We start from the raw sequence: 47,083 nt of genomic DNA, 5'->3' as shown, positions 1-47,083 counted from the left end.
CTTTTAATCGCACCAATGTGGAATTGAAATTGTGATTGCAAGAAGAAAAAAACAGTAGTTGCTGCTTTTAATCGCACCAATGTGGAATTGAAATATTGGCGGGTATATCCACAATGCTTACTTCTATTAGCTTTTAATCGCACCAATGTGGAATTGAAATTAGAGTTGCCCCCGGTCGATTTTTCAAAAATAGAGCCTTTTAATCGCACCAATGTGGAATTGAAATCTTGCTTGTCATGCTTATGGTCGATTTGGTTTTATACTTTTAATCGCACCAATGTGGAATTGAAATGCTTGATACTAAAAGCAAGGCAAGAACAAGAAAAAGCTTTTAATCGCACCAATGTGGAATTGAAATATTGATGGAATATGGGGTGATCAAACAGACAAAGCACTTTTAATCGCACCAATGTGGAATTGAAATATAAATTGTAAAATATTTAAAAATCTTTTTAAATGTCTTTTAATCGCACCAATGTGGAATTGAAATTGCAGCGTAGGACTTAAACACATCTATTTCGTTGTCTTTTAATCGCACCAATGTGGAATTGAAATCGCAAGTGGATAGATGGTAGAGACATTCATGAAGTTCTTTTAATCGCACCAATGTGGAATTGAAATTGCTTAATTCGCATGTATGAATATAAGCAATCTTCTTTTAATCGCACCAATGTGGAATTGAAATGACGCGTCGCAACCCTGCGAGCCAGCAGCGCCGGTTACTTTTAATCGCACCAATGTGGAATTGAAATGGCTGTGTACTCTGTGCCCTCTGTGGTAAATCCTCTTAACCACCCCCAAAATTCTCTTAACCATCCCCATGCATGAATGCTCTCTGCGGTGAGTTCACTTGACCGTAGCAAGTTTCAGAAGGTGCCACGGATATTAAAGAAGAAGCCGGTTTCGCCCAGGTTGTTACGTGCTATTTCGGCTTGCAGCACCACATTGTAGAAGGTAACGAAGTCGAAGCCTGCCCCATAGGCATAAAGCCAGCGGTTGGCCAGGCGGTTGTCTATGTAGAACAAGAGTTTGTCCGACACATAACTCTGGTCAAAAAACAGGCGCCCGTAAAGTGCCAGCGGGAAAGTGCGAAACTCTTCGAGCGGCATGAAACGCAAATAGGTCTTCCAATCGAAGAAACGGTACTTCAGTGTGCTTTTCAGCAAAAAGAAATGTTGTCCGTCCATCACGTAGCGCTGGAAGCCCCGTGGCAGCTCTTCGCCATAGCCCAAGCCGCGCGCCAGAGAATAAGGCTGGTCTTTGGTCCAAAAGAAACGCACGCTTCCCGACAGGTCCGCAAACCAGTTGTCTTTCAACTGCCAGTAGCGCTCATAAATGCCCTTTACGCTGAAGGCATCCACATCGCTGAAATTGCCGATGCCGTGTTTGGTGAGGCGAACGCCCCAACGCTCGCCCTGCAAAGGATACACGGCAATGTCACGGCGGTCTTTCACCAAATCATATTGCAGCTCCCAGTATTGCTGCAGGTTTTTGGTCGAGTCGGTAAAGTAGTCGGGATTGAGCAGCAGCACCGAATCGGCTACCCATTCCCTTTTGTAGCGCACGGTCAGGTAATGAAACAAATAAAAACCTTCGCGGCGGCGCAAGCGCACTTCCGAGTTCCAGCGCTCACGGTTGGTGCTCGTCGAGCGCCAATATACCAACTTGTTTTCCTGCGAAGTATAAGGTATGTCGCGGTTTTGCATAAACTGTGTGCGCAGCTCCATGCCATAACGCTTATGGCGGTCTATATAGGGAAACACATAGTAGAATTCATACTTACGCGTAAAGCCCTGTTGAAAGAGCAGCTCCAAACGCTCGTTGCGCCCCCGCAAGTTCTTTTGCACATACCGCATGCCGTAGTTGGTGCGGCTGAAATCGGCCTTGCGGTCATATAACCACTCATTGAAATTGCGGTCGGCCAGTTCAAAAATAAAGACCGGAAAGATATACCAGCGTTCTTTGAAGCGATAGTGTATATCCACGCCCTGAGCAGATGCCGCCGAATCGGGCTCTATCCATGCTTCTACGGTCACAAACAAATCTGTATTGAACAGTTTATTCCGCTCACGCGTAAGCAGCTCCTGCCAGTGTGCCACGGGCAAAGTGTCGCCGGGCAAGAGAGCCAGTTCACGGCGCAAAATCTCGTCTTTGGTCTTCTTGTTGCCTTCAAACACCACCCGGCGCACTATCCAAAAAGCCGAGTCGCGGGCGGCGGCCGGCTCTGCCATCTGGCGGGAAAAGGCAGGACACAACACCATCAAACACAGCAGTCCCCAAATCCCTGTGATTATTTTTCGCTTCATTGTCATATCCGGTAAAGATAAAGATGGCTTTTGTTCCCGGTAGCCTGTTCAATCTTTTCACTTTCAACAAAATTCATACACATTGTTTGAAAAATACGCATTTATGGTATATATTTTGAATCTGTAAGAAGAGTAAACTCAAAAAACGGTTTCATGCCGGTATCATCACCATGCGGTGGCATTTTCATAGTATTTTACTAAAAATTATCGTATTGCTTTGCCTTCTGGGCGGCATTGCTTGGGCTGTCTATGACAACGAAACCTATATTGCCCTGCTGATAGCCTTGGCGCTCTTTGCCTTTGGGGGGGCTGCCATGCTCGACCACGCCCTTTTGCGTCGCACCTACCGGAAAATATTACTGAGTCCTACCCCGCTGGTGCCGGCACTCCTGCGGCTTTTCGACACCCCCGCCCTGCTGCTCGACCGGGACCAAAAGGTAGTGGCCGCCAACGAAGGATTCCGGGCATGGGCAGCCCTGAGCAAACAAACCGAGCTCGAGGGGCAGCCGGTATGGTGTTTCCTGCCTGACCATGCACTTGCACTATGGAAGAAAGGCTTACAGCAAGCCGGTGCCGGGCATGTGTTCGAAACAGGTGAAAACGAAGACAAGGAAGAGCTCAATCAGCTGATATGGTATTTTAAGCCCTTGACAATTGCAGCGGGGAAGCAATACATAGCCGTGTACAGCCGGCGGCCGGCCGTAAGTGCCCTGCTGCGGGAAATGAAAGAGCAGAACAAAGCCCTTCAGGCCAAAATAAAGGACCTGGAGTCGGCGCAGAATGAACTGCTCTTGGCCAAAGAAGACATTCAGGAACAACAAGCCAACATACAGGCTTTGATTGACAACGCGCGGGATTTCATCTTTTCAGTCGATTTTCGTTACAAACTCATCAGTTACAACAAAGCTTTTTACGAATACATACGCAAAGAGTATGGCGTGGAACTCTCTACGCATAGCACCTTGCTGAAACAGCTGCCGCGCGAATTTGTTGACTTTTGGCGTCCCTATATCGACAAAGTACTAAACGCCAGTTGTCATTTGAACATAGAACACGAGTTGCCGGGCATCAAAAAAGAAAAGCGCTTTTACGAAGTGGCCTTCAACCCCATCATCAACAAGGAACAGGTAACCATTGGCGTGGCCGTCTTTGCCCGCGACATCAGCGAACGCAAGAAGCAGGAAATACAGCAAGCCCAGATGCTGCAAGAGCTGGAGGAGCAGGCGCAAAAGTTACGGGAAAAAGAAGAAGAGCTGCAAGCCCATATCAAAGAGTTGCAGCAAACCCATCACGAGCTCATCGAAGCCAACCGGCAACTGAGCGAAGAAGAAGCATATGTGCGTGCGGTCATAGACAACGTGCAAGAAGGCATCGTAGTCATTGACCATGAGTTCAATATCACCTTATTCAACCGCATAGCCCGGCAGTTTTTCCTGAGTGCCGGCCTGGCTATACACGAAGGCGTCTATTTCCTTTCTTTGGTGCCCCAAGAACAGCTTGGTCACTGGCGCAGGCTATGCCAAAAGGTATTGGCCGGGCAAAGCACCAAAACGCTGGAGCAATTCCAAGAGGGCATGCATGAGGTACTCTTTTCGCCTATTCACTATCAAAACCAAATCATAGGGGCTTGTTTGCTTATCAAAGGCATCAGCACACAGTTGAGCGCACTGCTGCCCGATGAAGCAGAAATGTTGGCACGCATCCAAAAACAGAGCAGCGAGCTTGAGCTGCCCGATTCGCCCTTGAACAAAGAGCTGAAAAACTACAAGAAAAAAATAGAAGCCCTGAAGAAGCAAGTAAAGAGCGACGAATGAACGGTGTTAGTCCACTTCAATGGCTTCCAGTATGTCTGCCAGCTCATCAAAATCTTTCAAGCCGGGACGCAACTCATCGCTGCCGTGCAGGGCTATGCCTTTGAGCGGCACTTCCGATAACAACAATTGAATGTTGTCCGGCGTAATGCCATACCCCAACAAAATAGGATATTTCTCTGCCAGCTTCTTCAACTGCTGCATCTCTGCCACCGTCAGGCGGTCAACCTCCGACTCCAGCACAAACATCTTTACCAGCTTGTGGTACTTTTCCAACAAAGGCTCTATGGTAAACAAATTCATGTGGGCGTGCAGGTACAGGCGAAACAAGACAGGCAAGCCATGCACGTCGGTATTGATGGATATTTGACGCAGTTCTTCCAGCACGTCCTCCCGGTCTATTTGCAGACCATGCACCGGATAATCAGCCAACACTTTATTGATTTGCTTCAAGTCGTAATTGTGAAATTCACCGACAAACTCCACCCCTGCCAACCATCCGATAATTTCAAAATACTTCTCAGGCGATACGAAGTTGGGATTTTCGGCTTCCATACAAAAGCCCAACATATCTACCCCCATACCGGCACAATAGCGGGCGTCACTCAGGTTGTTTACACTGACCTTCACAAAGGTTTTTAGTCCCATAAGAACAATTCTTTTTTGATATTTGTTAACTGCTCTGAACGTGCAAAAGCAAAGTTACATATTTTTATGGTATGATTGGCAAAAAGTAGTCACTTTATCAACCGTTTATTACACCTTAAAAAAATACCGTTTTTCCCTTAAATAGCTTTTAAACAAAAAACAACCATACAAAAACAGATAAACCAATGGCAGTTATTACAAGCAATGATCAAAACTTTCAAGAGTTATTGTCGCAGCACCCCAAAGCGATTGCCAAGTTTTATGCCGGCTGGTGCGGCACCTGCCGCTTAATTGCCCCCAAATATCGCCGGCTTTCCGATGACGAACGTTTTGCAGGCATCGCATTTTTGGACATCAATGCCGAAGAGAGTCCCGAAGCACGCAAAGCGGCTCAAGTAAACAACCTTCCTACTTTTGCCATCTTCCATAATGGCGAGCTGGTAGAAAGCGTGGCTACCGGCAAAGAAGAAGGCATTGTGGCATTGTTGGAAAAACTAAAAAGTCTTTAAACATGAAAATACCTGCGATTAAAAAACTGGTACAGCAATACGACGAAGCCACTTTGGCAGCTGCCGAACAGGCTCTTGAGAATGGCGAAGCACTCAATATTGAAGTAGAAGGCGAAGACGAAGGCGAGCAGCTCACACACATCATCGCTGCCCGCTGGATTCTCGACAAAATGAACAAAGAAGGCATGGACTTCACCTCTGCCATGCGCGCCTATGCCCAAATGGTGCGCAACAGCATTTCCTAACCCCGGAACCGGTACATACGCCTTGTTTGACATCGGGCATGCCACATGCTCGATGTTTTTTTATTATCTTATGCCAAATCTTGGTGTCTTCAATCGCCTATGGCAAACAAAAATCAACTGCTCCGTTATTTAATCATCGATGAGATGCTGCGCAACAGGCAGCGCCCTTATCCTTCGCGCGAGGAAATCATGCAAACCATAGAAGAGCGCACCGACCGCCCCTATTCGCTCTCTTCTTTTGAAAAGGACCTGCGCGTCATGCGTGAGCAATTCGGCGCCCCCATCGAGTATCACCACGAACGCAGGGGCTACTTCTATGGCGAAAAGCTAAAGAAGAGCGGCAAAGTGCTGTATGAAGAAGACCGCACTTACCGCCTGGCTGCCCTTTCGCTTTCCAAACAGGACCTGCAGTCCATCACCCTGATAGAAGGCCTCTTGGAAGGCTTCCGGCATCAACCCTTCTTTCATGCCTTTTCGCAAGCCATAGACAAGGTGCTCGATGCCGTGCAAATCAGCAAGCAAATCCCCACACGGCTCGACAACCGCCGCCTGAGCTTCATACAAACCGACGAGCCCGAGTTCGTGAAAGGGCGTGAGCTACTGGGCGAGCTGGCAGCCGCCATACAAAACCGCCGGCAAGTGCAATTCGAGTACATGAAATTCAAGAGTGAAGAAAGCAGCCGCCGCACCCTGCATCCTCTTTTGCTCAAGTCGTTCAAAAACAGGTGGTACCTCGTAGGCTATGAAGAACGCAAGGGGCGCATCGCCACTTTTGGACTGGACAGAGTGCTGCCCGGCAGCCTGCGGCTGCTCGATGCCGAAGCCCTCGATGCCGAAAAACTGCAGTTCGACCCGGAAGAATATTACCGCTATTGTTATGGCGTAACCCGTAATCCGGAAGACAAGCCCAAGCGCGTATTGCTGGCTTGCACGCCCCTGCTGGGGAAGTACCTCGAAACACGCCCCCTGCACCACACCCAACGCATCACGGAAAAAAACGAAGTCTTCTGGGAAATAGAATACCGCCTGATTATCAATCAAGAACTTCTATACGAACTGCTGAGCATGTCGCCCGACGTGCAGGTACTTAAACCCAAAAAACTCAAAAGGGCGGTTGTTGAAACGCTGGAAAAAACCTTGTTACTTTACCGCCTGTAAGCCCATGCGTTTGGCACAGGCGCCCCTGCGTCTTATCTTTGCATGTCACAATGTGTTTGTTATGAAATATTTTATCATTGCAGGCGAAAAATCGGGCGACCTGCATGCCTCGAACCTGATAAAAGAACTGCGCCTGATAGACCCGCAGGCTCACATACGGGCATGGGGGGGCGAATTGATGCAGGCTGCCGGCGCCGAACTGCTCCGGCACTACAACGACATGGCTTTCATGGGCTTCTGGGAAGTGGTCAAAAACCTGGCGACCATTCGCCGCTTCTTGAAGGAATGCAAACAGCAAATTCAAGACTTCCGGCCCGATGCCGTCATTTTGGTGGACTATGGCGGTTTCAATATGAAGGTGGCCGAGTTTTGCCGGCATGCCGGCTTTCGCACCTTCTATTACATCTCGCCCAAAGTATGGGCATGGAATACCCAGCGGGCGTATAAGATTAAACGTCTGATTGACCACATGTTTGTAATTTTCCCCTTTGAAAAGGATTTCTTTGCCCGCTTCGGCTATGAAGTAGATTATGTGGGCAATCCTATCATGGATGCCATCGCCGCTTATCAAAAAGATGAGCACTTTTTGGAAAGGCACCAATTAGACGCCACACGTCCCATCATTGCCCTTCTGCCCGGCAGCCGGCGCCAGGAACTCAAACTGCTGCTGCCCGAAATGATGGCGGTGAGCCGCCGGTTCCCTGCTTATCAGTTCGTGGTGGCCGGCATCAGCCATTTGCCCAAAGAGTGGTATGCCGCCTGCGAAAACAACCCCCAAGTGCGCATTGTGTATGATGCCACTTATGACTTGCTGTCGCATGCTCATGCAGCCATCGTCACTTCCGGCACGGCTACTTTGGAAACAGCCCTGCTCGGTGTGCCCGAAGTGGTGGTTTACAAAGCCAGTTGGCTCAATTACCGCATCGCCAAGACAGTGGCCAAAGTCAATCATATTTCACTGGTCAACATAGTGATGGGGCGCGAGGTAGTGCCCGAACTCATACAGAAAGCATGCAAGCCCGACACCATCAGCCGGCACCTGCAACAAATTGTGGAAGGGCCAAGGCGTCAACAGATGCTCGACGATTACGCCGCCCTGCGCCGGCTGTTGGGAGAACCCGGCGCATCGAAGCGAACCGCCGCTCTTATTTGGCAATACTTGCACGAATAAAAGTAAATAGAAAGGCAATGCCGCTTCTTTGCAAGCCTTCACTTTGCGTTTCCTTTTGAGCACTTCGGATGTCTCCGTTTGTCATTTCGAGTGCAAGCGGGAAATCTCTTTTTGCTGCTTGTAGTTTGATTGAGATCGCTCACTCGCTTCGCTTGTTCGAGATGACAAATGGGAACGTTTTTGCTTTGTTCTCTCTTTTATGCCTTTCTCCTTCTTGTCCTTTCGAGCCTTCCCCCTGTCATTTCGAGCGTATGCGAGAAATCTCTTCGCTGTTTGTGGCTTGGTTTGATGAGACTTCTCACTTCACTGCATGAGGTAAGAAATGACAAGCTGCACTTCGCTCCGCTCAATATGACAGACTGCATGAGGTAGAAAATGACCGCCCGGAATTGATTTGACCAAGAAAACAAAGAAAAAAACGCCCCTCACCGCAAACTACGGCAAGGGGCATGCTCAAAAGCAGTGGCACTGTCGCTTATCTGCCGAAATACTTTTCGCGCAGCTTGTCATCGTAGAGGTCCGCGTAATACCCGATGCGCTCTATCATCGCCAATGCTTCGCTTTTATCCAAGCCTTCCGCCTCACGAATCATCTTGATGTAGGCGTAGTTGTCTTTAACAGAAAAGGCAACCCCATAAAGAGAATGGTTAATTTGCAATAACTCATGAAAGAACTGTTCGCGATTGGTAGGCGGGACCCCTACCACCGGTGCCAACAATTGAAAATAAATCTGTTTCGAACTTTCAGAGCGCCACAGGTCCACATATACCGAGGCGGAGCCACGCTTCAGGTTCCACTGCCCCTCCAGTTCGCCGCGCAACTGCACCGGGTCGAGCCCCAAATCACGGATGCAATCTTCGATGATCTTTGCGTAATAGTTGATATCTTCCATACAAAAGGTATTGTTTCTGTTTGCTTATTGTTTGCCTTCTTGCCATAAAAAAGCTTCTTCTAAAAAAAGACATTCTCAACAAATATGCAAGTGTGGCGGGAGGAAATGAGAAATTTTGTTTCAATCTTAGGGCATCAAACGTTGCTCGAGCCAACGCAAGGCAGCCTGGTTGCGCGTTTCATAGATGGTGCGCCAAATGCTTTCTTTCTCTTTGGCAGTCAGATGCCAGCTAAGCGCTGCCCGTTCTATCTTGATAATCTTTTCCGGATTCACCACCTGGCCACTTAAACGCCGCTCTATCTCTGCCATGTCCTTGGATATGGGCACATACTGAAACTCTACCTTATCGAAGGGGATATACTGCTCATACCACGCTTTGGCATATTCCAGCAGGTCGTCGTTCGATATGTCTTGAGTAAACATGTTGTCGGCATAAATGCTGCGTATGGGTGTAAATAAGCGCTCAAACAACGAAGGATTGATGGGCTTGGGCAAGGGCGAGTCTTTTTGGCTGTCCCGGATTGCCACAATCAGCACGCCCCCGGTGTTTTTCACTATCCAGTCACGAAACACATACAAGAAGCGCACGGCCGTGCTGATGCCATAATTGTCAATCAAACCGGCATCCATGATTTCTATGACCGGGTCGGTAGGGAGCTTCACATTGGGCGCAATGTAAGGGAAGGTGGCATTCATGCGCAGGGCACTTAAAAATCGCAAAGACTCACCGTCTTGCTTGTCGAGCAGACGCCGCAGTTCCACCCCTTTGATTTTGTTGTTTCTAAAGCGCTTTTCAAAGGGGCTTTGCACGCACAAATAAGACATGGGCAAAGGAGATATAAAGAGCCGGCGCCCATCATTGGCAATCATGGGCGAAAGTACAAACATAGGCACCAAGGCCAGTAACTCAGGCTCTTTGTATTCACACAAAGCCTTATCCAAAAGGCCTCCGGTGTTCTGGTTAAACTTCTCTTCCCAGGCATATCCACGGTCTTTGAAGTATCGTTTGCCTTTATAGTTAAATGGCTGAAACCGCAAAAACATATCATTGACAAACCAATGGAAGATGATAGGGTTCAGGTAGTCGCGTGCCAAATTATTGAAATAAGCTGTCGAATAAATATTGATAGGCTCGCCCAAAATACGCCGTAAGTACAGTTCCCGGAAGTAGGCAGCGCCCACCATGCCGCCCGATGCGCCGGTCATGAGCACGGTATGGTCCATTAAAGAACCGTTCAAGGTGCTGTCTATATATTGCAGGCAGCGAAAAGACCACAGTGCTGCCCGCAGGCCGCCCCCGCTCATGCATACCACCACCAACTTAGGCTTGCTTCCCTTTGGGAATTTCTTGCGCCAGTTTTCCAAAGCAATCAAGGTATAGCGGTAATCATCCACATAAGCCGAATCGCTGTTGATTTCGCGCAGGCGCCCCAAATTATACGGTGCCGCCACTGTGTTGTAATTCAGCCCATAAACCTGAAAAGGCAGGCTGAACACGCCCTGACGCACCAGCATTTCGGCCCCCACCAGCAGCAAAACAAAAGCCACGGTAGCCCAGCGGCGTGTCCAAAAAGTAAAAGCCCCCAAAAACATGGTAAGGATGGTGAGCAGCAAAAAAAGGCTGGCGCCCGCCGGAATTTGAAAATAAGCGCTGTCGCTATAATTGCCCAGCAAAAGAATGAAAAGAAAAACCGTCGATTGAATGACAATAGAATTGAAGTGGTTTTGGTCAAAGACCATCAACACCTCCCGGCGCGACACCGGCGCCCCTTCGGGCACGGGCTGCCAGCGCCGGCCGTCCCAGTAATAATCTACCCTGATTTTTTGCTTGCGAATCTCTTTGTAGCGCCCCATCAAGTTCATGCGCACCAGCTGAAAACGCCGCAGGCGCTCCCCCAAGCGTTCCGATATCTTGAAAATATCCTTGTTGGTAAGGAAGAAGTAAAGGAAGAAAAGTGCACACATCAGCCCCACGCCCAACAATAAACCGGCCAGCCGCAAGCCGATAAACTCTTGCGAAGCAAAAGCGCTGCTCTGCTGAAAGCGTACGAAAGAGAAAGCATAAACCGTCAGGAAAGCCAGAGGCAGCAGGCTGTTGTTGAGCGTAAACTTGAAAAAGGGGCGCCGGCTGTGGGCTATGAAAGAGAACTTCAGGCCATCGAGAATGTAGCAGGCAATATGATAGGACATGATAAATCCGCCCAAGGCGATGCCCACAATAAACATGCTAAAGAAATCGACTCTGTTGAGGTATTCGGGCTCCAGAAGCAAATAAGGCAAGCCTATGTCCATACCGATGCTGCGGGTGACAATGGCTGTTAAAAAGCCCCAAATGGCCACCAGTACTATCCTGCTGCGCAGCTGCAACAAAAACAACTGCACCGGCATGGAGTAAAACAAACGCGAAACCACCCACCGCTGCCACCATCGCCTCATTATACTTGCCACACTATTTTGCATAAAAGCAGGGGGATTGGAGTTTCCTTATTATTGCCGGGATAGCGCTTGCCGTTGTTTCTCGAGTGCTTCGCGCTCTTCTTTTTTCATAAAAATACGTTCGGTGCGCGGCTTATCGCCTACTTTCTCTACCTTATAAACCATGTACTTCGTATCGCCACGCCAAGGCAAACGAAAATATTTTTCCCGGTAATAGAGCTTCACCGGATAACCCTGCAGTGCCTGCAGGTCTTTCACCAAGCGCTTGTCATGCGGGCTTACCGAAAAACGCCATATGCCGGATACGTAGTTCGACACGCTGCCGTCGGTATTGTACCCGCCCAGGTTCAGCTCGCCTTCGTAGGTTTTAAACACATAGCCCTTGTGGCTTATTTTTACCAAAATGCCGGAGCGTGTGCCTACGCTGTAATTACCAAACAGCAGGTAAGCCCCAATCAAAGCCACGATGCCAAAGATAATTGCCACAATACGCATAGCCTTATTCTTTTTCCTTTACTTTTTCCGGAACAGTGCCGGCCGCTTCTTCTTTTTTAGGCGGGAAGAGCAAAGAAGCCGCAATGGATGTTCCCAAGATAATTAAAATGGCATAAAAAGAGTAGATGCGCTCAAAACCGATGGTATCGAGCCAGGGTTCTGCCAGCAACTTGGCACCGATGAACGAAAGCAGAGCTGCCAAACCGTATTTCAGATAGTGAAACAGGTTCATGATGTTGGCTAAAAAGAAAAACATGGAACGCAAGCCCAAAATGGCAAATATGTTCGAAAAGAAGACTACATAAGGGTCGCGGGTCACCCCAAAGATGGCAGGAATGGAGTCCACGGCAAATACCAGGTCGGTGAACTCTATAATCAACACCACCAAAAACAAAGGCGTGATAAAAAACTTGCCTTCTTTCTTCACAAAGAACCTGTCGCGCTCATAGCGCGGATATACCGAAAAATATTTAGAAGCGAAACGCACGACCGGGTGCTTCTGCGGGTCTATTTCTTCCTCCTCTTCCTTATCAAAGAACATTTTGATGCCCGTAAACAACAGGAAAGCCCCAAACAAATAGAGCACCCAATGCGCTTTGGCTATGAGCGCCGCCCCTACGAAGATGAAAATGAAACGCATGACCAACGCCCCCAAGATGCCCCAGAAAAGCACCTTTTTATAATAGCGCTCCTTCACACGGAAGGAGTTAAATATCAAAATCATCACAAAAATATTGTCTGCCGACAAGGAGTATTCCAGCAAATAGCCGGTAATGTATTCGAGCGCCATGTTTTTGCGGTAAGACGCCACCGTTTTTTCAAAATCTCCTTCATAAACAGCCACCGTATTGGAAGCATACTGCTCAATCACCCGCTTGATGTCTTCCATGCTTTGTATGCCGTGAATCATGTCGCCGTGGTAAAGCAGAAAGAAATAAAAGCCCACGGCAAAAGACACCCACACCGCACTCCAGATGGCAGCTTCCTTGAAGCTCACCTCATGCGATTTGCGCGAAAAGACGCCCAAGTCCAACAAGAGCATCAATAAGATAAAGACCGTGAAAGCACCAAAAAAGAGAGACTCGCTTCCGAACATAAATCTTTGTTATTTTGTGGTAAAACCCGGCACAAGCATTATCCTGCTTCCGGAAGACTGTTAAGTAAAAAAAGTTTTTGCAAATTAACTAAAAATACAACACTTTTGGTTTTGTTGTTTTAGTACTACTGCCACTCTATGGATAGCAGCATACAATGGGTAGCCCTGCCTTTTGAAAGCGAGCAACTGCACGAGCAACTGCCCCCGGGCAAGCTGTGCCGTCTGCGCATCGGGCGTTTCTTCCTTTGCCTGGCACACACTCCCCAAGGCAAATTGTATGCCATTCAGGATGCCTGCCCCCACCGGGGGGCGCCCTTGCACCAAGGCAGGCTGAACGACTATGACGAAATTATTTGCCCCTTGCACGATTACCGCTTCGACCTGCGCAGTGGCAAACCGGCTGCCCATTATTTTGGCTGTTCCGATGCCCGGGTGTTCCCACTGCAATGGAAAGAGGGGCAATTGTATGTAGGATTGCCCGCCCGGCTTCTCGAGCAATAAAAAAAGCGGAAGGCTATGGTCTTCCGCTTCTGTACTTTCTTCTGTTTTGTGGGCAAGCACCGCACAAGGGCATGCCCTAATGAGCCACTTGGCGGATTCGAACCGCCGACCTACTGATTACGAATCAGTCGCTCTGACCACCTGAGCTAAAGTGGCTTGTTTGCAAGGCAAATTTATAATGCCTTTGTCTTTTTGTCAAGCCCTTTCGAAAAAGTCTGTGGAGCAAGCCAAGGTGCCCCCTCCACAGACTGTCCGGGCGCGCTTACTTACGCTTGCGCTTGAACAGGTACAACTTGCGCTCGTGGTCATATTGGCGCTTCACTACCTTTTTGAATTCATCCAACAAATGGATGACAGCTTTCAAAGGATCTTTGTCTTCTTTTGCCAGCAATACCTTTTTGCTTTTCATATCAAGCGAAGCGCTCACTTTGTAAGTGGAAGCCGAGTGGTCGAAGATAACTTCCAAAACCAAGTCTTTGTCGTAGCGCTTGAACAGGCGTTCAAAAAAGGTAACTTTCTTTTTACACACCCGCTCAATGCGGTCATGGTATTGCTCTTCTACCTCTTTCAAGTTTTTGATAACCAATTCTACCATTGCTTTGTTGTTTAATTGTTCCGGATTGCAAAACTAATACAATTTGGCAAAAGCAAAGTGTATAAATTCGTAACTTGCCTCCTGAACCGCAACAAAAAACAAAGTGTTTAAATATAAAAATACTTTCATATCATGAAGCGCTTACTTATATTTGTAACAGCAAGCCTTTTTTCACCGGCTTTGGTGCAGGCACAATGTGCCATGTGCAAGGCTACGGTTGAAAGCAACGGTTCGCTCACGTCGGGTATCAATGCCGGCATTCTTTACATGATGGTGATTCCTTATTTGATGCTGGGCGTGCTGGGATTTATTTGGTACAAAAACTACAAGAAGTTTAAAGAAAAACACCATGGACAATCAAAAGCATAGAAGTTACTGGCAGGGCATTGCGCAGCAGCGCTGCCCCCGCTGCCGCGAAGGGAAGTTGTTCAAGTACCCGCCCTACTCTTTGAAGTTCACCGAAATGTATAAAGAGTGCCCTCACTGCGGTATCCCTTATGAGCGTGAACCCGGCTTTTTCTACGGCGCCATGTATGTGTCCTATGCTTTTCAAGTAGCGCTGTTCGTGACGGTACTGGTGGCGCTCAACATATTGATGGACGAGCCGCCCGTATGGGCTTACTTTGCCGGGGTGCTGGTGCCGCTGTTTGCGCTCTTCCCCCACTTCTTCCGCTATGCGCGCACGCTGTATCTTTATTTCTTTTCGGGCATTCAATACGATCCCGAAGCAGGCAAAAAAACCCAAGCATCGCAGTAAAATATGTATTTTTGGCGCTTGTGAACCCACAACAAGCGTTGCATGAAACATATTTACATCCTATTGTATAATGCAGTCTGGCGCCTTGCCGGGCTGCTTTTGCCCTTGCTTGCGCTTTTTCATGAAAAAATACGGCGTTTTGTAGAAGGGCGACGGGGCAAATGGGTAAAGCATTGGCGCGACTACAGCCGCCCCCTCGCCTGGTTTCATGTGTCTTCGCTGGGCGAGTTCGAACAAGCCCGCCCCCTGATGGAAGCCCTGCGCGCACAATACCCACATTATCAAATACTCCTCACTTTCTTTTCGCCTTCAGGATACGAGGTAAGGAAAGACTACGAAGGGGCAGACCATGTGGCTTACCTGCCCTACGATACCCCCAAAAACAGCCGCCTGTGGTATGATACCTACCGCCCCTCTATCGTGTTTTGGGCTAAATATGATTATTGGTATCACTTCATCACCGAAGCAAGCCGCCGCGGGTTACCTCTTATTTTATTTTCTGCACTTTTCCGCCCCGGACAAATCTTCTTCAAACCTTGGGGCGCACTTCACAGAGCAATGCTGCACGCCTTTACCCATATTTTTGTACAAGACAGCCGGTCAAAACAACTGCTGAAACAGCATTTGGGAATAGAAGCACAAGTGGCAGGCGACACCCGCTTCGACCGCGTATGTGCCATTGCCCGCCAACACCGCCGCTTCCCCGAGATAGAGCGCTTCATCGACGGGCAAACCTGCTGGGTGGCAGGCAGCACATGGATAGAAGATATACAGGTTATGTTGCCTTGGCTGCGCCGCCAAGCCGGCAAACAAAAGGTCATCATTGCGCCCCATGACACCGGCGAAACCATGCTCAAAGAAATAGAGCAGTTGTTGCCCATACCTTCAATACGCTACAGCCAATGGAAGGCACAGCCACAGGCAGCGCCGCAGGCAACCGTGCTGCTCATCGACTGTATAGGCATGCTGGCTTCTTTGTATGCTTATGGTAAAGTGGCTTTTGTAGGTGGGGCTTTCAAGCAAGGGCTCCACAACATACTGGAGGCCGCCGTGTATGGTATCCCCGTACTATTTGGCGCACCCCATTACCGTAAGTTCCGCGAAGCGCAAGAGCTCATAGCAGCGGGCGGTGCTTTTGCCGTGCCCGATGCCCGCGCCTTTGAAGCCTGCATGGAACGCCTGTTTGGCGACGAAGCTGCCTACCGCCAAGCCGCACAAGCTGCCCATGCCTACGTGCACCGGCACCAAGGGGCTACCGTCAATATATTAAACAATATCCGCCCTTGTCTCACTGAGCAAAGTCAACAACAAGGCTAAGCATAATCATTGAACATGTGTTACTCTTCCCATAGCTTGCCACTGCATAAGCAATCAAATTAAAACAACAGTTAAAAATGAAAAAGAGAGAACCTGTATCGCACATCATGACGCAAGACGTGTACACAACCGGCATTCATGATTCGCTGGCATCGGCCTTTCGCCTGATGAAGGAGAAAAAAATACGCCATCTGCCTGTTGTGGAGGGCGAGCAGTTGATCGGTATTTTAAGCATGACCGATATCATGCGTCTAAGCTTCGGCACCGAAGAGCCCGACGAAAATACACTCTCCATGTTTAAAATAGAGCAAATCATGAAGCCCAACCCCAAAACAGTAGCTCCCACGGACGAAATACGCACTGTAGCCGAAATACTGACAAAAGAAGAGTTTCATGCTTTGCCGGTAGCCGAAGACGGAAAACTATGCGGCATTGTAACCACCACCGACATTATCAAGTACCTTTTAAAGCAGTACTAAGCCTTTTTTAAAAAGGGCTCAGGTGGAAGGCAGGGACTATTCCCTGCCTTTTGTTATTTTGGATTCCAAACTCCCTTGACCATGAACACCATTTCTTTCGATGATTTTGAAAAAATAGACTTGCGCGTAGGCACCATCACACGTGCCGAAGTGAACGCAGAAGCCCGCAAGCCAGCCTATAAGTTATGGATAGATTTCGGGGAGCTGGGCGAGCGCCGCTCTTCTGCGCAAATCACGCGACGCTACCGCCCGGAAGAACTGATAGGGCGACAGGTCATTGCAGTGGTCAATTTTCCGCCTAAGCAAATTGCCCGTTTCATGAGCGAGTGCTTGGTTTTGGGTGTCATGGGCGAAGAAGGTGACGTAGTGCTTTTGCGTCCCGACTTCCCGGTAAAAAACGGCTTACGCATAGGATAGTCTTTTTTCAAGAGATGCAAAGCAGTACTTTTCGAGTAAAAAAAGAAAAAGGCAGCCGGAATACTGCCTTTTAAAAAAATATGGTATTGCCCTTGTGCGAGGCATCAATGCACACGGTCGCCACGCAGTTCCAGGCTTTTCATTATTTCGGCTTCGGCTTCCAGCATCTCCTGCAGGCGCTGCTTCACCTCTGCTTCCGGGTTGTATTCCTTTGCCAGATTCACAAAATTCACATAGTGGTTGGCTTCCGACACCATCAGCTCATAGTAGAACTTGCGCAGCCCGGGGTCAGAGAGCTTTTCCGAAAGCAAACGGAAGCGCTCGCAGCTGCGTGCTTCAATGAGGGCATTCACCAGAAGCTGGTCCATCAGACGGCGTTCACGCCCCCCGCCCTTGCGGATAAGCTCATGCAGGCGCACCACGTACTCGTCGCGGCGCTGGGGTCCCAGCTTGATGCCACGCTTGCGCATCTCTTCCAACACACGCTCGAAATGTGCCCACTCTTCGGCCACCACGGGCGTGAGCACCTCCACTATCTTCTCCTTGTCCGGGTAGTTCACAATCAAGCTGATGCAAGAAGAAGCCGCCTTTTGCTCGCAATAGGCGTGGTCAATCAGAATTTCTTCAATGCTTTTCTCGGCGATGTTCACCCAACGGGGGTCGGTCGGTAGTTTCAATCCCAACATAAAGCCTTGTTTTTGATGCAAAGATAAGAAAAAAGGGCTTGCCGGGCAGCACTTCGAAAACGGCGGCGCCCGCCTCAATGCAAGATGACCGCTTCGTTGACTTTGTCGAGCGAAGAGAAGCGCAGCTCGAGACGTCTGCCCTGCTTGGTGGTCGTTTCGTCACACTGCCCGCCTTTTTCAAGGTAATAAATGTAAAAATACTGCCCCCGCCGGTAGAGGCGCACGCCGTCGGGCTTGCCCAACAAACGCTTGACCTGTTCGGGGCGCAAGCCCTCGAGCTTGTCGAGTTGTTTGGCGAGGGCTGTCTCGAAAGCGAGGCGCCGGTTTTGGCAGCCTTTGGGGTCCTGCACCCAGGCAGTGCGGTCGAAGCCTTCAAGGTGGGGCAGCTCCATGCGGCAGGCTACACTTCCTGCCCAAACAAAAAGCATGCACAGTATTTTTATGACAGAGAGCAAGCGAAGGTTTCCATGCATATTTTCGCAATTTTTATTTTAAAAGCACAAAATAAAGCAAAGTGTTGGATATGGGGCTGAATAAAATGCCGTATGGGTTTTATTTAATAAAAAAAGGCTTAATTTTGCGATGCTTTGAATTCAAACTGTAACCTTGATAAATAGCGACTATGTCCAAGACAATTAAGCTCAAACAAGGGTTTGATATACGGCTGAAAGGGAAGGCGGGCGATAAGCTCGTGCAAGACATTTCGGCCGATGTGTATGCTCTGAAGCCCACCGACTTCCATCACATCACCAGACCCAAAGTGCTGGTAAAAGAAGGCGAGCGTGTAAAAGCGGGCACACCCATTTTCTTCGATAAGAAGAACCCCACGGTGATGCTGGCAGCCCCCGTAAGCGGTGAGGTCATTGAAGTGAAGCGCGGTGAACGCCGTTTCCCGCTCGAAATCAAGATTCTTGCCGATAAGACGCTCGAGTACGAGCAGTATCCCACCTACAAGCTCGATGAAATAGGCAAGCTCAACCGCCGGGAGGTGATTGACCTCATGGCCAAGAGCGGGGTGTGGGCCAATATCATAGAGCGCCCCTTCGGCTTGATTGCCCATCCCGAGCATACGCCCAAAGCCATCTTTATTTCCGGCTTCGACACGGCACCGCTGGCGCCTGATTACGACATGCTGCTGCAAGGCGAAGAGGCTGCCTTGCAAGCCGGCATCGAAGCCCTGCGCAAACTCACCGACGGCAAGGTATATCTGAGCCTGCCGGCAAAGAATCCTTCGAAAGTATTGAGTGGCTTGCAAGGGGTGGAAATCAACTACTTCGAAGGCAAACACCCGGCCGGCAATGTAGGGGTGCATATCCATCATTTGGCGCCCATAGCCAAAGGCGAATATGTATGGACGGTGCATCCGCACGGGGTAGCGCAAATCGGAAAGCTTTTCTTAAAAGGTATTTACGACGCTACTACCATCTTTGCTTTGACAGGCTCGGAAGTAGCCGCCCCCCAATATTATAAGACGTATCGCGGCGCGCAACTGCGTCCTTTCCTGCAAGGCAATCTCACCCGCGACGAGCACGAAGTGCGTATCATTTCGGGCAATGTGCTCACCGGTGAGAAGGTAAGCCTCGACGGTTTCTTGGGCTTTTATCATCATCAAGTAACCGTCATCCCCGAAGGCAACTACTATGATTTCATGGGCTGGATACTGCCTACCTCCAAAACCTCCCGCTCGTTGAGCTTCCATCGCGGTTTGGGCATGTTGTCTGCCCTCTTCCCCAAAAAAGAGTATGTGCTGGACACCAACTATCACGGCGAGGAGCGCCCCTTTGTGCAAACGGGCATCTATGAGCAGGTGTTGCCCATGGATATTTATGTGGAATTCCTGCTGAAGGCTTGCCTTGCCAATGACCTGGACAACATGGAAGCACTGGGGATTTATGAAGTCATAGAGGAAGACATTGCCTTGTGTGAGTTCATCGATCCCTCGAAACAAAAAATGCAGAAGACTTTACGTGACGGAATTGAAACCTTATTAAATAGCTAATAAACTATGATGTGGCTAAGAAAAAAGCTTGATCAAATCAAGCCTCTCTTTGAGAAAGACGGTAAGTTTGCCTCTTTGCATCCCGTCTTTGACGCCTTCGAGACCTTCCTGTTTGTGCCTAACCACACGACCGGCCCGCGCCATGAGGTGCATGTGCGCGATGCCATGGACCTCAAACGCATGATGGTCACGGTCATCGTAGCCTTGATACCCTGCTTGCTCTTCGGCATGTGGAACGTAGGGCATCAGCAAGCACTGGCTACCGGCATAGCCATGAGCGGATGGGAGAAGTTCCTCTTCGGTTTGGAAAAAACCCTTCCCATCATCATCGTATCGTATGTGGTAGGGCTTGGTATAGAGTTCACTTTTGCCGGCCTCCGCAAGCACTCGGTAAACGAGGGCTTCCTGGTAACCGGCATGTTGATTCCTTTGGTGGTGCCCCCCACCATTCCTCTGTGGCAAGTGGCAGTAGCTACCGCCTTTGCCGTGGTGTTGGGTAAGGAAGTATTTGGCGGTACCGGCATGAACGTGCTGAACGTAGCCCTGACGGCACGCGCCTATCTTTACTTTGCCCACCCCTCCGACATCGCCGGTTCGGGCATTTGGGTAGCCACCGGCAACCAAGCCACCGTTGACGGCTACACCGGCGAAACGGCTTTGGCTGTTGCCGCCAATACCGCCAACAAACTGCAAGAGGCAGGACAAGGCTTTTCTGCCGAAAGCGTGGTGAATGCCCTGAATGACTACATGGGTGGCATGTTCACTTTCAAAAGCATGTTTTTGGGCACCATTCCCGGTTCCATAGGTGAAACCTCTACGCTGATGTGCTTGATTGGTGCCCTCATCTTGATAGCTACCGGCGTAGGAAGCTGGAAAATCATAGTGAGTGCCTTTGGCGGTGCCTACCTGACCGGTCTTTTCTTCAATGCCATTGCTTCGAATGCCTACATGGCCATGCCTGCGCACTATCACCTGGTGATGGGTGGGCTGGCTTTCGGTATCGTTTACATGGCTACCGATCCCGTGTCGGCAGCCCACACCGAAACAGGCAAGTGGATTTATGGCTTTCTGATTGGGGTCATCACTATCCTCATCCGGGTATTGAACCCCGCCTATCCCGAAGGCATCATGTTGGCCATTCTGTTTATGAACGTAATGGCTCCGCTGATTGATTTTTATGTAGTAGAAGCAAACAAAAAAAGAAGATTAAGCCGTGCGACAGTCTAACTTATACCTCGTCATTTATGCCGCTGCTCTGACAGCCATTTGCGGCGCCCTGCTGGCTTTCACCTCCGAGAGCTTGAAGCCCAAGCAAAAAGCCAATCAGGAGATAGAACGCAAGACCATCATACTGAAGACCGCCGGGCTTGACCTTGCCCAATGGTCTGACGTGCAGAAACTCTACGAAGAGAGAGTAAAAAGCTACGTAGTCAACCATAACGGCGAAGTGGTGGACGGCGTCGATGCCGAAGCCGTAGAGATAGCCAAGGAGTTCAAAAAGCCCGTGGAAGAGCGCTTGTTGCCCGTTTATGAGGTAAGCAACGAGCAGGGCGAAGTGGTGGCTTATGTGCTGCCCATGTATGGCAACGGACTGTGGGATGCCATCTGGGGCTATATAGCCTTGGCACCCGACATGAACACCATTGTAGGGGTGAACTTCGACCACAAAAGCGAAACACCCGGTTTGGGTGCCCGCATCACCACCGAAGAAGTGCAAAAGCGTTTCGTAGGAAAGAAAATCTTCAATGAAAAAGACGAAATCGTAGGGGTAGAAATGCAAAAAGGCGAAGTAGGCAACGAAGCCTACGCCAACGACCCCCACAAGGTGGACGGCATGTCGGGGGCCACGCTCACCGGCAAGGGCGTCAATCAAATGATTTACGATTACATGAAAGCCTACGAGCGCTTCTTGCGTAGCAAACGTACAACCCAAAACGCTTAAAACTATGAGCACCGACGTAAAAGAAAAAGAAGTAGCAATACAAGAGAAAGAGCCGCTGTTTTCTGCCAAAAACCGCAAGCTCATCACCGACCCCTTGGATGCCAAAAACCCTATTACGGTGCAAGTATTGGGGATTTGCTCGGCACTGGCGGTGACCGTGCAGCTAAAACCGGCTCTGGTAATGGCCATCTCGGTGATTGCCGTTATGGCTTTTTCAAGCTTGTTCATCTCTTTGCTTCGCAATACCATTCCGGCACGTATCCGCATCATCGTGCAGTTGGCTGTGGTGGCTACGGCCGTAACCCTGGTAAACGAAGTGCTGAAAGCCTACGCTTACGATGTATCGAAGCAGCTTTCGGTATTCGTGGGGCTCATCATCACCAACTGTATTGTGATGGGACGCCTGGAAGCCTTCGCCTTGGCTAACAAGCCTTGGCCCTCTGTGCTCGATGCCATCGGCAACGGCTTGGGCTACGGGGTCATTTTGGTGATAGTGGCTTTCTTCCGCGAACTGCTGGGCTCCGGCTCCTTGTTCGGCTACAAGGTATTCGAAGCCATCGGCTTGTCTTATCCCGGCAATGGCTTGATGATGATACCTGCCGGGGCTGCCATTACCTTGGGCATCGTGATTTGGGTGCAAAGATGGCGCAATGGTTATGTAGAAGAAGCTTAAAAAACACGCAACAACTATGGATTTATTCGGATTAGCAATACGCTCTGTTTTTGTAGAGAACATGATATTTGCCTACTTCCTGGGCATGTGTTCCTACTTGGCTGTATCGAAGAAGGTGAAAACCGCCGTGGGCTTGGGCTTGGCCGTTACCTTCGTGTTGGGCATCACGGCTCCGCTCAACTGGCTTATTTATGAGTTTATTTTGAAAGAAGGGGCACTTAAATGGACCGGCATCGAAGCGCTGGCTTCTGTTGACCTTTCGTTCCTTACCTTCATCGTTTTCATTGCGGTGATTGCCGCCTTTGTGCAGCTGCTCGAAATGATTATTGAAAAGGTATCGCCTTCATTGTATGCGGCTCTGGGTATTTTCTTGCCTTTGATTGCCGTAAACTGCTCTATTTTGGGCGGTGGCCTGTTCATGATTAGCAAAGAGTTCAACTTTGCCGAAGCCAGCGTGTACGGCATCAGCTCCGGCTTTGGCTGGTTCTTGGCAGTAGTAGCCTTGGCTGCCATCCGCGAGCGCCTGAAATACTCTAATGTGCCTGCCCCCTTGCGTGGCTTGGGTATCACCTTCATCTTGGTGGGCTTGATGGCACTCGGCTTCTTGAGCTTTGCCGGCTTCTAAAAAATCGCTTGACTTAGTCATTACAGTAATATCAAGCAAAGGCAGGGATAAATGCTTCCCTGCCTTTCTCTTTTGCCCGCACACGCATACACTGCCTTCATTTCATAGCTTATTACAGCGAATTCCCTATCTTTGCAGCGAGTTTTTAGTAACAAGAAAAAATCATTATGGATAGAAACCAGTTTATCGGCTTGGTACTGATTTTTGTACTCACCTTTGTGTATTTTCAATACATAGCCCCTCCACCGGAGGAAATGCCCCCAGCTGATACCATCCGGGTAGAAAACAACGAACAATTGCCTGCCGCCGACTCCATTGCTCCCACCGGACAGGCATCACCCCTCGTTCCCGAAGCCTTCCGCAGTGCACAAACCACCGATGCGGAGCCGCAAGAAATCGTATTTGAAAACGAGGTGCTGCGTATTCAAATGAGCACGCAGGGCGGTTATCCGCAGCTTGTGGAGCTGAAGAGATTCAAAACTTATGCCGGCGAACCGCTTTATTTGCTGCGCCCCGAGCATCAAAAACGCCACTTGATTGTAAATACACGTCATGGCGCACTCGACTTGGCACAGCTCACCTATACCGTGAAAAAACAAGACGCTCAAGAGCTTGTATTAGAAGCAGCTTTGGGCGAAGGCAAGCGTATCATACAGACCTACCGCTTCCGCCAAGATGTGCCTTATCTCATAGATTACACCTTACGAGCCGAAGGGCTTGAAAACGAGCTGTTGGCAGGTATGACCTTCGATTGGCAAGCCAGCATGCTCAATACGGAAAAAGACGTAACACTCAGCCGCAACAAAGCAACTGTCAACTACTATACGACCGAAGACGGCTTCGACGGCCTGAATGAAATCAGTTCAGAGCCGGAAGAAGAGACCGTGGAAGCGCCTGTTGTGTGGACCAGCTTCAAACAGCAGTTCTTCAGTGCGGCGGTCATTCATCCTGCTGCAAGCTTTCAAAAAGCAGCGCTGTTTGTGGCGCCACCCGCCGACGAAAACAGCCCCATCGTCAAGCATTACGGCATGCGCTGGGAAAGCCCCCACAAGCTAAGCACACTTGATTTTCAACTGTTCTTTGGTCCCAACAAGGTGCCTATTCTGTCCAAAGTGGGCTATGACTTCGAAAAGAACGTTTATTTGGGCTGGGCGCTGTTCCGATGGATCAACCGTTACGTGATTATCCCTATTTTCAACTTCTTCGAACAGTTCATAGATAACTACGGCCTCATCATCATCTTGTTGGTGCTGATCATCAAAACGGCACTCTTCCCGCTCACCTATCGCTCATACATAGGAATGGGCAAGATGAAAGTATTGCAGCCCGAAATACAGGCACTCAAAGAAAAATACAGCGACCCGCAAGAGCTGCAAATGGCGCAGATGGAACTGTTCCGGCAAGTGGGCGTGAATCCGCTGAGTGGCTGCCTGCCCATGCTGCTTCAGATGCCTATATTGTTTGCCATGTTCATGTTCTTCCCCAATGCCATAGAACTGCGCCAAGAAGCATTTTTATGGGCAGACGACCTTTCTACTTATGACTCTGTGCTTGATTTGCCTTTCAGCATACCTTTCTATGGCGACCATGTCAGCTTGTTCACCCTGCTGATGACCCTTTCAAGCATCGCTTATGCCTATTATAGCAGCCAAAACACAGCTGGCAGCCAAGCCGGTCCCATGAAGTACATGGGTTATTTCATGCCCATCGTGTTTATGTTTGTGCTGAACTCCTACCCTGCCGGCCTGAGCTTCTACTACTTCTGCTCCAACGTCATCACCATTGGGCAGCAGCTGGTTATTCGCCGCTTTGTGGATGATGAAAAAATTCGTGCCATCTTGGAAGAAAACAAGAAAAAGCAAAAGGGCAACGGCAAGCAGTCTTCTTTCCAGAAGCGCCTGGAAGAAGCCATGCGTAAAGCCCAGCAAAGCAAGAAAAAATAAGGCTGTTTGGTCTTTATCAAGCGCCACCCTTGTCTTTTCAAGGGTGGCTTTTTATTATACGCCCTGCACCAAAACCCGTAAAAACATGAAACATCACCTTTATCATTTTGCACTTTGCTTCCTGAGCTTATTGGGACTGTGGCAGTGCACGCCCGCAGAGAAGCCCACAGAGCAGCAGGCCGGCGGGGATTCTCTTCCGTCCGTGGACATACGCTACGCACACTTTCAAATCGAAAGCGTGGATTCTCAAACCTACTTGCTTAGCATTGGCGACAGCAGTGCCGGGCAAGAACGCCTGCGTTACGTGCTCTCTTACCGCACCCAAGTGCCGGCGGCATACCGCGAGCTGCCATTCATACAATTGCCCCTGCAGCACATAGGGGTGCGCTCTACCACTCATATAGGTTTTTTACGTGCCTTGGGTGTAGCTCAGCCCCCGTTTTTAAGCGCCATTCCGGACACTGCCTATGTGTTTGATGCCTCCTTGCGCCAAATGGCAGCAGAAGGCAAGTTGTTCATCTTGCAGGACGAAGCCCTTCCGCTCGAAGCCGTCGCCCAACATTGTCAACTGTTGCTGGTGTCCGCACCGCTTAAAGCAGCCGAAAAAGAAAAACTCGCCCGCTTGGGGGTGCACTCAATCCCAATTCTCGAATGGATGGAAACCCATCCGCTGGCACAAGCCGAATGGATTAAGCTATTCGGGGTGCTTAGCGGTAAGTTATCCAAAGCGCAACAATACTTTGAACAAGCCGCCCAAGCCTATCAGCATTTACGCGATTCGGTAGCGCGGCACCTCGCCCCCAACGAGCGCCCTTTGGTCATTACCGGCTTGCCTTTCCGTGGGCAGTGGTATGTAGCCGGCGGGCAAAGCTTCATGGCTCAATTCATACAGGATGCCGGCGGCAAGTATTACTGGCAGTCGATTCCCCAAGCAGGCAGCTTGCCGGTAGCCTTTGAAGAAGCATACCGCGCCGGCATGGAAGCCGATGTGTGGTTGCATCCCGGACAAGCACGCAGCCGCGAAGAAATAGCTGCTGCCGACCCACGCTTGCAAGATTTCAAAGCATGGCAAACAGGGCGTGTATATAACCGGACACGCCGCCTTTCGCCTGCCGGCGGCAATGATTACTGGGAACAGGGCGTGGTAGAGCCTCATATCATTCTTGCCGACATGGTCAAGGCACTGCACCCCTACCTCTTACCTGCCCACCGGTGGAAATACTACGAGCAATTGCCCTAAAACAAAAAAGGAAGGGGCAAAAGCCTTGTTCTCTTGCCCCTTCTTTCATATACACTTGATAAGTTTATTTCTTTAAAAAACGGTCGGTTTTATTACCGAAATGTACCACATATACCCCGCGTGGCAGCTTGCTTATATCCACAAATTTGCCATTCCCCTGCAGTAGCACATTTCCTTTTACGTCGGTGATTTTATAAGGAACCGACTGGGTAAAGTATATTTTGGTGCTGGCATTTTTCGGGTAAAAACGCACCTCTTCGGCACTTTTGCGATAGATCAACTCCGGTGAGTAATACACACGCCCGTCGCGCTCCTGATGGCGGATGCGGTAACGGTTCACACCTGTATGGTGTTGCACCGGCACGGTATAACTACCTTCACCATTGCTACCGCGCGCCGTAATGATGCGCACCGTCAGCCAGTTGTTGTTTACAAGCTTTTGAATATAATAGGTACTGTTTTCCGTCTCGCCGGCGGTAGTCCAATGCAAAGTGTTTTCATCGACCGAGTAGCTTACAAACTGGAAGTCGGCATCGCCCCGGATGGCATCGGGATTGATGATTTTGGGCTTGCAGCCCTGTGTGTGCACTATCTTGATGATAACGGGGCTGTTCATAGGCACCGAAGACAAGTCCACTTCAAAAGAAGAAGCGCGCGGCTCTACCAACACTTGTTGGTCGTTTACATAAACCGCCCGGGTACAATAGCGGCTGCGGTCGGGGGTGAAAGGGTTCTGCACATATATGTTGCGCCCTTTGTAAGTTCCACTTACGGTAAATGATACATTTTCCTGTGCATGGGCAAAGGAAAATGTGGCTATCCAAAGTAGCAATCCCCCTATTAAAAACCGGCAGTGTAACACGATATCAGCCATTCATCCTATAGAATCAAAATATAAAGCTTTACTTTTTAAGCATTTATTGCATTTGTACAAATAAGAAAAAAAAATTATTCTCAAGCAAGTATCTTACACTTCTTCATTGTACAAATTTAGCAATGCCCTCCGGGAATGGCTACAAAAACTGTACCTACATTAAATGATTCTTTATTGTTTTTCTTATGCTTTGGGGAAGTATTGAAATACAAGGCTATATACTTACATCCAACTTATTCGTAACGTAGGGCTTCTATGGGGTCCAGGCGCGAAGCCTTATAGGAAGGATAAAAGCCGGCCGCAACTCCCACAATCACACAAACGGTTACCCCCAACAACATAGCCCCCCAAGGCACTACAAAGGTGTCGATTTCCAGCAGGCGTGCTACACCATTGCCTATCAGCAAGCCCATCACGATGCCGGCAAGTCCACCCAGCTGGCAAATGGCAATGGCCTCCAGCAAGAATTGCCATTGTATTTGGCGCGGGGTAGCCCCAATGGCTTTGCGTGTTCCTATTTCGCGCGTGCGCTCGGTCACAGATACCAGCATAATGTTCATCAAGCCCACTGCCGCGCCCAAAAGGGTGATGAAGCTAATCACGCCCCCGCCAATGCTTAAATAGCCCGTAATTTCAGAAAGCTCTTCTGCCAGCGTTTCGTTACGCTCTATTTGGAAGGAGGAAGGCGCGCCCACGCGGTCGTTACGAATACGCCGCATTAGCATTTCGGCTTCCGCCATCACCGACTCGAAGCGTTCGGGGTGATAGACCTGCACGGTTACGGTAAAAATAGGCTCGGAGGTAAAAAGAATGCGTGCGTTGGTAAGCGGAATGACGATGCCGCGGTCGAGCGACCCGCCCCCCATGTCGCTGCCTCTTGATTCGAGCACCCCCACTACCTTGTAGCTGCGCCCCAATACGCGTATATTTTTATTGACGGGGTCCTCCCTGCCAAAAAGGGTTTTGGCTATTTCGCTGCCAATCAAAGCCACATAGCGCCCACTTTCCATTTCTTGCCCGGTAAACAAGCGCCCTTTGCTTGTGCGCAGGTCCTGCTGTTTCAGATAAGCGGCATTGGCGCCTATCACCTGTATGTTCGGATTGGTCTTTTGAGAGCGGTACTTCGCCTCGGCTGAAAAAGACACCACCGTGGAAATAGCCACCGTGCCTTCATCTTTCATCATTTCCTCGAACTGCACCACTTCATGATAACGCAGGGGTTCAGCTACTTTTCTGACACGCCCCCGCCGGTTGTTCTCTGTATTGATGGTGAAAGAGTTGGCGCCCAAAGAAGCCAAATTGCTGTTTACCGAGTTGTCGATGGCGCTGATGGCCGTCAGTATTCCGACCAGGGCAGTAATGCCAATGGCTATAATCAATGCCGTAAGCACAGCCCGCAGGCGGTTGCTCAACACAGAACGAATGGCTTCCCGGATGTATTCAATCTTTTCCATAAAATCATGTATGCTTTACAATGACCACTTTAAAAATAAACTTTCGAACCGTATGCCTTGTTTTTACAAACAGAACGCTCTAATTTAAAGGAATGATATATTCTTTTGTAAAAAATAAAAAGCAATGATAATACGCTTGTCTTCTTTATACAATCATCGTATGGTGCGCCGGCTTTTGTGGGTATGTCTGCTGTTGTTTCAAACCACTGCTTACGCCAACCGCATTTTTGTGCCCATGGACGAAACACAGAAGAACCACCTGAAAGCCTACGGCGTTGCGTACTGGGTGCTGGCACAAGGGTTTGAAATCGAGTGGTTGCTCAACTACAAAGGCGGCAGTTTCGTATTGCCGGCTGCCACCGCCGTGGAGAACCGCCTGCTGTCGCGCAATGTAAGCTACCGCATCATATCGGAAGCCGAATACAACGAAATCGTTGCGTTGATTAGCCGGCCCGATGTCAATATGGATGTGATGAAGCTGGAAAAAGCCCCTAAAATTGCCGTCTATTCACCCAAAAGCAAACAACCGTGGGACGATGCCGTCACCTTGGTTTTGACGTATGCCGAAATTCCGTATGACGTCATCTTCGACGACGAAGTCATGCAAGACAAGCTGGTGGAATACGATTGGCTGCACCTGCATCATGAAGACTTCACCGGGCAATACGGCAAATTCTACGCGGCTTACCGTAACCAACCGTGGTACATTCAGCAACAGAAAGAATTTGAAGCTACTGCCCGCCGCTATGGCTTTAAGAAGGTGTCGCAGCTCAAGCTGGCAGTGGTCAAGCGCATTCGCGAGTATGTGGCCGGCGGTGGCTTTCTGTTTGCCATGTGCTCGGCTACCGATACTTACGACATTGCACTGGCAGCCGAAGGGGTCGATATCTGCGAGTCGATGTATGACGGGGACCCGGCCGACCCGAATGCCCAATCGAAGCTCCATTTCGAAAACTGCTTTGCGTTCCACAACTTTACCCTGGTGATGAACCCTTATCAGTATGAGTATTCGAACATAGACAATCAAAGCTACGAGCGTGGCGTAACCGAAGAAAACGATTACTTTACGCTCTTTCAATTCTCTGCCAAATGGGACCCTGTGCCTACCATGCTTACACAAAATCACGTGCATGTCATCAAAGGTTTTATGGGACAAACCACCGCTTACAAAAAGCAGCTCATTAAACCGGATGTAGTCATCATGGGCGAAAACAAAGCCATCGGCGAAGCCCGTTACATTCACGGCGTATATGGCAAAGGCTTCTGGACCTTTTACGGTGGGCACGACCCCGAAGATTATCAGCACTTTGTGTATGAAGAGCCTACCGACCTGAGCCTGTATCCCAATTCACCCGGTTACCGTCTCATCTTGAACAATGTGCTCTTTCCTGCTGCCAAGAAAAAGAAGAAAAAGACTTAAGGCTTTTAGTCCACAACCCGGCGGGGAATGCTGTGGGGCAAGCGTACCAATAGTTCATAATTAAGCAAGCGGCTATAATCGCCTAAGGAAGCAACAGTAATTTCTTGCGTGCCCTGCTTGCCTATGAGCACGACCTCCTGCCCTTTTTGCACCTTATCCAAAGGGGTTACATCCACGGCTATCATGTTCATGTTCACTGTACCCACCACATCTAAGCGGATTTGCCCAATCAACACCTTTCCCCGGTTGCTGAGCGAGCGACTGTAGCCATAGCCATAGCCTACCGGCACAATGGCTATGCGTGTGGGTTTATTGGTAAAGAAAGAATTGCCGTATCCGATAAACTCACCGGTCTTCACATCTTTGATATCCATCACGCGGCTTTTCCAGCTAATGACCCGCTGCAAGGGGTTTTCGTAGCTCTTTTGTTTGCTCAAATAGTGCACCCATATTTCCTCCGTGGGAAAAAAGCCATATTGCATGATGCCCACGCGCACCATATCGAGCCTCGTCCGGGGATAACGGATAGTAGCCGCCGAGCTTGCCATATGAAAAGCAGGAGAAGGCGAAAAACCCAAAGACTCTACCCAGGCTTTTATTTTTTTGAACCGCTTTTGTTGGTCGGTTATGCGCTTATAGTTGGCAATACTTTCGGCGCCTGCCAGGTGCGTGCATACGCCCCGCAAGTGTAAATACGCGGCATGCGCCTTGATAAAACGAAAAACACGCTTGAGCTCCTCTTGTTCGAAGCCTGTCCTGTGCATGCCCGTTTCTACCTCTACGTGTATTTTGGCAGCCCGTCCCGTCTTTTTAGCTGCGACAAGGGCTGCTTCCAGCCGTCCCCATTCAAAAACAAAGAACTCTATACCTTCTTCTACGGCCCAAGGCAGGTCGTGGTGCTCTATCATCCCCATAATCATAATGACAGCCTGATGCCCTGCCGGCAAAGACTGTTGCAGCTGCCAAGCCTCCCGGGCGTCGAAGGTACTAAAATGTCTGGCGCCCGCCTCGTAAGCCAAGGGGCAATAGGTTTCAATGCCGTGCCCATAGGCATTGCCCTTCACCACCAAAGAAAGCTGTACGTGCTCGCCTATCATGTTCCGTATAAATGCCATGTTGTTGGCTATGGCAGAGCGCGAAATCTCTATATAAGAAGTGGCTTCCGGCATCATAAGCCCACTGTTTGACGGACGATCTGCTCAAAAACAGCCACGCCGGCAGGTATCAACTCATCGGGAAAGTCATAATCCGGATTGTGCAAAGCCGGCGTTTCCTTGCCGGCGCCCAAGCCAAACATAGCACCTTTGTAGCGACGAGTAAACAAACCGAAGTCTTCACCCCATTTGAAAGGCACCGCCGCTTGCATGAGCTGAAGCCCGGCTACTTGCGCTGCCTGCCGCACCTTTGCCACTGCGCCGGGATGGTTATGGTTGGCATGAAACACCTGCGTCCAGGACAGCTCATATTTCAAACCATGGGCAGCAGCCAGTTGCTTTACAAAAGCATGTAAAGCATCGCTTTTTTCCTCCATGAGCTCCGAAGACCAGCTTCTTAAAGTCAAATGCACTTCACCATAACCTGCCGAAATACCGTAGGCTTTTTCCCCCAAGGTGACATAGACGGGGGTAAATAAAAAAAAGTCATCGGCGGCGGGTTCGTTATGGGTGTGCTGCTGTGCATACTGTAACAGGGCAGCTATGGCGGGGGCAGGATTGATGCCATGCTCCGGTTCTGCCGCATGCGAAGTTTTTCCCTTCAAACAAATGATGGCACTTTGCACATGGGCAGTAAAAGCCCCTTCTTTGACAACTACCATTTGCTTTTCGAAGCCGGGCAGGTTGTGTAATGCAAAGACGTAATCTATTTCACCGGCAGGAAAAGCCGGGTCACGCAATACTGCCTCTGCCCCCATTCCGTTCTCTTCTGCCGGCTGAAAGAGCAGCAGTGCCTTTCCCTTAGGCAAGGGCCGGGCGCTCAACTGCATAGCCAAGCCCAACAAGATGGTTGTGTGCCCGTCGTGTCCACACTTATGCGATACGCCCTCATAGACAGAGCGGTGCTCAAAATCATTGATTTCCTCGATAGGCAAGGCATCTATATCGCCGCGAATAAGCACGACAGGCCCTTCTTTGCCGCTATCAAAAACAGCCAACAGGCCGGTACCGGCTACGTCTATGCATTGTGCGTGTGTCTCTGTATTTAAAAACTGCTTGATGCGTCCTTGTGTTTCCCACTCATGCCCCGACAGTTCGGGGTGTGCATGCAGCATACGCCGCATACGGATGAGCTTAGTGGTGTCGATACTGTTCATGTGGTGTTTTGTGCTTTGAAAGGTGAATGAAATGTAAAAGAATAAAGGCAAGTGCTGCCACGCCAATTCCCCAAAAGTTGGCATCCAACCCCCAAGGTAGTAATAACATGCCGGCTTCAGAAAAATAGGACAGCAGCAGCGTGGTTGAACCGCCCAGAATCATAGACACCATGGCCGCCAAAGAAGACGGACGCTTCAAGAACAAGGCGCCCAAAACAGGTACCAGCAAGCCCGAAACCATGAAACTGTAGGAATGCAGCATCAAGCTGAGCACATTTTGCATTTGGGTGGCTAAAAAAACAGCCAACGCCCCTATCAGCAAGGTAGCCAACTGCGAATAACGGATGCTGTGTTTATGCTCTTTGGCTTGGGTGCTCCCCATCACATCGGTGACGAAGTTGCCCGAAGCAGCCATCAGGCAGCTGTCAGCCGTGGACATAATGGCAGAAAAATAAGAAGCCATCAGCAAGCCCATAAAGCCCACCGGGAAAACGTGTACAAGCAACAAGGGCAACCCTATTTCTTCGTCGATAGGCATGCCGGCAGCAAATCCATAATCAGCAAACCAATTTTGCTCATAGGCTGCCCGTGCCAACAATCCCAGCATCACGCCCATGAAAGCCATCAAGGGCCATTCAAACAAACCGGCAATAAACCATGCCTTTTGGGCTGACTGCCTGCTGCGAGCCGCATAAATACGTTGATAGAGTGTCATGCCCACAAACCAAATGGGCACGATGGTAATCAGCCAGTTAAAAAAATCGATAAACTGCAGATTCGACAAATCCATAAAGTGTGGGGGCAGTGTTTTGACTACCTGCTGCCAGCCGCCCAGATGATAGATGCCCAAAGGAATACCGAACAGCAGCAGTCCGGCCATCAAAATAATCCACTGCACCGTGTCGGTATAAATGACTGCTTTCAGCCCACCCAAGACGGTATAAACCACCACAACACTGCCCATGAGCCATACGGCCTGTTGCATGTCTATAGAAGGGAAAGTAGCTGCGGCCAGCTTGGCGCCCGCCAATATCTGCGAGCTGGTGAACCCTATATAGCCTATCAAAGAAATGGCTGCCGCCACCAATGCCACCGCAGGGGTGTAGTAGTGCTTTAACACCTCGGGAAAGCTCAAAAAACGGTGTTTTTTAGCTACCGGATACACTTTGGGAATCAAAAAAACGGCGCTGAGCCATGCGCCCAACAAGCCGGTAAAAAGCATCCAGCTGCCGGCCAAGCCCATGAGAAAACCCAGCCCGCCCAGTCCTATGGAAAAGCCACCGCCCACATCGGTAGCCACCACCGACAGACCGATATGCCAGGAAGCAATCTTTCGCCCGCCCACATAATAATCTTCTTGTGAGTGGTTGCGCATGGAAAAGTAAATGCCCACGCCCAACATAGCCAAAAGATACAAGCAAAAAATAGTGATATCAATCCAATGCATGCCAAGGTTGTTTTTGGTTTCTCTTTATTGGGTAACAAAAAAAGCCGAGCTATGCAAATCAACCTTGGCAGCGACAACGCTTTGCTGTATGACTAATGGTGCCCCTTCCGTTTTTTCAAGTTAAAGGTAAGCACCGAGCGGTGGGCATGCTCTACCACATCTTCGGCAATACTTCCCAGGAAAAGATGCGAGATACCACGACGTTGATGTGTAGGCACCACTATCAAATCTGCCTGCACATCATCTGCAAAGTTCACAATGCCTTCGTCCTGACTCACATCACAATACACATGAAGGCCGGCGTGCAAGTCATAGTGCTCTATAAAGCGGCGGTAGGCTTGCTCTATCTCCCGGCTGGTCATGAAGTCGGTAGGCGTATTCACACGCAACAACAGCAGTTCTGCCTTCAACACTTCCTGCCAGTACTTCAACTCTTTCACGGCCACCTCCGATTCCTCATCGAAGCCGGTAGCAAAAACCATTTTACGCACGCGCTGCGGGTCAAAGTCGCTCTTAATCACAAACACAGGACAAGAAGCATGGCGCACTACCTTGTCGGTGGTAGAGCCAATCAAAGTGCCTTCCAAAGCATCGGCGCCTCGCCCGCCTATCATGATACAGTCGGGCTGTTCTTCTTTCTCATACTCCATAATGATGGGGTAGGCACGCCCCACCTCCACCACTATCCGGTGGGCTACTTTTTGTTTCTCCTCGCCCATCTTTGCCAAGATACGCTTGAGTTCATCATGCGCCCGCTCTACCATGTGCTGATGCAGCTCCTGTTCAACCAAGTTGTGCTCGGTGGTAAAAACGGAAGGGGCGTAAAAAGTAGTAGGCACCACCTCCAGCACATGCAAAATAATGACCTCGGCACCGGTGTTTTCTGCCAAGCGAAATGCCCCCCTCAGGGCATGTGTGGCATAATCTGAAAAGTCGGTCGGAACCAGTATTTTTTTCAACATAAGCATTTACCTTTTGGCTTTCTTTGGAATTTAATAAAAAGAAGAGAAACTCTTCTTAACCGGATAAGAAAAAGAAATAAATTTTCATTCAATTATCCATTTGCACAATTCCTTAATTTTTATTACATTAGAATACGTAGAAAAATTAAAAAAAGAGATTCGCTCATTTTCCCTAAACCTAAAATTTTAAAGAACTATGGACAAGGCAACATTAGAAAGAACCATACGCAGCATCACCGAAGAGTTGAACGGAAACACGCTCGATTATTCAGACAACAACATTATTGCGACCATTCCCTTAGACGAAGGGCGTTATCAAAACATTACGACCTACCTGCTCGACAATGGGAATGGAAGTAAAACCATTGAATTTGCTTCCCGCGTGTGTGATGCAGATGCGCCCGGCATAGACTACCGGCATTGCTTGGAAGTAAACCGTGAACTGGTTTATTCCAAGGTCATTATTCAAGACGGTTACATTCAGTTGGCAGCCTCTCTGCTTGTAGAGCATGCTACACGCGACATCATTAAGGATATCATCATTGAAATAGCCCAGAAAGCAGATGCACTTGAAAAAGAGCTTACGGGCGCAGATGTGCATTAAGTAATGCAACTACTTTTCATAAAAGAAGGGGATGGCTAACCATCCCCCTTTTTTATGCCTTATTCTTCAAAGCATCCCGTATTTCACGCAACAGCAACACCTCTTCGGAAGGTTTGGGCGGTGGGGCTGCCTTCTCTTCTTTTTTCTGAAAGCGATTGTAAACCTTTACTATCACAAACACCGAAAAACCAATGATAAGAAAGTCCACAACGGTTTGTATAAAAGCCCCATAGTTAAGCGTAACGGCAGCCTGCTCACCGGCAGCCTCCTTGAGCGTCCACTTCAAATCGGCAAAATTGGTATTGCCCAGCAACAAGCCAATGGGCGGCATCAACAGGTCATTGACCAGTGAGCTCACTATTTTATTGAAAGCAGACCCAATAATGACGGCAACAGCCAGGTCAAGCACGTTGCCGCGCATGATGAATTTTTTGAATTCTTTAAGCATAGCGTATTGTTTTTATTGCAAATGATACTCTTCTGTTTTCGACTACATACGTAGCATTCACGGCAAGTGTTCCCGGCAAAAGGCGACAAAAGAAAGCCGCGGGCTTTGCCTACCCTCTTATCATCCACTTCCACAAGTCTTTATAAGACGGCTTTTTACCATAAGAAAGAATCCCGATGCGATAGATGCGGGCTGCCAGCCACGTAACCAGCAAAAAGCCTACGACCATGCAAGCCATGGACGTAATCAGCTCCCAGCCCGGCACTCCATAGGGCAAGCGCACCACCATAATAATGGGCGAAGTAAGCGGAATCATGGACAACCAAAAAGCCAACTGCCCGTCGGGATGATTCAACACGATTTGAGCCATGATAAAAGCCAAAATCAAAGGTATGGTAACCGGCAAAGTAAACTGCTGCGCGTCAGATTCGCTATCTACGGCAGCCCCCACTGCGGCAAACAGAGAGCTGTACAAAAAGTAGCCGCCCAGAAAGTAAAACAAGAAGCCGAATACCACCTGTGCTATGTTCAAATCCATGATGGTTTGGAATACAGCCCCCATGCCCCCGGCAGCTACTTGCGAAGCTTCGGGCATGGCTGCGCCCCCACCCTGTGCATTGTTCTGCATGGCGGTTGTCCATTCGGCAGGCATCAGGAACGTGGCCACCTGCACCAGCACAATGGTGAGCACTATCCACAAAGCAAACTGAAGCAAGCCTACCAAGCCAATGCCCAATACTTTGCCCATCATCAGCTCTATGGGGCGCAAAGTGGAAATAATCACTTCTACAATGCGGTTGGTCTTTTCTTCGATAACCCCCCGCATCACCTGAGCGCCATAGATGAAAATAGAAAGGTAAATCACAAATGAAAGAAACATACCTATGCCAAAAAGCACACCGGAATTGGCTGCCTTTTCCTCCCCTTCTTTGGAAAGCACCAGCGTATGAGCCCGCAATTTCACCTTGCTTTGCGCAAGCACCTCTTCGCGAATACCCGCTTCCAACAGTCTGATTTCTTCTATACGCTGCTGAATGGCTTTCACAATGCTGCTTTCTTCGGCTAACGAAAGTGCTTTTTTAGAAATGATTTTCACCTCCGGCTGTGCCGGCTCTGCGGGCCGGACAGACAGATACACAAACACGTCGGCTTTATCGTATTCCTTGAATTGCGCGACACGTTCTTTATAATCACCTTCTATGATATTGAAAACAAGGCTTTTGGAGGTATCGATTTGCCCTTGCAGCAAGTTGCTTTCATCGAGCACCATCACGCGCAATGCTTCCCCCTCCGAGTCGGCATACATCATGGACAACACCGGCGGCAGGACCATCAAAGCCACAATGAGCAAAGGGGTCAAAAAGGTGGATATCCAAAAAGCTTTGGTGCGCACACGTGTGCTAAATTCGCGATGAATAACTATGCCTGTTTTTCCTAACATATCTTTGTATTTGTTTGAGTCGTAAACTAAGAAACCAACTTAATGAAGATGTCCTTCATGGAAGGCAGCACCTCTTCGAAGTGAATCACTTGCCCCTTATCGATAAGAAAGCGCAATAGGTCATTGGGGGGCAAATGCTCCGCTCCCTGAATGCGGTACGCCCACAAGCCATCTTCTACCGTTTTTTTATCCAACAGGCTAAAGCCTTCCGGCAAGGCTTCTATGTCGGCAGCCATGTGTACTTCGAACACGTGTTCCTTAAAACGCCGGCGAATTTTGCGCGTCGAACCATCCAACACTTTTCGCGAAGCATGCAGCATCACCACATGCTTACAGAGCTCTTCAACTGACTCCATGCGGTGTGTGGAAAGCATAATGGTTGTGCCCTGCCGGTTCAGCTCTAAGATTTCATCTTTGACTATTTCGGCGTTCACGGGGTCGAAGCCCGAAAAGGGCTCATCTAAAATCACCAAGCGCGGGCGGTGCAGCACCGTAGCAATAAATTGCACCTTTTGCTGCATTCCCTTCGACAGCTCTTCCACTTTCTTATTGCGCCACTTCATCAGTTCGAAGCGCTCCAGCCAATGCCTGATTCTTTGCTTTGCCTCTTTGGCCGGCAGCCCCTTTAAACGAGCCAAATACAACAAATGCTCTTCCACCTGCATTTTTTTATACAGCCCCCGCTCTTCGGGCAAATACCCCATTTGTTCCAAATGCTGCCTTTCCATAGGCTGCCCATCAAAAAGCACCCGGCCGGCATCGGGCAGAATAATTTGATTGATGATGCGAATTAAAGAAGTTTTGCCGGCGCCATTCGGTCCCAACAAGCCTACAATAGAAGCATGGGGCACCGTTAGCGACACGTCGTCAAGGGCTACATGCCCCTCATATGCTTTTTTGATGTGTTCTGCTTGCAATAAAGTCATAGATGCACTTTTTGTTTAAAAAAACGTTTTTTGAGCTTGGTCATTGCTTACATACCGCTCGATTCATTATCTTTAAAGAAAAACTAAATATAGTACAAACCATGAAAAAAATATTGGTACCCACCGATTTTTCAGAGCACGCACAAAAAGCATTGGACTTTGCCGTTTTCATAGCTCAACGCTCCGGTGCTTCCCTTATCTTGCTTCATGCCTACCACATTCCCTACCGCACCAGTGAGTCTATGATGGCATCGAATAAAATCTATGAAGTACTGAAAGAAGATTCAGAAAAGAACTTGGCGGACTTGCAAGCTAAAATCAAGCAAGCCCACCCTCAATTGACCGTAGAAACCGTGTCGCACCGGGGCGATGTAAAAAACTACATTACTCATCAATCCTGGGATTTCGATTTGATTGTCATGGGCACCAAAGGCACTTCGGATTTTGAAAATGTAGTCTTTGGAAGCACCACCGCGGCCGTGCTTAACCATGCTGCCTGCCCTGTGCTGGCTGTGCCCGCGCAAGCACGCATCTCGCAGATTCAACGCCTGGCTTATGCCAGCAATTACGAATCTCACGACATAGAAATCATTGACCGCCTGCGCGAGTTTGCACTCATATTTGGCGCCGAGATTCATGTTGTGCATTTTGTAGAGCCCGAATTCGATGATTTTGAAGAGCTCATCCGTTATCGTGGATTTGAGATAATTCTAAAAGAACGCATTGCTTACCCGCATCTTTATGTACATAAAGTAACAGCCGAAGACTTTGACAAAGGGCTTAATGAATTTACCGAAAAAGAAAACATTGACTTATTGGCCATGCTGACACACAAACGCAGCTTCCTGGAAAAACTGTTTTTACCCAGTTTGACCAAAGAAGTCGTGATGCACTCGCCCATTCCTGTCTTGGCATTTCGCAGCAATCGGTAAAATTTTGTATATTATGGCTTAACACAATTCAATATTTTCATTGAATGAGACAAAAGCGTTTTTTTCTTTTGACAGCTATTGTTTTGCTTTGGTGCTCAGCATGCGAGCGGACGGTGGAACCCGTCCCCGCTTTGCTGGGCTATGATTATTACCCCCTGGAAACGGGCTTCTATCGCATTTATTTGGTAGAACGCACAGACTATGCCTCCAATGGCGGTACAACCCAAAGCACTTACTATTTGAAAGAGTTGATTGCCCGCACCTATCTTTCAGAACAACAAGATACCATCTTTGAAATAGAGCGTTATTTATCGAACCAATACCCCAACGGCAGCTGGCAAATAGACTCCGTATGGGCAGCCTACCGTCTTCCGCAGCATGTGGTATCGGTTGAAAACAACCGCCCTTTTGTGCGTCTTGCTTTCCCTTTGGAACAAGGCAGAAGTTGGAATATGAATGTGTATAACAGCTTGCCCGAACGCCTTGCCCGTATTGACTCTTTCAATGTCAGCCGGTTGGTAGAAGGCGTCCAATACAGTCCTGCCTTGCGTGTGCTGGAAGCAGCCGACTCCAACCTCGTCACTAAAGAATACAGCTACCGCTACTATGGCAAGGATATTGGTATGATAGAAAGTTATGAAGAAAATCTGCGTTATAAAACAGACCCGCCTTATACCGGGCAAGGCGTGATAGATTTCGGCTTTATCGTTCATTTTAAATTAGTGGATTATGGAAAGCAAGCGATGGAGAAACAAGCAGGGGCTTCCGTTCCTTAGTGTCTTTTTGGGACTGTATTGTATGCTTGCCGCTTGGACAGCCCATGCCCAGGGCGACCCTAACCTTACTTATTATTTCATTCCTTTTACCGACAAAAAAAATACGCCCTACAGTGTGAAACACCCGGAAGCCTTTCTCTCACAGCGTGCTCTCGAGCGGCGCAAAAAAATGGGCATCCCCATTACGGAAAGGGACCTGCCGGTATCGCCCGATTATATAGCACAGGTGGCAAATACAGGTGCACGCGTGCGCTACGCAAGCAAATGGCTAAATGGTGTGGTGGTAGCCTGCACCGACGACCAACTGACCGAAATACAAAAACTTACTTTTGTTGACCTCGAAGGCATTGACTATCTCAAACCCGGCGAGACAGTTGACCCTCCCGGCTTGGCCAAGGTGCGTAAGCAAAAACAGCGCAGTGCTTCTGCCTCTGTGGAAAGCCCCACCCCGCCCCGACACCTTGCCGAATACGGACAAGCCCTCGCCCAAAATCAATTGATAGGCGTCCCTTATTTACACATGCAAGGCAAAATGGGCAGAGGTGTTCTTATTGCCATTTTCGATACCGGTTTTCACAATGTAGATGAAATTGACTTTTTTCAACACCTATTCGAAGAAAACCGCATTGTAGCCACCTACGACTTTGTGATAGGTGAAGAATCGGTGTATGAAGACGATTCGCACGGTCGCATGGTGCTCTCCTGCATGGCTGCCTACAAACCCGGCGAAATGATTGGCAGCGCTCCGGCAGCCTCCTATGCCCTGCTACGCACCGAAGACGTTTCAAGCGAGTACCGTCTTGAAGAATATAATTGGCTGCGGGCTGCCGAATATGCCGACAGCTTGGGCGCCGACCTCATCAACTCTTCTTTGGGATATAGTGTATTTGACGACCCCAATATGAACTACTCTGCCGAGCAACTCGACGGCAAAACAGCACTCATTACCCGGGCTGCCAATATGGCAGCCGAAGTGGGCATGTTGGTAGTCAACAGCGCCGGCAATGAGGGCAACAGCCTATGGAAATACATCACGACACCTGCCGACAGCCCCACCACGTTGGCTATTGGGGCTATTGACGCCCAAGGCAACATTGCTTATTTCAGTTCCAAAGGCGCTAATTTTATCCCCAATATCAAACCTGACGTAGTAGGATTAGGCTACCGCACCTCTGTGGTCAAAAATGGCTTTGTAGGCCTCTCCAACGGCACTTCTTTTTCTTCACCCACTGTTTGTGGCATGATTGCCTGCCTCTATGAGGCCTACCCCCAACTGACCATCGACCAACTGCGCACGGCCGTGCGCTTGTCGGGCGACCGCAGCTCATCACCTGACCATACTTATGGCTATGGTATACCACACGCACAGCGCGCTGCCGAAGTAATAGAAAAAGACATTTTGCGCAGTAGAAACTATGATTTTCCCGACGGTGGCTTCCGCATTTACCCCAACCCTTACGACCGGCGTGAAGATGTCATTTTCATTGAATGGGGCAAGGACCTTCGCGGCAAACAGGCGCATGTACAAATCATAAGCAGCGGCGGAGAAGTGGTAATGGAACGATGGTTCCACAGGGTAGCTCACTTCGGCAGCATTGCCCCCAACCGTAAAGAGTCCAAGTTGCCTGCCGGCACCTATCTGGTAAGAGTGAACATAGCCGGATATTCCCCCTTGACACAACGCCTGGTGGTAGAATAGAGCAAAAAGCAATCGCCGGCAGTTTCCTTCCATGGGGAAGTTACCCTCTTGCCGTACCGAGACAAGCGTGATGCAAGCACAGGCTGCCATTTCGAAGGGGGCGTAAGGGCAAGCTGTCATTTCGAACAAAGCGCAGCGTAGTGAGAAATCTCATCACACCAAGCCGAAAGAAGTCAAAAGAGATTTCTCGCTTGCGCTCGAAATGACAAAAGGGATAGTTGAAACGATAAAGGGCGATGCCCGATAACAAACGGCTTGCCATCTTGAACTCGCAAGGCGAATGAGGTTTTTGCTATGGATATTCTGCCTCGGACTGTCTGTATGCAAGAGGATTTCATAGCTTCGTTGCCGGCAACGGTAAAATTTTTTTCGTAACTTCTTGCATGTTTAAAAAATGTTTCTTATAATTGCATTAAGAAGAATGCAGGAGATGCAGGTCAGGAGTGGGAGGCCTCAACAGCCTCAGGCCACCGGACTGTGTCTCCTCGTTCTTTTTTAGCCCTCTTCCTGAATAGTTCCTCTTCTTTTTTGAAACTTTTGTTTTGTATTCTTGCTTCCCTACACAAGCGCAGCCTGTCATTTCGAACCTCACGTAGTGAAGTGAGGGCTCTCGTCTTACCAAGCCACAAGAAGCAAAAAGAGATTTCTCGCTTGCGCTCGAAATGACAAGAGACACAAAACAACAAAGAACACATAAAACAGACAAAATAACACAGGGCAGCCAAATGGCTGCCCTGCCCTTTTATGCTTATCGCTACAGCTCAAAGGTCTGTCCCCGCAAGGGGATTTCCACCTCCCGGAAACGGCGTTCATGCAATAGCTGCTTGAACGTTTGCATGGATTGCAATTCGCCATGCACCAGAAATATTTTTTTCAAACGCTCCGGGTCTTGGTGCGACACAAAGCGCAAAAGGTCGGCTTGGTCGCCATGCCCGCTGAATACATCAATGCTTTCGATATTGGCAAGCACCTCCACCTCTTCTTTTTCTTTGTGTGCCGTGATGGTCTTGGCGCCACTCAGCAGTTCATGCCCCAGCGTGCCCTCTGCGGCATATCCTACCATCAAAATCGTAGATTGTGGGTTTTGAATATTGGCACGCACATGGTGCTCGATGCGCCCCCCTTGCACCATGCCCGAAGAAGAGATGATAATGCAAGGCTCGTTCAAATAAGCCAAAGCTTTGCTCTGCTTCAGTTTTTCTACGTACACCAAGTTTTCGAAGTCAAACAGCACGCGGTGCTCTTCATAAAAAGCTTGCGCCTCATCGTTCAACATGTTCACATATTTCATATAGGCGCGGGTGCTGCTGTGCGCCAAGGGGCTGTCGGAAAAGACTTTAATGGGCGGTAGTTTCTTCTTCAAATACAACTTATTGAGTGTAAACAACAGCGCCTGGGTACGCCCTACGCTAAACGCCGGAATAATCAGCTTGCCTGCTTTCGACACACAGGCTTCCTTCACAATATCGAGCAGCACTTCTTCGGGCTCGCCTACGGTGCTGCGTTGTTTGTCGCCATAAGTGCTTTCGCAAATCAGATAATCGACCTGCGGCGGAATAGCCGGGTCGGGCAAGAGCGGATAGTTGTAGCGTCCCAAATCACCGGAAAACAGGATTGTTTTCTTTTCGCCCCGTTCTACCACTTCCAGCAGCACATGCGCAGCCCCCAATAAATGACCGGCCGGCAGCAGGGTAACATGCACGCCCTCGGCAAGTTGAAAACGGCGGTTGAATTGAATAGGGAAAAACTGCTCTTTTGCCCAGTTTACATGCTTCTTCACAAACCATTCTTTGGGCAATGTGATACCATTTTTAGAGAAAGGCTGACGGTCCTTTTGGCGGCGATACTTCTTCCACTTACGCTCGTGGATAGAAGCCGAGTCTTCGAGCAGCAGCTCCGTGAGTGTCATAGTGGGCGAAGTGCAAACAATTTGCCCTTCAAAACCTTCGCGAATCAGGTTGGGAATGTTGCCCGAGTGGTCAATGTGTGCATGGGTCAGAATGACAGTATTGACCATCGAGGCTTCGAAAGGAAACAAGCGGGACGGGTGGGCATCGATGGGGTCTTCGGGTGAACGCTCCCGCTCCATATCAAAACCGCAATCGACCAAAATACGATAGTCGTCGTCGGTCTCAAGTAAAAACATGCTGCCCGTCACTTGACCGGCAGCGCCCCAGAATGTAAGTTTCATTTGCTTTTAGTTTTAAAGTAATCTATTGATTATCAAGTGTTTTCTTAAAAAAAGAAAGAGACACAACACTCCCGCAATGCACCTGCTCTTCTTGGCGGTTGCCGTCTCCGGAAAAGATAATTGTAACCACAAAGTTACGCTATTTGGGGCGCTTGTGCAATTGATTGTAAGCTTGCCGGTATTTTCATACAAGCGCACAGAAAAAACAGCAAGCCGGCAAAGGCGCTTCCGGGCAACACCTCTGCCGGCAGGGGCGTTTATAGCAAGGGGTACTAACAAATTTCGCTTACATTGCGTGCGCCCTCTATGATTTCATCGACTACTTTCGGATCTAAGAGTGTGGTAGTATCGCCCAGGTTGGAAGTATCGCCTTCGGCTATTTTGCGCAAGATGCGCCGCATGATTTTACCGGATCGGGTTTTGGGTAAACCGCTGACAATCTGAATCTTATCTGGGCGTGCTATTTTGCCTATGGCACTCACTACCTGCTCTATCACGTCGGCTTTTAAGGCTTCGGGGTCGCTCACCGGTCCTGCCAGAATCACATAGGCATAAATGCCCTGCCCTTTGACCGGATGCGGATACCCTACCACTGCTGATTCTACGACCATTTTGGACTGGTTGATGGCATTTTCTATTTCGGCAGTACCCAAGCGGTGCCCCGACACATTAATAACATCATCAACACGCCCAATGATACGGTAAAGCCCCTTTTCGTCGCGGCGTGCACCATCGCCGGTGAAGTAATAGCCTTTAAAAGCAGAAAAATAGGTCTGGCGGCAACGCTCGTGGTCGCCATAGGTGGTGCGCAGCATAGAGGGCCAAGGGAATTTAATACAGAGCAGCCCCTCTTTGTTGTTTTCTTCAATTTCTTTCCCATCGGCATCTAACAACACAGGCTGCACGCCGGGCAAAGGCAAGCCTGCATGGGCGGGCTTCGAGTCGTAGATGCCTGCTAATGAAGAAATCATAATACCGCCGGTTTCGGTTTGCCACCATGTATCCACAATGGGGCAGCGTCCCTTACCTAGTATGGGTGTGGTACCAGTGCCATGCCTCTTCGTTGATGGGCTCCCCTACGGTGCCCAGCACACGCAATGAGTCAAGCGAATAGGGTCTTACATAATCCAAGCCGGCCCCCATAAGCGCCCGTATGGCGGTGGGTGCAGTATAGAAGATATTCACTTGGTGCTTGTCTACTACCTGCCAGAAACGCCCCGCATCCGGATAAGTAGGCACCCCTTCAAACATGAGGGTAGTGGCACCGTTCAACAAAGGACCATACACCAGGTAAGTATGCCCGGTAATCCAGCCTATGTCGGCAGTACACCAATACACCTCCCCTTCTTTGTACTGAAACACATTCAAGAAAGTGTAGCCTGCATAAACCATATAACCACCCACTGTGTGCACCACACCTTTGGGCTTGCCTGTAGAGCCGGAAGTGTAAAGAATAAACAGCATGTCCTCGCTGTCCATGGGCACTGCGGGGCATTCGTCAGATACCTGTTTTAGTTCTTCGTGCAACCACACATCGCGCCCTTCCTGCATGTTCACCTCCTGCCCCAGTCGATTTGCTACAATCACCCGCTTCACCGAGTCGCACCCCATGGCAATGGCTTCATCAACCACCGCTTTCACAGGCATTTCTTTGGCACCCCGCTTCATGCCGTCGGCGGTAATAACTGCCACTGCGCGGGCATCTTTGATGCGGTCGGCCAGCGCCGAAGCCGAAAAGCCGGCAAAAACGACCGAATGCACCGCCCCGATGCGGGCACATGCCAACACAGCGATGGCCAGCTCGGGAATCATGGGCATATAGATGGCCACGCGGTCGCCTTTTTGAATGCCATTGCGCTTGAGTACGTTGGCAAAGTGGCACACCTGCTCATAAAGCTCCCGGTAGGTCAGGCGAAGGGGCGCTTCGTCCGGGTCATTGGGTTCCCAAATGATGGCTGTTTTGCCGGCATGGCTTTCCAAGTGGCGGTCCAGACAGTTGTAAGTGATGTTGGTCTTTCCGCCCAAAAACCACTTCACAGACGGGGTGTCAAACTCCCATTCAAGTGTTTTCTGCCAGGGGGCAAACCAATGATATTCGCCAGCAATCTCATTCCAGAAGCCCTCCGGGTCTTCTACGCTGCGGCGGTAAGTGCTTTGATACTCTTCGAAGGATTTGATACGAAAATTCATCATGGTCAATTTTATTTTTAGCTCAGCATCTTTCGTATCAATATCCTCAAAAAAGCGGATTAAGTCAATATTTTCCTGTAATTGTTCAAAAACCACACAATCAACGCCACTCACCACACCCAGCGGGCAGAAAGAAGCACAGACAAAGGGCGCATTGGGTAATAGAGTTCTGACAGCGTATTTTCTGACAGGCTAAACGTACGGTATGCCGTGATATTCCACAAATTAGTAGCATGTAGCCCCATCCCCATGCGGCGCATACGCCAGGAAGCACTTAAATCACCCAGAAAAAAAGTATTTATGCTGCCGTTGCTTTCGTTTTGCTGCCAGCTTACCGAAAAGGCGCCTTTGAAGCTACCCAAGGTGTAGTGCAGGGTTGAACGCCATGCCCACTGACGCACGGCGGGCTGCGTTTCTTTGTTCAAACGCGACAGACTATGAATATATTGAAACTGCCCCTCGTAGCGCCACGCCACCAGCAAGGGGAAATCAAGCTTTGCCCCCCAATCGTGCATTTGGTTATTGAGCCTTGCCTCTACACCATTGAAGCGGCGCACCGTTTCCTGCCAGGTCCCACGATAATGCAAAGTCAGCGAGGCATTGAGCCGGCTCAGGTATTTGCCACCCCGCATCTCTATTTGCCCTTGCCGGACGGGTACACGCTCCGGTACGTTCTCAATTATTGCCAGCCGCTCTATGTAACGGCTTTGGGCTTGATAGTTTTGAAAAGCGCCTTGCCCGCTCGCCATCAGGCGCCAGTGAATGCCTTTCAGCAGGTCCGAATAAGCATAGGTAACATAAACAGAAGCCAAGTCGGAAACAAAAGGGCGGTTGCCTTGCACATAAACAGTCCGGTAGTCGTGCAACAAAGGGCGGGGGCTGTAAAAGGTTTCGGCATCGACTTCACGCGCCAAACGAAAGGTGGCATACAATTCGTTGCGAAGGTCTATTTTTTTATGCCACTGGCTCCGGGTTTCGCCGGCAAACAACCATCGTGCTTCTTCTGTGGGCAGGTGCAACCAATAGGGCTTTGCCTGAAAAGCCTGCACCAGCTCGTTGCGTTTACCCCAACGGAAAGTGCGCTTTAGACTCACGCCCGGCTGTATGTATGCCTGTGCCGCCTGCCAGCTCATGGAATCCACCAGGCTTGCTTCGGGCACAAGGCACTCAAAAGCCGGGTTCAAAGCGGCATAGCCTGCCTGCAGACTTCCTTCCATATCCCAAGCCTCTATGCGAAGTGCATACAGCCCTGCGCCCATCCACCGCAAGGGCTGCAGGCGGGCATCCAATCCCTCGTAGGCTTCTCCTCCGTTCCACACCTGCGGGAACAGCCCCGGCCGCAGTGCCAGCTGCTCCTGCCCTATCTGCAAACGGCTTTGCCATTGCTGAAAGACAGCCCCGCCGGCAGCAGTAGGACGCATACGGCTAAAAGCATAGGCAAGCTGAAGGTTGAGCTGTTCCAGCTGT

The 47,083-nt window shown here is 49.4% G+C and carries 43 protein-coding genes, 1 tRNA gene, 1 pseudogene and 1 CRISPR repeat array (1 of these 46 only partly in view); of the genes and pseudogenes, 23 read left to right on the top strand and 22 right to left on the bottom strand.

The window, feature by feature from the left end; genetic code table 11:
* Positions 1-752: a CRISPR direct-repeat array (repeat unit 30 nt; unit sequence CTTTTAATCGCACCAATGTGGAATTGAAAT).
* Positions 753-866: 114 nt separating this feature from the next.
* On the bottom strand, positions 867-2,306 hold the full coding sequence (locus tag K384_RS07260; protein WP_169737628.1) for a POTRA domain-containing protein: 1,440 nt from the start codon (positions 2,304-2,306) through the stop codon (positions 867-869).
* Between the two features lie 170 nt (positions 2,307-2,476).
* Between K384_RS07260 and K384_RS07255 the strand changes: the two genes are divergently transcribed.
* Complete coding sequence (locus K384_RS07255) at positions 2,477-4,120, top strand: PAS domain-containing protein (RefSeq protein WP_038030827.1); 1,644 nt, start codon at positions 2,477-2,479, stop codon at positions 4,118-4,120.
* A 6-nt stretch (positions 4,121-4,126) separates the two neighbouring features.
* Here K384_RS07255 and trpF read toward each other — a convergent pair whose 3' ends face one another.
* The gene (gene trpF, locus K384_RS07250; RefSeq protein ID WP_038030826.1) at positions 4,127-4,765 is read right to left on the bottom strand and encodes a phosphoribosylanthranilate isomerase; all 639 of its coding nucleotides are present in this window, start codon (positions 4,763-4,765) and stop codon (positions 4,127-4,129) included.
* A 185-nt stretch (positions 4,766-4,950) separates the two neighbouring features.
* Between trpF and K384_RS07245 the strand changes: the two genes are divergently transcribed.
* The 4 genes from K384_RS07245 to lpxB all read left to right on the top strand — a co-directional run bounded on the left by K384_RS07245 (position 4,951) and on the right by lpxB (position 7,848).
* Positions 4,951-5,274: a thioredoxin family protein gene (locus tag K384_RS07245; protein WP_038030825.1), complete on the top strand. Its 324-nt coding sequence runs from the start codon at positions 4,951-4,953 to the stop codon at positions 5,272-5,274.
* 2 nt (positions 5,275-5,276) lie between these two features.
* Positions 5,277-5,519, top strand: coding sequence for a DUF6952 family protein (locus K384_RS07240; protein WP_038030824.1), 243 nt, complete (start codon positions 5,277-5,279; stop codon positions 5,517-5,519).
* A gap of 99 nt (positions 5,520-5,618) precedes the next feature.
* Positions 5,619-6,677: a helix-turn-helix transcriptional regulator gene (locus tag K384_RS07235; protein ID WP_038030823.1), complete on the top strand. Its 1,059-nt coding sequence runs from the start codon at positions 5,619-5,621 to the stop codon at positions 6,675-6,677.
* A gap of 61 nt (positions 6,678-6,738) precedes the next feature.
* Positions 6,739-7,848: a lipid-A-disaccharide synthase gene (lpxB, locus tag K384_RS07230; RefSeq protein WP_038030895.1), complete on the top strand. Its 1,110-nt coding sequence runs from the start codon at positions 6,739-6,741 to the stop codon at positions 7,846-7,848.
* Positions 7,849-8,323: 475 nt separating this feature from the next.
* Here lpxB and K384_RS07225 read toward each other — a convergent pair whose 3' ends face one another.
* From K384_RS07225 to K384_RS07210, 4 genes are all read right to left on the bottom strand, one after another.
* A complete protein-coding gene (locus K384_RS07225; RefSeq protein ID WP_038030822.1) occupies positions 8,324-8,740 on the bottom strand; it encodes a YbjN domain-containing protein in 417 nt (138 codons plus the stop codon).
* 126 nt (positions 8,741-8,866) lie between these two features.
* A complete protein-coding gene (locus K384_RS07220) occupies positions 8,867-11,176 on the bottom strand; it encodes a patatin-like phospholipase family protein (RefSeq protein WP_038030821.1) in 2,310 nt (769 codons plus the stop codon).
* Between the two features lie 51 nt (positions 11,177-11,227).
* Positions 11,228-11,671, bottom strand: a complete 444-nt coding sequence (locus tag K384_RS07215; RefSeq protein ID WP_051633216.1) for a hypothetical protein — start codon at positions 11,669-11,671, stop codon at positions 11,228-11,230.
* A gap of 4 nt (positions 11,672-11,675) precedes the next feature.
* Positions 11,676-12,767, bottom strand: a complete 1,092-nt coding sequence (locus K384_RS07210; protein WP_038030820.1) for a TerC family protein — start codon at positions 12,765-12,767, stop codon at positions 11,676-11,678.
* A 138-nt stretch (positions 12,768-12,905) separates the two neighbouring features.
* On the opposite strand from K384_RS07210, the gene K384_RS07205 reads away from it, so the two are divergent.
* Complete coding sequence (locus K384_RS07205) at positions 12,906-13,268, top strand: Rieske (2Fe-2S) protein (RefSeq protein WP_051633215.1); 363 nt, start codon at positions 12,906-12,908, stop codon at positions 13,266-13,268.
* A gap of 82 nt (positions 13,269-13,350) precedes the next feature.
* On the opposite strand, the gene K384_RS07200 is transcribed toward K384_RS07205, so the two are convergent.
* Positions 13,351-13,424, bottom strand: a tRNA-Thr gene (locus K384_RS07200).
* A 106-nt stretch (positions 13,425-13,530) separates the two neighbouring features.
* Entirely contained in the window at positions 13,531-13,863 is a 333-nt protein-coding gene (locus K384_RS07195; RefSeq protein ID WP_038030819.1) for a hypothetical protein, read from the bottom strand.
* Positions 13,864-13,995: 132 nt separating this feature from the next.
* Between K384_RS07195 and K384_RS07190 the strand changes: the two genes are divergently transcribed.
* From K384_RS07190 to K384_RS07170, 5 genes are all read left to right on the top strand, one after another.
* Positions 13,996-14,232 (top strand): hypothetical protein, encoded by a 237-nt coding sequence (locus tag K384_RS07190; protein ID WP_038030818.1) that lies wholly within the window; start codon positions 13,996-13,998, stop codon positions 14,230-14,232.
* The gene (locus K384_RS07185) at positions 14,213-14,620 is read left to right on the top strand and encodes a DUF983 domain-containing protein (RefSeq protein ID WP_038030817.1); all 408 of its coding nucleotides are present in this window, start codon (positions 14,213-14,215) and stop codon (positions 14,618-14,620) included. The genes K384_RS07190 and K384_RS07185 overlap by 20 nt, the downstream gene beginning before the upstream one ends.
* A 42-nt stretch (positions 14,621-14,662) precedes the next feature.
* Positions 14,663-15,937 (top strand): 3-deoxy-D-manno-octulosonic acid transferase, encoded by a 1,275-nt coding sequence (locus K384_RS07180; RefSeq protein ID WP_051633214.1) that lies wholly within the window; start codon positions 14,663-14,665, stop codon positions 15,935-15,937.
* 77 nt (positions 15,938-16,014) lie between these two features.
* On the top strand, positions 16,015-16,416 hold the full coding sequence (locus tag K384_RS07175; RefSeq protein WP_038030815.1) for a CBS domain-containing protein: 402 nt from the start codon (positions 16,015-16,017) through the stop codon (positions 16,414-16,416).
* An 81-nt stretch (positions 16,417-16,497) separates the two neighbouring features.
* Complete coding sequence (locus K384_RS07170; protein ID WP_038030812.1) at positions 16,498-16,833, top strand: tRNA-binding protein; 336 nt, start codon at positions 16,498-16,500, stop codon at positions 16,831-16,833.
* Between the two features lie 104 nt (positions 16,834-16,937).
* On the opposite strand, the gene miaE is transcribed toward K384_RS07170, so the two are convergent.
* Together miaE and bamE are read right to left on the bottom strand one after the other, a co-directional pair.
* On the bottom strand, positions 16,938-17,519 hold the full coding sequence (gene miaE / locus K384_RS07165; RefSeq protein WP_038030809.1) for a tRNA-(ms[2]io[6]A)-hydroxylase: 582 nt from the start codon (positions 17,517-17,519) through the stop codon (positions 16,938-16,940).
* A gap of 74 nt (positions 17,520-17,593) precedes the next feature.
* The gene (gene bamE, locus K384_RS07160) at positions 17,594-17,992 is read right to left on the bottom strand and encodes an outer membrane protein assembly factor BamE domain-containing protein (RefSeq protein ID WP_051633213.1); all 399 of its coding nucleotides are present in this window, start codon (positions 17,990-17,992) and stop codon (positions 17,594-17,596) included.
* Between the two features lie 149 nt (positions 17,993-18,141).
* Here bamE and K384_RS07155 point away from each other — a divergent pair, with 149 nt between their 5' ends.
* The 7 genes from K384_RS07155 (at position 18,142) to K384_RS07125 (ending at position 25,941) form a co-directional block, all read left to right on the top strand.
* Positions 18,142-19,518, top strand: a complete 1,377-nt coding sequence (locus K384_RS07155; protein WP_038030806.1) for a Na(+)-translocating NADH-quinone reductase subunit A — start codon at positions 18,142-18,144, stop codon at positions 19,516-19,518.
* 6 nt (positions 19,519-19,524) lie between these two features.
* On the top strand, positions 19,525-20,745 hold the full coding sequence (locus K384_RS07150; RefSeq protein ID WP_038030803.1) for an NADH:ubiquinone reductase (Na(+)-transporting) subunit B: 1,221 nt from the start codon (positions 19,525-19,527) through the stop codon (positions 20,743-20,745).
* Positions 20,732-21,460 (top strand): NADH:ubiquinone reductase (Na(+)-transporting) subunit C, encoded by a 729-nt coding sequence (nqrC, locus tag K384_RS07145; protein ID WP_038030801.1) that lies wholly within the window; start codon positions 20,732-20,734, stop codon positions 21,458-21,460. Before K384_RS07150 ends, nqrC begins: the two co-directional genes overlap by 14 nt.
* Positions 21,461-21,464: 4 nt before the next feature.
* On the top strand, positions 21,465-22,133 hold the full coding sequence (locus tag K384_RS07140; RefSeq protein WP_051633212.1) for an NADH:ubiquinone reductase (Na(+)-transporting) subunit D: 669 nt from the start codon (positions 21,465-21,467) through the stop codon (positions 22,131-22,133).
* Between the two features lie 16 nt (positions 22,134-22,149).
* Positions 22,150-22,758, top strand: a complete 609-nt coding sequence (nqrE, locus tag K384_RS07135; RefSeq protein WP_038030799.1) for an NADH:ubiquinone reductase (Na(+)-transporting) subunit E — start codon at positions 22,150-22,152, stop codon at positions 22,756-22,758.
* A 167-nt stretch (positions 22,759-22,925) separates the two neighbouring features.
* Positions 22,926-24,701 (top strand): membrane protein insertase YidC, encoded by a 1,776-nt coding sequence (gene yidC / locus K384_RS07130; RefSeq protein ID WP_038030797.1) that lies wholly within the window; start codon positions 22,926-22,928, stop codon positions 24,699-24,701.
* Between the two features lie 85 nt (positions 24,702-24,786).
* The gene (locus tag K384_RS07125) at positions 24,787-25,941 is read left to right on the top strand and encodes an ABC transporter substrate-binding protein (RefSeq protein ID WP_038030796.1); all 1,155 of its coding nucleotides are present in this window, start codon (positions 24,787-24,789) and stop codon (positions 25,939-25,941) included.
* A 64-nt stretch (positions 25,942-26,005) separates the two neighbouring features.
* Here K384_RS07125 and K384_RS07120 read toward each other — a convergent pair whose 3' ends face one another.
* Entirely contained in the window at positions 26,006-26,815 is an 810-nt protein-coding gene (locus K384_RS07120) for a T9SS type A sorting domain-containing protein (RefSeq protein WP_038030794.1), read from the bottom strand.
* Positions 26,816-27,048: 233 nt separating this feature from the next.
* Complete coding sequence (locus K384_RS07115) at positions 27,049-28,269, bottom strand: ABC transporter permease (RefSeq protein WP_038030792.1); 1,221 nt, start codon at positions 28,267-28,269, stop codon at positions 27,049-27,051.
* Positions 28,270-28,429: 160 nt separating this feature from the next.
* Here K384_RS07115 and K384_RS07110 point away from each other — a divergent pair, with 160 nt between their 5' ends.
* Positions 28,430-29,689 (top strand): hypothetical protein, encoded by a 1,260-nt coding sequence (locus tag K384_RS07110; protein WP_038030887.1) that lies wholly within the window; start codon positions 28,430-28,432, stop codon positions 29,687-29,689.
* Between the two features lie 5 nt (positions 29,690-29,694).
* On the opposite strand, the gene alr is transcribed toward K384_RS07110, so the two are convergent.
* The 4 genes from alr to K384_RS07090 all read right to left on the bottom strand — a co-directional run bounded on the left by alr (position 29,695) and on the right by K384_RS07090 (position 34,409).
* On the bottom strand, positions 29,695-30,861 hold the full coding sequence (gene alr / locus K384_RS07105) for an alanine racemase (protein WP_316928916.1): 1,167 nt from the start codon (positions 30,859-30,861) through the stop codon (positions 29,695-29,697).
* On the bottom strand, positions 30,858-32,000 hold the full coding sequence (locus K384_RS07100) for an amidohydrolase (RefSeq protein WP_038030791.1): 1,143 nt from the start codon (positions 31,998-32,000) through the stop codon (positions 30,858-30,860). The genes alr and K384_RS07100 overlap by 4 nt, the downstream gene beginning before the upstream one ends.
* Positions 31,978-33,447 (bottom strand): sodium:solute symporter family protein, encoded by a 1,470-nt coding sequence (locus K384_RS07095; protein WP_038030790.1) that lies wholly within the window; start codon positions 33,445-33,447, stop codon positions 31,978-31,980. Before K384_RS07095 ends, K384_RS07100 begins: the two co-directional genes overlap by 23 nt.
* A 92-nt stretch (positions 33,448-33,539) precedes the next feature.
* Positions 33,540-34,409: a universal stress protein gene (locus K384_RS07090; RefSeq protein ID WP_038030789.1), complete on the bottom strand. Its 870-nt coding sequence runs from the start codon at positions 34,407-34,409 to the stop codon at positions 33,540-33,542.
* Between the two features lie 196 nt (positions 34,410-34,605).
* On the opposite strand from K384_RS07090, the gene K384_RS07085 reads away from it, so the two are divergent.
* Complete coding sequence (locus K384_RS07085; RefSeq protein ID WP_038030788.1) at positions 34,606-35,013, top strand: hypothetical protein; 408 nt, start codon at positions 34,606-34,608, stop codon at positions 35,011-35,013.
* Between the two features lie 52 nt (positions 35,014-35,065).
* Here K384_RS07085 and mscL read toward each other — a convergent pair whose 3' ends face one another.
* The 3 genes from mscL to K384_RS07070 all read right to left on the bottom strand — a co-directional run bounded on the left by mscL (position 35,066) and on the right by K384_RS07070 (position 37,828).
* Positions 35,066-35,461, bottom strand: a complete 396-nt coding sequence (mscL, locus tag K384_RS07080) for a large-conductance mechanosensitive channel protein MscL (RefSeq protein WP_038030785.1) — start codon at positions 35,459-35,461, stop codon at positions 35,066-35,068.
* Between the two features lie 109 nt (positions 35,462-35,570).
* Positions 35,571-36,902, bottom strand: coding sequence for an ABC transporter permease (locus K384_RS07075; protein ID WP_038030783.1), 1,332 nt, complete (start codon positions 36,900-36,902; stop codon positions 35,571-35,573).
* A gap of 26 nt (positions 36,903-36,928) precedes the next feature.
* The gene (locus tag K384_RS07070) at positions 36,929-37,828 is read right to left on the bottom strand and encodes an ABC transporter ATP-binding protein (protein ID WP_038030781.1); all 900 of its coding nucleotides are present in this window, start codon (positions 37,826-37,828) and stop codon (positions 36,929-36,931) included.
* Positions 37,829-37,929: 101 nt separating this feature from the next.
* On the opposite strand from K384_RS07070, the gene K384_RS07065 reads away from it, so the two are divergent.
* The 3 genes from K384_RS07065 to K384_RS07055 all read left to right on the top strand — a co-directional run bounded on the left by K384_RS07065 (position 37,930) and on the right by K384_RS07055 (position 41,235).
* A complete protein-coding gene (locus tag K384_RS07065) occupies positions 37,930-38,760 on the top strand; it encodes a universal stress protein (protein ID WP_169737627.1) in 831 nt (276 codons plus the stop codon).
* A 68-nt stretch (positions 38,761-38,828) separates the two neighbouring features.
* The gene (locus K384_RS07060; RefSeq protein WP_211245230.1) at positions 38,829-39,536 is read left to right on the top strand and encodes a hypothetical protein; all 708 of its coding nucleotides are present in this window, start codon (positions 38,829-38,831) and stop codon (positions 39,534-39,536) included.
* Positions 39,490-41,235 carry a S8 family serine peptidase gene (locus K384_RS07055; RefSeq protein ID WP_084147149.1) on the top strand — a complete coding sequence of 582 codons (1,746 nt, stop codon included), beginning with the start codon at positions 39,490-39,492 and terminating at the stop codon, positions 41,233-41,235. The genes K384_RS07060 and K384_RS07055 overlap by 47 nt, the downstream gene beginning before the upstream one ends.
* A gap of 754 nt (positions 41,236-41,989) precedes the next feature.
* Here K384_RS07055 and K384_RS07050 read toward each other — a convergent pair.
* The 3 genes and pseudogenes from K384_RS07050 to K384_RS07040 all read right to left on the bottom strand — a co-directional run.
* A complete protein-coding gene (locus tag K384_RS07050) occupies positions 41,990-43,426 on the bottom strand; it encodes an MBL fold metallo-hydrolase RNA specificity domain-containing protein (RefSeq protein WP_038030775.1) in 1,437 nt (478 codons plus the stop codon).
* Positions 43,427-43,698: 272 nt separating this feature from the next.
* Positions 43,699-45,616: pseudogene (gene acs, locus K384_RS07045) on the bottom strand (acetate--CoA ligase).
* 110 nt (positions 45,617-45,726) lie between these two features.
* Positions 45,727-47,083, bottom strand: partial view of a TonB-dependent receptor gene (locus tag K384_RS07040; protein WP_038030774.1) — the 3' portion only. 1,286 nt of this gene lie beyond the right edge of the window; only the last 1,357 of its 2,643 coding nucleotides appear in the window; the start codon falls outside the window, past its right edge — the gene reads right to left on this strand; the stop codon is at positions 45,727-45,729.

This window comes from Thermonema rossianum DSM 10300 (assembly GCF_000426825.1).
Classification (GTDB): Bacteria; Bacteroidota; Bacteroidia; order Cytophagales; family Thermonemataceae; genus Thermonema; species Thermonema rossianum.
This window is presented reverse-complemented; position numbering and strand designations above follow the sequence as displayed.

Bases quoted from the DNA above. Each gene is read 5' to 3' on its own strand.
- K384_RS07260 (WP_169737628.1), bottom strand. From the start codon at position 2,306: ATGAAGCGAAAAATAATCACAGGGATTTGGGGACTGCTGTGTTTGATG.
- K384_RS07255 (WP_038030827.1), top strand. From the start codon at position 2,477: ATGCGGTGGCATTTTCATAGTATTTTACTAAAAATTATCGTATTGCTT.
- trpF (WP_038030826.1), bottom strand. From the start codon at position 4,765: ATGGGACTAAAAACCTTTGTGAAGGTCAGTGTAAACAACCTGAGTGAC.
- K384_RS07245 (WP_038030825.1), top strand. From the start codon at position 4,951: ATGGCAGTTATTACAAGCAATGATCAAAACTTTCAAGAGTTATTGTCG.
- K384_RS07240 (WP_038030824.1), top strand. From the start codon at position 5,277: ATGAAAATACCTGCGATTAAAAAACTGGTACAGCAATACGACGAAGCC.
- K384_RS07235 (WP_038030823.1), top strand. From the start codon at position 5,619: ATGGCAAACAAAAATCAACTGCTCCGTTATTTAATCATCGATGAGATG.
- lpxB (WP_038030895.1), top strand. From the start codon at position 6,739: ATGAAATATTTTATCATTGCAGGCGAAAAATCGGGCGACCTGCATGCC.
- K384_RS07225 (WP_038030822.1), bottom strand. From the start codon at position 8,740: ATGGAAGATATCAACTATTACGCAAAGATCATCGAAGATTGCATCCGT.
- K384_RS07220 (WP_038030821.1), bottom strand. From the start codon at position 11,176: ATGAGGCGATGGTGGCAGCGGTGGGTGGTTTCGCGTTTGTTTTACTCC.
- K384_RS07215 (WP_051633216.1), bottom strand. From the start codon at position 11,671: ATGCGTATTGTGGCAATTATCTTTGGCATCGTGGCTTTGATTGGGGCT.
- K384_RS07210 (WP_038030820.1), bottom strand. From the start codon at position 12,767: ATGTTCGGAAGCGAGTCTCTCTTTTTTGGTGCTTTCACGGTCTTTATC.
- K384_RS07205 (WP_051633215.1), top strand. From the start codon at position 12,906: ATGGATAGCAGCATACAATGGGTAGCCCTGCCTTTTGAAAGCGAGCAA.
- K384_RS07195 (WP_038030819.1), bottom strand. From the start codon at position 13,863: ATGGTAGAATTGGTTATCAAAAACTTGAAAGAGGTAGAAGAGCAATAC.
- K384_RS07190 (WP_038030818.1), top strand. From the start codon at position 13,996: ATGAAGCGCTTACTTATATTTGTAACAGCAAGCCTTTTTTCACCGGCT.
- K384_RS07185 (WP_038030817.1), top strand. From the start codon at position 14,213: ATGGACAATCAAAAGCATAGAAGTTACTGGCAGGGCATTGCGCAGCAG.
- K384_RS07180 (WP_051633214.1), top strand. From the start codon at position 14,663: ATGAAACATATTTACATCCTATTGTATAATGCAGTCTGGCGCCTTGCC.
- K384_RS07175 (WP_038030815.1), top strand. From the start codon at position 16,015: ATGAAAAAGAGAGAACCTGTATCGCACATCATGACGCAAGACGTGTAC.
- K384_RS07170 (WP_038030812.1), top strand. From the start codon at position 16,498: ATGAACACCATTTCTTTCGATGATTTTGAAAAAATAGACTTGCGCGTA.
- miaE (WP_038030809.1), bottom strand. From the start codon at position 17,519: ATGTTGGGATTGAAACTACCGACCGACCCCCGTTGGGTGAACATCGCC.
- bamE (WP_051633213.1), bottom strand. From the start codon at position 17,992: ATGCATGGAAACCTTCGCTTGCTCTCTGTCATAAAAATACTGTGCATG.
- K384_RS07155 (WP_038030806.1), top strand. From the start codon at position 18,142: ATGTCCAAGACAATTAAGCTCAAACAAGGGTTTGATATACGGCTGAAA.
- K384_RS07150 (WP_038030803.1), top strand. From the start codon at position 19,525: ATGATGTGGCTAAGAAAAAAGCTTGATCAAATCAAGCCTCTCTTTGAG.
- K384_RS07140 (WP_051633212.1), top strand. From the start codon at position 21,465: ATGAGCACCGACGTAAAAGAAAAAGAAGTAGCAATACAAGAGAAAGAG.
- nqrE (WP_038030799.1), top strand. From the start codon at position 22,150: ATGGATTTATTCGGATTAGCAATACGCTCTGTTTTTGTAGAGAACATG.
- yidC (WP_038030797.1), top strand. From the start codon at position 22,926: ATGGATAGAAACCAGTTTATCGGCTTGGTACTGATTTTTGTACTCACC.
- K384_RS07125 (WP_038030796.1), top strand. From the start codon at position 24,787: ATGAAACATCACCTTTATCATTTTGCACTTTGCTTCCTGAGCTTATTG.
- K384_RS07120 (WP_038030794.1), bottom strand. From the start codon at position 26,815: ATGGCTGATATCGTGTTACACTGCCGGTTTTTAATAGGGGGATTGCTA.
- K384_RS07115 (WP_038030792.1), bottom strand. From the start codon at position 28,269: ATGGAAAAGATTGAATACATCCGGGAAGCCATTCGTTCTGTGTTGAGC.
- K384_RS07110 (WP_038030887.1), top strand. From the start codon at position 28,430: ATGGTGCGCCGGCTTTTGTGGGTATGTCTGCTGTTGTTTCAAACCACT.
- alr (WP_316928916.1), bottom strand. From the start codon at position 30,861: ATGATGCCGGAAGCCACTTCTTATATAGAGATTTCGCGCTCTGCCATA.
- K384_RS07100 (WP_038030791.1), bottom strand. From the start codon at position 32,000: ATGAACAGTATCGACACCACTAAGCTCATCCGTATGCGGCGTATGCTG.
- K384_RS07095 (WP_038030790.1), bottom strand. From the start codon at position 33,447: ATGCATTGGATTGATATCACTATTTTTTGCTTGTATCTTTTGGCTATG.
- K384_RS07090 (WP_038030789.1), bottom strand. From the start codon at position 34,409: ATGTTGAAAAAAATACTGGTTCCGACCGACTTTTCAGATTATGCCACA.
- K384_RS07085 (WP_038030788.1), top strand. From the start codon at position 34,606: ATGGACAAGGCAACATTAGAAAGAACCATACGCAGCATCACCGAAGAG.
- mscL (WP_038030785.1), bottom strand. From the start codon at position 35,461: ATGCTTAAAGAATTCAAAAAATTCATCATGCGCGGCAACGTGCTTGAC.
- K384_RS07075 (WP_038030783.1), bottom strand. From the start codon at position 36,902: ATGTTAGGAAAAACAGGCATAGTTATTCATCGCGAATTTAGCACACGT.
- K384_RS07070 (WP_038030781.1), bottom strand. From the start codon at position 37,828: ATGACTTTATTGCAAGCAGAACACATCAAAAAAGCATATGAGGGGCAT.
- K384_RS07065 (WP_169737627.1), top strand. From the start codon at position 37,930: ATGAAAAAAATATTGGTACCCACCGATTTTTCAGAGCACGCACAAAAA.
- K384_RS07055 (WP_084147149.1), top strand. From the start codon at position 39,490: ATGGAAAGCAAGCGATGGAGAAACAAGCAGGGGCTTCCGTTCCTTAGT.
- K384_RS07050 (WP_038030775.1), bottom strand. From the start codon at position 43,426: ATGAAACTTACATTCTGGGGCGCTGCCGGTCAAGTGACGGGCAGCATG.